Raw genomic sequence first — 42,258 nt, forward strand, 5'->3', positions numbered from 1 at the left:
TTGCCCGCCTTACTCTTTCTTAACGTGTTTAAAAATCCTATTGCCGAACTGAATGAACAACTGGTGATGATTTGGGCCTGCGTGCTAGGAACCTTATTGCTGTTCCTTTGTGCAGAAATTTTCGCCGCAAAATTTGTGCAAGAAAAGCGAGAACGTGGCACTTTTGTGCAAGGGGTTTATCGCGGAAATTGTAGTATTTTAGGGCTAGCATTCTGCCTCAATGCCTATGGCGATGCCGCATTAGTACCAGCCACCATTTATGCCGCCACCACGGCGATTATTTACAATGTGTTAGGCGTGATCACCTTAAGCCGCTCCCTTTCTGACGGCAAAGTGAATATTCCACGAATGATCTTAAATGTGGCAAAAAATCCCTTAATTATCAGCATAGTATTAGGCTTTTTAGCCAGTTATTTAAAATTGGCCATTCCTAAATTTATGCTCACCACAATCCAATATCTCGCCACAATGACTTTACCGCTTGCGTTGATCTGTGCTGGTGTCAGCATTGAATTAAAGGCCTTGTATAAAATTTCAGGCATTTCTTTATGGGCAAGCATAGGGCGAGTGATTGTTGCACCGATTTTTATGGTGTTACTGGGCAAATTATTTGGCTTTAGCGGCGTGAATTTAGGCGTGATTTTCTTAATGAATGCCACCCCAATGGCGGCCGCGGCTTATGCAATGGTGCGTGGAATGGGCGGCAACGCCAACACGGCGGCGAACATTATTGGCATTACCACTTTCGCATCAATGTTTATCTCTGCCTTAGGCTTAACCATTTTGCACCAAATGGGCTGGGTGTAAGCATAACGTTTAATAAAAAACAAAAGGGCGAAAATCTTCGCCCTAAAATTTGTTAAAAAAAACACCGCACTTTATGGGTTAAGCGAGATCTTCACCGCACAGCGTTCGCCTTGTTGGAGCGGTTGTGTAATTCTTGCAGTTTCCAAACAAACCATTGTTTTATAACCTGTTTCACTAATTCCACCAGTGGCTTTATGCCAAGGATTCCACAGCACCACATTGCTTGCATTATGATGTGCCACATTAATTGTACGCCCGTCCCCTTTATTGACAATGTGATGCGAAACAGGGGATTGTACCGTATAAATGCAATCAATATGCTGATCAATGAAACGTGGGGAAGGCACATTTTCTTGCTGCTGCGTTAATGCGTTGAAACATTCCGTTGGCAAGTTTTGTACTTCCACATTGGCCACATCGCTTAAATTAAAGTAGCTATGCAAAGCAAGTTGGGCAGGTTCTTGTCCATAATGCTGAAAAATAATTTCGCAATCTTGACTAAAGACCATCGTGGTTTTGGCTTCAATCAAATGATCTGAAGAAAATAAACAAAATTCCAACCGCACTTTGTTTTCTTCAATTTCATAATCACTGAGCTGCCATAAACTGATGCGCGCATAACCGTGCGCAGGGGATTTTGCCCCACCAAACCAAGGATAGCAAATTGGCACGCCACCACGAATGGCATTGCCTAAGGTGAAGGGTTCTATTTCACTCAGCCAAAGCACATCTTTCTGCGCGCCTTTCGGCTGCCAGCTAAATAAATGTGCTCCTTGAAGCGAGATCAAGGCTTTACCCACAGGGTGATCTAACGCGATCACGGGGATTTCATTATATTGCTGCAAACTTAATGCAGGGGTGAGTTGTTTGATGGTTGTTATTGTTGTCATTAAATTATTCTCCTTTAACAATGTGAATTATTCACTTCTTCGCGCAAAAATTTTCCGTGTTGGAGGAAAATGGTGCGGTGGGTGAGTTTGCCTAGTTCGGGGTTATGGGTAACCATCACGATAGTTCGCCCTTGTTGATTGAGTTCGGTGAGCAAATCTAGCACCAGTTTTTCATTTTTTTCATCAAGATTTCCCGTAGGTTCATCAGCGAAGATGACGGGGGGCTGATTAACTAGGGCGCGGGCGATACAAACTCGTTGCTGTTCGCCACCCGAAAGCTGGCTTGGGCGGTGATCAAAACGGTGTGCTAACCCCACTTGCGCTAATACTGCTTTGGCAGCTTCTTCATCGACAACGCTGTGATAATGCTGCGCAAGCATCACATTTTCCAGCGCAGTCAAGTAAGGGATTAAATGGAATTGTTGGAATACCAAGCCAATTTTTTCTGCACGAAATCGTTGGCGGCCAATTTCATCGAGTTGCGCGGCGTCCACGCCATCTAAAATCACTTTGCCTTCGCTTGCCGTATCAAGCCCGGTGAGAATGTTCATCAATGTGGTTTTGCCTGAGCCTGATGCCCCCATTATGGCAACAAATTCCCCCTCAGCGATTTGGATATTAATGTCTTCAAGGGCGGTTACTTGCCCAAAGCGTTTATATAAATGTTGGGTTTCAATAACGTATTTTTCCATTTTATTCGCCTTTTAAAACGTTGGCAGTTTGAATTTCTAAAGCGCGGCGCGTTGGCACAATCACGGCAACAAAAGCCACGGTGAGCGAGAGCAGAATTGTGATTGGAATCACAGGCAAGCGCAAATCAATATAGGCTTTAAACACGGTGATACCGAGAATTTGTGCCAGTAAATACCCTAAGATTAGCCCCACGACAATAGCACAAAATGCGATAAGTAAAATTTCTGTGCCAATTTGCTTAATAATATCTTGCTGTTTTGCGCCTAAGGCTTTTTGCAGGGCAAATTCTTTCGCCCGTTCGCCCACAATGGCAATTAAGGTAGTGTTCACGCAAAGGGTGGCAAGAATCAAAATTACCACTGAAATCAAGCCCATTAAGCCTTTGATTTTATCCAAAATTTGCCCCTCAGAGGCGGATACTTTCAAGATCGGGCGAATGGCTAAATCAGGATATTGCTGTTGTAATTGTTGTGCAAATTGGCTCACTTGCCCTTGATCGTTTTTCACATTGAGAAGCGCATTGGTGATCAAGCCTGTTTTATCCAGCCACTGCTGGGCAAATTCAAGATTGACAATCAGCATATTGTCCGTGGCATCACCACTTTCTACAATAGCTTTAATGGTAAAGTGGTGCTTTTCTGTTCCTTTGTTCAAGGTGATTTTATCGCTAAGGTTCAGGTTTAACCGTTGGGCAAGGGATTTGCCGATCATCGCGTTGCGATCATCAAAATTCACGCCAATGGGGGATCCTGTGATTTGCCAATAAGGGGAAAGGGTTCGCATTGCATCAAACCACACGCCCATTATCACCACTTTTTCTAAATCTGCTCGAGCCACGCCATAAAGATAAGGGCTAGCTGCGGTGATTAAACCTTGTGGAGCTTGGCTAAGAATGTGGTTGAAATCCGTTTCATTCATCAAGCCACTGCTGTTTGAACCGATGTAAAAATTTGCCCCAAAGGTGCGCAGCTCTTGGCTCATTTTGGTGTTGATGTCGAAATACACCGCGGCCATTGCGGTAACAATACTTGCGCCAACGGTGAGTGCCGCGAAAATAATCATCACCCGTTGCAAACGCAAGCGTAACGCATTGATAATTAAACGCCAAAACATTGTGCGCGCGTTGATTGAATGAGCATTATTGGCGGCCATACAACACCTCCACAGGATAAAGCTGGGCAATGCGATGGGCGGGGAACCAAGTGCCGATTAAGGCAATGATCATTGATAGCACCAACACGCAAGGCACCACGATCCAAGCGAAATCTAAAGGCGAGCCGAATAGGGTAATGCCGATAAATTTGGCTAGTCCCCAACCGGCTACGCAACCAAGCGCACCACCGAGTAGGGCGCTGATAATGGCTTCGCAATAAAACAGTAAGACAATTTGCCATTGGTAAGCGCCAAGGGCTTTCATCAAGCCTATTTCTTTACTCCGTTCGATAATGGTGGTGGTCATCAACGAAGCAATTCCCATCGCCGCAGCGACTAATGCCGCCACGGTTACCACGGCGAGCAAGAGCTGGATTTTTTCAATTACCACCCCTTCAGAAGCCGCAACTTGCCAAATTGGGCGAACGACTGCGCCTGAAATGGCTTCTTCTAACTGATGAGAAATCGAAGACACATAAGCGGTACAATACCAGCGATCGTATTCTTCAGCAGCTAAGCCATCGGGGTTATCTCTGGCTTTGCGCGAAAGTTTATTTTCTGGCACGGTAAGCGCAGAAACCTTGATCGCCTGTACTTTGCCAGATAAATTTAACAAATTTTGCACCGCACTTAAGGGCAGCACGATCTGCTGTTCTTCCGCGCCACCGGTGCTTAAAATTCCTACAATATGAAGATCAAGCTGGCGTTGCGTTTCGCCCTCGTGATAATTCAGTTGAATTTGATCACCGATTTTCCACTGCGTGTGATTGGCTAATTGATTGCCTAAAAATGCGGGGATATTTTCGCCAATATTTTCCTGGCTATCGTCCACCCATTGCCCTTGCACTTTCCAATAAGGGCTAATAATGCGTTGCCCAGTGTGGTAGTCATCTTCATCAGGAATGGCAATTGGACGATCGAAAAAAGTGCCTAAAATACTGATGTTATGGGTATTATTTTGCGTCAGATTTTTGCCTTCCACTTCAGCACTGAGCAGTGGCGCAAAGCCCACAATATTATTACGCCAAAAAATATCTTTCACATTTGGCAGTTCTTTTTGATCTAAAAAATCTTGCGTAGAAAGGCTATTTCCGCCATTAATTTCACTTGATAGCACCGCCTGACTGGCTGGTTCGATCAAAATATTCGCCCCGTAAGATTTCAGCTCGCGAGCCATTTTGTCGCCAATATCAATGGACACCGCGAGCAGAGCAGAAACCAAGCCCGCCGCGAGAAAAATCGTCATAATGGCAAGTAATTTGCGTTTTAGCCCATAACGCCAAGATTGGAATAACATTCGAGTAAGCATTAGGGATTTTCCTCTTTCGCCACATAATTTTCAGGGTGATCGCGGAAAGCATTGAGATTTTGTTCGTTGGCAAAGAAATAGGTTTTGCCTGCATAATTATATTTATGCTCCGCTGTGGTATTTTTCAATGTTGTGCCGTCCACAGGATCATTCACGTCCAATTCCACGATGGTAGAAAAATAGTTCAGCCCGTCTTCAAGGCTTTTTTTGCTGATGATCACTTCGCTGTCCGTTTGCTGCCAATCTTCAATCGGCACGGGGTTACAGCCGCCCGGTTTGCCGATAGACGGAATAAACATTCGCACGCCACAGCCCACGCAAACTACTTGATCCCCTTCCATGACATAGCCTTGATCGCCGCATAAAATGCAAGCGTCAAATACCGCGGCTAGGCTGAGGTTTTTGCTTGAGCGGTTGATCAGGAAAAAACGTACCGCTTTGCCGTCACTGGCAATCCATACAAAACGGTGTAATTTGCCGTCTTTCACCTGCTCAATGGGAATATGAATGCGGTTTTGTTTATCGAGCGTAACAGGTTTTGCTTCAGAAAGTTGCGGTGGGCGAGAAGCGATTTGATCCCAATAAAGTTGCGCAGAAACAATGGTCAATAAGGCGATGCTTCCCCAGAAAAGCGTGCGTTGGCTGGTTTGTAATAGGGCTAATTTTTTCCGTTTTTCAATGGGGTGAAGCGTATTGTTTACCACAGTTTTGTTGACAGAATGGATTTTAAGCGCAAATAAAATCAGGCTTAATGCGGTAAGTGTGGCGATAAAATAATTGCTATAACTGATTAAATTGCTGGATTTTGCCACGAAACTTAAGCGCGCTTTGGTGAGATCAATCACTTGTAATTTCATCAAGCCAAGTAATACTTCACCGATTAATGGCAAGAGTATAAATAGAGTAGTGAGCGAAATCAGCAAAAAGGGAAGTGCGGTGCATTTTTTCGCTGTTTTCGTTTGTTTTAATAAAAGATAAAGCCAAGATGCAAATAAAAAGCAAAAAATCAGGGCAAAAATCACCGTACTTAGGTGCAAGATAAAATCCGTGTTAATTACGTCCGTGTTGGTAATGGCGGAAATATTCGGATCGCGCGCCCATAGCACACCTGCGGCAAAACAAAGCACAAATTGGCAAAAATAAGCGAGCTTGTTTGAACGGATAAAATGGGCAAGATAAAACAGCGCAAAAATCGCCATTAAGAAAATACTTAGCCCCAGTTTCATCGATTGAGAAGCAGGCAACTGCAAATAACCCACCGCCCCGCAACCTAGCCCCAGCAGCGAAAGCCAAAGGATTCGTTTTAAATTAAGGTTGTCATATTTCAGCCAATTTACGCCTAATAACAAAGCAATCGGCAAGACAGATTGAAGGAAAAAAACGAAGTAGTAGTTCATAGTTTTTAATTTATATCATTCTGTGGTTTTCGGGCGGACACATAGGTCAGCCCCTACGGGTTATGGAGTTCAATTAATATCATTCTGTTTTTCGGGTGGACACATAGGTCAGCCCCTACGGGTTATGGAGTTCAATTAATATCATTCCGTTTTTCGGGTGGACGCATAGGTCCGCCCCTACGGGTTATGGAATTCAATTAATATCATTCTGTTTTTCGGGTGGACACATAGGTCCGCCCCTACGGGTTATGGAATTCAATTAATATCATTCCGTTTTTTGGGCGGACACATAGGTCCGCCCCTACGGATTATGGAATTCAATTAATATCATTCCGTTTTTTGGGGGGACACATAGGTCAGCCCCTACGGGTTATGGAATTCAATTAATATCATTCTGTTTTTTGGGCGGACACATAGGTCCGCCCCTACGGGGTATGGAATTAATTAATATCATTCTGTTTTTGGGGCGGACACATAGGTCAGCCCCTACTGGTTATGGAATTCAATTAATATCATTCTGTTTTTTGGGCGGACACATAGGTCCGTCCCTACGGGGTATAGAACTCGATTAGTATCATTCTGTAAATTTCTGGTAGGGGCGAACCTGTGTGTTCGCCCGTCTAAATCCCGTAATCAATTCCGAAATAAGCTATCATTACTCCAATTATAGGGATTGTATTCAATATATTCAGCAATTTCGAGATAGGATTTTTCATTCCTTATAATATGCTCATAATAGCTTCTCTGCCAAAGTTTGTGGTCAAATGGTTTCCAATGATTGTTTTTGACATTTTTTATGTAATTGTTGGTTGTCATTGTTTTAAACCATTGCACAATAGTAGGAATACTGTATTCCAGTTGTTCCTTGATGTATAAAATAAAGTGAATATGATTTGGCATTACGATATATTCTAAACATTCTATATTAGGAAATTTCTTTTCAAGTTCTAAATACCAATGTTGGATCATTTTTCCAGCATCATTCATTAGCATTTTATGGTGTTCAATATTACCAAATAAGCATTCTTTATTGTGAGTGCAAACTGTAATAAAGTAGAGCCCTATTTGTGAATAGTCATAATGTTGTAGTCGGATTATTTTTCGTTTTGGCTTTTCCGTTACATTAGTCATTTTATTCAATACATAAATTCATTTTTACGGTTTAAGGGTTATCTAGTTACGGGCGGACACATAGGTCCGCCCCTACTGGTTATGGAATTCAATTAATATCATTCCGTTTTTCGGGCGGACACATAGGTCCGCCCCTACGGGTTATGGAATTCAATTAATATCATTCTGTTTTTTGGGCGGACACATAGGTCCGCCCCTACTGGTTATGGAATTCAATTAATATCATTCCGTTTTTTGGGCGGACACATAGGCCGCTCCTACGGGTTATGGAATTCAATTAATATCATTCCGTTTTTTGGGCGGACACATAGGTCCGCCCCTATGGGTTATGGAATTCAATTAATATCATTCCGTAAATTATTGGTAGGGGCGGACCTATGTGTCCGCCCGCATGCTAGATAAATTGCAGATTATTTCAACCCAGTAAATTTAAACTCATAGCTCACATCAAAAGGTTTCCACCAACGGCCTACGCCTGTTTCGCTGTCGGTGTGGCGGTGCATACCCGCTTTTGATGGTGGATCGATGTGGTAGGTAACTTTGTAGTTACCCACGCCCATCATTTTTACGTTTGCGCCATAATGTGGGCCATCGCCTGCGACCATTGGCATAAATGTGCCTTCTTGTTTTTCACCAGTGTCGGTGTTTACCAAGGTGTAGGCGATGGTTAAATATGGCATCCATTCGCCTTCACCAAAGCCATTGTCGTTGCCTTTGGTGGCGTGAATATCTGCTTCAAGGTGAATATCTGAATCTTTCGCAGATAAGCCCATTCCACGCGGTTCCATATCAATAGGTTGTAAATAAACGGCAGCAATTTCCATACCATTCATTGTTACCGCTTCACCAATTGGGTATTCTTTGAAGGCAAGGGCTGAAGGGGCAGTTAAAATTCCTGCTAATAAAGTCGCTGCAACGAATGTTTTTTTCATAGGAACTCCTAGTTATTAAAGGTTAGAAATCAATATTAAGCCTGTTTTTGCTTTGGTGTTTCATATAGAACAAAGCGAAAACGGCTGCGATAAGTAAAATAGCCTGAGGCGTTAGGGTTTCAATGTAAGGATAAATGCCGAGCCACGAAATTTCTGGCACATTGGCAACTAGTGTTGGCTCAAACAGTTTTCCTTCAATCAGTTCTAGCACCGATTTTCCTGCGAAAATAAATGCCATTAAATACATAAAAGAACCAGTAAACATAAAGAACGGTTTCAGTGGTAACTTCACCACCGAATAACGCATAATTACATAGCAAATAGCAAGTACCACAACGCCCGCCACAATGCCAGCGAATAAATACACATAACTCATCGCGTTAGTGGCATCGCCAACCAGTGCATAATAGAACAACACGGTTTCTGCGCCCTCGCGGTACACCGCAAGGAAACTGGTGATCCATAAACCAATGAGCGATCCGGTACTGAGTGCGGCGGACAGTTTGCCTTCTAAATAGCGTTTCCAGTTTTGCGCTTCCACTTTGGAAAGCAGCCAATAGCTCATCATAAAGAGCATTACCACGGCAATCATCATCGTGAAACCTTCGAGTAATTCGCGGCTTGCCCCTGAATTAGAGAACACCAGCTGGAAAATAGCCGCGGTGATAACACTGGCGATCAACGCCACATAGACCGATTGCTTAATCACTGGCAATTTATCTTGATGATTATTTTTCACTAAATAAGCCACAATCGCCGCCACAATCAGCAAGGCTTCTAAGCCCTCACGCAGCATAATTAAGAAACTATAAAGGAACATTGCCCAATCGCTTTGTTGATTGCCTTGCAACATTTCTACTGCTTTATTGAGATTTTGTGCTAAACCTTGTGCTTGTTGATGCAGTTGTTCGGCGGGCTGATTGGCTTTCATTAGACTCACTAAGCGAGTGAAGTAGCCCTCAATTTCTGTTTTAAAATTGCTATCGCGCGAGCCGATTTTGTTTTCCATTCCGCTATTTTCAAAAATATCGAAATAGGTATCTTGCACCGCAAGCATCGCCTTTTTGCTTTCGCCTTTTTCAAATAGGGTAATGGCATTTTTGATTCCCGCATTGACCTGAGTTGCCACCTCGCCCCAGTTTTGGTTGTCAGAAAAATCTTGCGAATTTTGCACCGCACTTTGCGTTGTTGCCTGTGCCACTTTGGTGGTTGGCAGTTGCGGGAGCTGTTCTTCAATATCCTGTAACAGCGTGGTGATTTGATAGCCTAACGCATTAATTTGCTCGGGTTGCTCACTGAGTTTAATCAAATCATAAAATTGTTGATTAATACTCGCTGAAGCCGCCGCGGAACGATTTTTACGAATGGACATTTCCATTTCGCTGTTTTTATAGCCATCATACTGCGCTTGCTGTACCAATTTTTTCGCTTGCGCAAAATCGCCTTTTTGGTAAGTGCTGATGGCTTGGGCGAGCAGATCATCAATGGTTCTAAAACTTTCTTGCCAGTAAGGTTCAATTTCAGCGTGCTGATAAACATCGTGTTGATTAGAGGCATTGAGCTGATGACCTTGCTCTAAAACTGGTAAGACTAATTGCAGATCTTGTTTTAGTTGGGCAATTTTATCCTGCACTTCTGGCAAGGGTTTACCTTCCCCGATCATTTTTCGGATCTCGCCAAAGGTGGCTTCCATTTGATAGCTTTTTTGTGCGGAAAAGTTAATGCGAATTGGGCCCTCTAAATTCTCAAACACCTCAAAATATGCCATTTGCACTTCGGTGCGTGCATCATCAATGTGCTTTTTTTGGTAAAGCTGAGCGGTTTTATTAAGACGATTTTCAATATCTTGAACCCATTGTTGGTAGTTTTCGTTAGCCGAGGAAAAAGAGGCTACAAAGAACAAAAATACCCCCATCAGGTAACGCGAATAACGCAACGGTAACATATCAACTCTCTAATCTAAATAAAAGTTATTCTTATTTACGCACTATTATGCCTTTATTGTGATGCATTTATCAAGAGAGATAACAAAAGTCTTAAGGGGAGTTGATGGAGATCAAGTTTTGGCTATCAATAATTCATAAAATTAATGAAAAAATTTACAAAATATTACATTAAAAAATTTGAGAATTTTGCGTTTACTTGGTAATATTCTAGCGATTTACTCTAGGCTAGAGTATTACTTTGTTGGATTTTTTAAAGTAGTTAGCCAGTTAATCGTTTAATTATTAACTTTTATTTTCCATTTAGGATTTTTGATATGAACAAAATATTTCGTATAGTCTGGAATCAATCCCTACAGACCTGGGTTGTTGTTTCCGAATTAGCATCTCGTCACGGAAAACCAACAACGGTTGTGGGTTCCGTTCAAAAGACCTCAAAAACCTTAAAAAGTTTCTTTTTAAGTTCCCTTTCACTCAGTGTGTTGCTTGCATTGCCAACAGCGGCGAATGCGTATGTGGCATTTAACTATACAGATGAAAATGGTACGGTACATAATGCTGATACAGGGGTTCTTGGTGGTGATTCATCGGGCTCAATGGTGAGAGGGAAAGCTCAGGCAAATGATGACCCTCGAATTCAGCCACTGAATTATAGAACGCCTGATAATATGACTTTTCGTACACCTAATGATAATGAACTTTCTAGTGCAGCGACAGGAGCTGGTGGGTCTAAATTATATACCGAAAATACTAATATGACACAAAGCGGAATTGCAATAGGTAATTTTGCTAATACTATTAGCCGAGCTGGTCAAAGTGCAACTAACGGAGGAGTTGCTTCTTCCGGTATTGCAATTGGTAACTATGCAACCGCTGATGGAGGAATGTCTATTGCACTAGGTTCATTTACTCACGCAAGTGATATTGGTGCAATTGCTTTAGGTACCGCAGCACGTGCAGCAGCGTTTAATTCTCTAGCTGTAATGCGTCAAGCTTCTGCCGCGGGAGATATGTCGATGGCAATAGGTACTGCTGCTTATGCTAAAGGTACAGCAGGAATTGCGGTTGGTCAGTCTGCCACTGCCACAGGAAAACGCTCTGTTGCTATTGGTAGTGCTGATGCAGATATTCAACTTGTTTCTGGTGGACGTAGTGACGGAACTCAAGTAGGAATGACGACCTATACTGAATCAAGTAGCACAAAAGCGAGTGGTGATTCTTCTGTCGCTGTGGGTTCTGTTGCACGAGCAGCAGGAGCTAGATCTATTGCAATTGGTGCAAATGCGAGAACTGAAAATTCTACAACGACAGATTCTCATGATGAAATGATGAATGCAATTGCGATAGGTGCAAATGCACTAAGTAATTATCAGGAAAATATTGCAATTGGTAGTGGGGCGAAATCTAATAGTTCTTCAAGAGCATACGTAGGAGTTCGAGGGAATAATGGGCATCCTGGAGCTACGGGGACTAATATAAATAATGAAAGTAATGGTGGTTTTGGTACTTTAGCCGTTGGTGATCGTGCTGAAAGTACTGAGGGCTCAGTAGCTATTGGTGGTAGTGCTGTTGCAAAAGAAGTGGCTACTGCTTTAGGGTTACAATCTAACGCGAACAATTCCTCCGTATCTCTTGGTACTGCAACATACTCTAATAATTCAGCAGTTGCAGTTGGTCGCCAAGCTTATTCAGATAATTTAGGTGTTGCCGTTGGTACAACAGCAGCGGCTAATGCTATTAGTACAGTTGCTGTGGGAGCTTCAGCTACAGCAAATGCAAAAGGCGCCATTGCGATTGGTGGACGCGATACTTCTGCAAATACTCTCGGTAATGGAGATAATAATTATTCTTCAACTGAATCAACTCAGGCTACAGGGATCTCTTCTGTTGCTATTGGTACAAAAGCAAACGCAAGTGAAGCGAATGCCATTGCTATGGGATCATCAGCAAAAGGTAGTGCTGCAAATACTATTGCAATTGGTAATACTGCAAATGCAAGTAAGCTTTCTAGCATAGCTATTGGTTCAGAAGCAGTTGCAAGTGAAGAAGTGTCTATTGCTCAAGGTTACCGAGCTCAAGCGACTTCTAATCATGCAATTGCAATTGGTCGTAGAACAAAAGCAAGTGAGAAATCAACTATTGCATTTGGTGATGATGCGCAAGCAACACAAACTTCTGCAACTGCGATTGGTAATAGTGCCCAGGCTATGGCAGCAAATACCGTTGCAGTGGGTTCATCATCAAATGCTTCTGGGGGTTCAAGTATAGCAGTTGGTTTAAATGCAAGCTCAACTAGAACGGATGGGATTGCACAAGGTACATCTGCTACAGCAACTGGAACGAGAAGTATTGCAATTGGTAAAAATGCCCGTTCAGGTAATGCTACAACTGATCAAGTTGATACTATTGCAATTGGTACGTCATCTTCTGCAAATACTGTTGGTGGCATAGCACTTGGTGGAAGTGCAACTTCAGCAGAAAATGGTGCAATTGCAGTTGGTGCTTATTCAAATGCTTTAGGCGTTGCATCTTCTGCGTTTGGTAACAATGCAAATGCGTCAGCTAATGCTTCTACTGCAATTGGTCGTCAATCTCGTGCAACTGCTGATGACGCTACCGCATTAGGTTCATCTGCCCACGCTACAGGAAACAGTGCTATTGCTATTGGTGCCGGTGCGCAAGCTCAAGGAGCTAATGCTATTTCCATTGGTACTGGAAATGTTGTAACGGGAAATAACTCTGGTGCAATTGGTGATCCAACAACAATTACAGGAGAAGGTACTTATTCTGTAGGTAATAATAACGGAACAATTGCAGCGAATAATTCAGGTGTGTTTGGTAACAATAATAACCTTGCTGATGGTGCTAATGATGGTATCCGCGTTATTGGTAACGACAATACAGTAACCACTTCTAATGTTCAAGTATTGGGTAATAATGTTGCCGCTGATGTGGCGAACTCTGCTTACATCGGTTCAAATAGCCGTGCCGCAGCGGGTTCAGCTGTTGGAACGAAGAATAAGAAAAAAGATGGTTCAGATGGAAATACTACAACTGCTGGTGATGGTGGTACAGTAGCTAGTGCAACTGTTGGTACAATTACCTATAGTGGTTTTGCTGGAGCTGAAGCACACGGTGTGGTAACTGTTGGTGCAGCAGATAACGAGCGCCGTATTCAAAATGTTGCAGCTGGTGAAATTTCAGCAACATCTACAGATGCAATCAATGGTTCACAGCTTTATGCAACAAATGAAGTCATTGGCAATGTTGCAAATAGTGTTAAGAATATTTTAGGTGGCGATGCTGCTGTTGATCCTAATACAGGAAATATTACTTATGGTAATATAACTCCAAATGGTGATAAAGATGCTGACGGCGTTGGTGGCACAGGTAAAACAACAATTGATGAAGCAATTAAACATGTAAATCAAGGCTGGAAAGCAACTGTCTCTAAATCAGATGGCGAACAATCTGGTCAAATGGAAGATGCTATTCAACCAGGTGAAACCTTAACCTTTGACGCAGGTAAAAATATTAAATTAACTCAATCTCAAGGCAAAATTAGTATTGCAACGAAAGATGACGTTAATTTAAATAGCGTAACTGCAAATACTGTAACAACGGGCAATACTTCAATGAATAATGATGGTATTACCGTTAATAATAATGGCAAAACCACAAAAGTTGAAGGTGGCAAAGTTACAGGTTTAGAAGAGCGCGATACAAATAGCGTTAACTATGGAACTGGTGAAAATGCCGGCCGTGCTGCAACTGAAAGTGCGGTGAAATCTGTTGATGATAAAGTAAATGCAGCTGAATTTGGCTTAAAAGCACAAGATAGCAAAGAAGTTAAGAAAAAACTTAATAACACTATTGAAGTAGTTGGTGCTGATTCAAATATTTCAACTAAAGTTGAAGATAACAAATTAAAAATTGAACTTGCGAAAACACTTAATTTAGGTGAAAACGGAAGTGTTACTATCAATGGTAATACATTAAATAAAGATGGATTAACATTGAATGGTGGACCAAGCATTACTAAATCAGGTATTAATGCAGGCAATAAAAAAGTAACTAATGTTGCTGATGGTGATATCTCCGAGACTTCTAAAGATGCAGTAAATGGTAGCCAGTTATATGCAACTAACCAGAAAGTGGATGTTAATACTACAAATATTGCTAAAGGCACAAAATATGCTGGTGATGTTGGCGAAAACAGCGGTGCGAACACGTTCACTCGTCAATTAGGTGAAGTGACTAATGTTAAAGGTGGTGTTACTGAAGCGGATAAACTTTCTGATAATAATATCGGAGTGGTTTCAAATAACACTGATACTTTAACTGTTAAATTAGCGAAAAGTTTAGCTGGCTTAACTGATGCAACTTTTGGTACGTCAGATGCAGATAAAACGGTTATCAATAAAGATGGTGTAACTATCAATAAAGATAATGGTAGCGGTGCAAATGATCCAGCTAAGACAGTTAGCTTAACCGAGAATGGCTTAAATAATGGTGATAATAAGATCACTAATGTTGCAAGTGGCTTAGATGGACAGGATCTTACTACTGCATCTGGAGATACGCTTAAAAATGCTACCAATGTAGGTGACTTACAAAAAGCTGCTAATGATTTAACCGATAAAGGTTTTGCTTTAGCAGATGATAAAAACACTCAAGTGAAGAAAAAATTGGGTGAAGCTATTCAGATTAAAGGTGAAGATGGCATTACTGTTACTGCGGATAGCACAGATAATTCATTAAAACTAGCTTTAGGAAATACTGTAACTGTTGGTGAACCTGAAAATGGGGGCGCTGGTCAAGCTGGCACAATTAATGTTGTAGGCAAAGACGGCAAAAATGGTGTAAGTATTAAAGGTGATACTGGAAATGACGGGAAACCTGGTATCAGCATCGCAGGAAAAGATGGTGTTGATGGCGTAACTTTAACTACAAAAGTTGATGGTAAGCCTGGTGTTGATGGTAAAGGCGCGACTGATAGCACTAATACTAAACCTCGCCTTGAAGTAAATGGTGAAGAAGTTGCGACGTTGAATGATGGCTTAAAATTCCAAGGTGATAAAGGTGATGTCATTAATAAGAAGTTAAATGAAACTTTAGCTATTAAAGGTAAGTTAGATACAAATTCAGAAGTAACTGATAAAAACTTGCGTGTAGATAGTGAGGGTGGCGAATTAGTTCTTAAGATGGCTAAAACCTTAACTGAATTAACCAGCGCGACTTTTGGTAATGATCCTACTGCGTCTGATGCAGGAACAAAACCAGGAGTTAAAATTGATGGTGATACAGGTGCTATTACCTCTAATAATGCAGCAGGTAACACGATTACGATCAATAACCCACAAGGTCAAATTACAGGTGTTACTAGTGGTTTAGGTGGTAAGACAATTTCTTCATTAGGGGATAATGCGCCTGAATTAACTAATGTTGCTAATATCGGTGATTTGAAAAATATTGCTGATACGGGTTGGAAGTTACAGACTAATTCTAATACTGAAACCACAGTTAAAATTGGCGATACTGTTCAAGTAGTTGATGGTGCAAACACCAAAGTTTCAACGGTAACTGATGCTGATGGCAAACATACTTTCCATGTTGATGTAACCGGTTTACCAGTTGCATATACTGATGCAAATGGAAATCCGTTAGTGAAAGTAGGTGATAAATTCTATAAAGCTAGCGATGTAACTAACGGTGTTGTGAATAATAGTGCTGAAGAGGCGACACCAGCAGGAACAACTTTAGTTTCTAAAGATGGTGCTGCGGAACCTCAAACATTAGATAATGTGAAGAGCGCTATTGATCCTGAAGGAAGTAAAACTAATGATGAATTTACTAAAGCGTTAGGTACTGCTGCAACAAGTTCACCGAATAAAGCGGTAAATGTTAAAGATCTGAAGAATACGGCAGATGCATTAACAAATAAAGGCTTTGCTTTATCTGATGATAGCAATACCGAAGTGAAGAAAAACCTTGGTGAAGCAATTCAGATTAAAGGTGAAGATGGTATTACAGTTACTGCGGATACTGAAAATAACGCATTAAAATTAGCATTAGGCAATGAAGTTACAGTTGGCGAAAAAGCTAAAGATGGCACCCCTGGACAAGCAGGTACAATCAATGTTGTAGGTAAAGACGGCAAAGATGGTGTAAGCATTAAAGGTGATACTGGACCAGAGGGTAAACCAGGTATCAGCATTGCAGGGAAAGATGGTGTTGATGGCGTAACGTTAACAACAAAAGTTGACGGTCAACCAGGTGTTGATGGTACAACTACCAAACCTCGTCTTGAAGTAAATAACGAAGAAGTTGCGACTTTGAATGATGGTCTCAAATTCAAAGGTAATGGCTCTGAAACTGTCGCTAAAAAACTGAATGAAACCTTAACTGTTAAAGGTGGATTAGATGAAGGTGAAGAAGCCACTGATGCGAATACTCGTGTTGATGTAACAGGCGGAGAATTAGTTGTTAAGTTAGCTAAAAATCTTACTGATTTAACTTCTGCCGTATTCACTGATGATACGACAGGTGATTCTACTGAAATTACTGGAGGTGCTATTGTTACCACTAGTGATGATGATGTTGCTGTACGTAGTGCAACTGAAACCAGTTTCATTGGTGGTCCTAACGATACCGTTAAATTAAGTAATGAGGGCTTAGATAATGGTAATAACCAAATCACTAATGTTGCAAGTGGCTTAGGAAATACTGCTCTTGAAGACGCAACTGGTGATACATTAACTAATGCTGCAAATATTGCTGATGTGAAAAAGGCTAGAACTACTGTAACATCTCAAGATGGCTCAGTGTTTGTTGCCGAAACTACTGAAGCAGATGGTCATACAAACTATGATTTAGAAGTTAATAAGCAACAAGTTGTAGAGGGAGCGCAATTACCAGTTGTTTATACAGATGCTGAAGGCAATAAATTATATAAACAAGCGGATGGTTCGTTTAATACTCAGGCAGATGGTCAGGGCACACGCGTTGAGGCCGCTGATGTTATTGCTTCCATGAATAGTGGTGATGGTTCAACTTCTACTCCAACTAAGTTAGCTAATGTAGCTTCAAGCATCGCAGATAAAGCTGGCGATACTTACCTTGATAAATTAGATGCTGCAAATACAGCAAATGCCAACAATGCTGTAAATGTGAGCGATTTGAAAAATACTGCTGATGCATTAACTAACAAAGGTTTTGGTTTAACCGCACAAGACGGCAATTCTGTAACCAAAAAACTTGGTGAAACAGTTGAAGTCGTTGGTGGGGCAGCAGATGATGTAACTACTACAGCTAAGAATGTTCGTACTGTTGTGAAAGACGGTAAAATTGAAGTTCAAGTAGCAGAGGCACCAGAGTTTAAAGAGGTTACTGTAACCAATGGTAAAGATGGTGCGGATGGTAAATCTGTTGTTGTGAAACCAGATGCAATCGTATTCAACGGTGTTGATGGCGTAAACGGCAAAGATGGTGCAGACGGACAAAATAGTCAAGTAAGCGTGAAGGTTGAGAAAGGTGAGCCTGGACTTGCTGGTAATGATGGCAAAGATGGTGAGAGCAAAACTCGTATCGTTTATGAAAAACCAAATGGTGACAAAGAGACTGTTGCAACCTTAACTGATGGCTTGAAATTCAAAGGTAACGGTGACAAAGTTGTTGAGAAAAAACTTAACGAAATTTTAACTGTTAAAGGTGGATTAGCCGAAGATAAAGATGTAACGGATGCGAATACCCGAGTTGATGTTGATGATGAAGGTAATTTAGTTGTGAAAATGGCTAAAGAGCTGACAGATTTAACCAGCGCTGTGTTTGGTAATAATCCTGTTGATAATAAAGGGGTAGAAAATAAATCTGGTGTGAATGTAAATGGTTCAACAGGTGCAATTACTACTCAGAATGTTGCAGGTAACCAGATTGTGATTAATAATCCTGCTGGCCAAATCACGGGTGTTGAAAGTGGTTTAGGTGATACTAAACTTGAAGAGGCCGAAGGCGATACATTGAAAAATGTTGCTAATATTGGTGATTTGCAGAATGTTTCTAAAAACTTAACGGACACTGGTTGGAAGTTACAAACTAATGATGGTACTGAAAGCACAGTTAAATTAGGTGAAACTGTTCAAGTGGTTGATGGTGCAAATACCAAAGTTTCAACGGTAACTGATGCTAATGGCAAACATACATTCCATGTTGATGTAACCGGTTTACCAGTTGCTTATACTGATGAAGATGGAAATCCGTTAGTGAAAGTAGGCGATAAATTCTATAAAGCTGACGATGTTACAGATGGTGTTGTTAACCAAGATGCACCAGAAGCGACACCAACAGGAACGACTTTAGTTTCTAAAGATGGTACTGCTACACCTCAAACATTGGATAATGTGAAGAGTGTAATTGAAACTCCGACTGCGGATAAAGATTTCTCAACAGTATTAAAAGAAGCTGCTGACAGCAAACCAAACAGTGCTGTCAATGTAAGTGATTTGAAAAATACTGCTGATTCTTTAACTCAAAAAGGATTTGGTTTAACTGATGATAACGGTAATTCAGTTACTCAAGAATTAGGTAAACAAATTCAAATTAAAGGTGTTGATGGGGTTACAGTAACGGCTAAAGATGCAGATCAAGATGCTCGCCGTTTAGAAGTTTCACTTTCTGGTGATGTTCGCGTAAGCGGTAAAGATGGTAAAGATGGAACTATCGGAGTCAAAGGTGCTGATGGTCGTGATGGTACAACAATCACTAAAGACGCGATTGTCTTTAATGGTGTTGATGGCGTAAACGGCAAAGATGGTGCTGATGGTAAAGATGGTCAAGCAAGCGTAAAAGTAGAGAAAGGTGCAAAAGGCCTAGATGGTAATGACGGTAAAGATGGCGAGAGCAAAACTCGTATCGTTTACGAAAAACCAAATGGCGATAAAGAAGAAGTTGCAACCTTAAATGATGGTTTACGCTTTGAAGGTGATACTGGTGAGATTCTTGATAAGAAACTAAATAGCACGTTAAAACTATCTGGAAAAGCAACTGATAATGGTGGTTTAGCATCAGATGCAGCGGTAACAGATAAAAATTTACGTGTAGATAGCATCAATGGTCAATTAGTGATCCAAATGGCGCAGGCATTGAGAGATTTAACTAGTGCAACATTTGGTAACCCAGAGAATCCAACATCGGATAATCCGGTTACAACGATTACTAATAATGGTATGACTATCAATAACGGTACTCCAGAAAAAGCTGTAAGCTTAACGAAAGATGGCTTAAATAATGGTGGAAATCAAATCACAAATGTTGCAAGTGGTTTGGGAGATAAAGATATTTCTTCATTAGAAGATAATGATCCTACATTAACTAACGCAGCTAATATCGGAGATTTGAAAAATGTTTCTGATAACTTAATTAATACAGGTTGGAAATTACAAACTAATGACGGTAATGCACAAACTGTTAGATTAGGTGAAACTGTTCAAGTGGTTGATGGTGCGAATACAAAAGTTTCTACTGTTACAAGCAAGAATGGCGTTCATTCTTACCATATTGATGTAACTGGTTTACCAGTTGTTTATACTGATGAACAAGGTAATCCATTAGTGAAAGTAGGTGATACATTCTATAAAGCAAGTGATTTAGAAAATGGCTTGCCAAAAGAAGGTGCGCAACCAGCTACGCCAGCAGGTACATCATTAGTAGCACAAGATGGTTCAGCGAAACCGCAGACTTTGGATAATGTGAAAAGTGTGATTGATCCTCAAAATGATGAAGATTTCACAAAAGCATTAGAAAAAGCAGCTGTAAGTAAGCCAAATAGCGCTGTAAATGTAAGTGATTTACGTAATACAGCAAATTCACTCACTGAAAACTTAACGCAAAAAGGATTTGGTTTAACTGACGATAATGGCGATGCCGTTACTCAAGAATTAGGTAAACAAATTCAGCTTAAGGGTACTGATGGTATCACTGTAACTGCAGATGCTGGTAACCATAAGTTAGAAATTGGCTTAGGTAATGAGATTACTGTAGGTAAAGATGGCCAACCAGGCTCCATCGGTGTAGCAGGCTCTGATGGTAAAGATGGCGTTTCAATCAAAGGTGAAGACGGCGGTTCAATTGTTGTTGGTGGCAAAGATGGAGTTCCAGGAAAAGATGGTGCTCCAGGTATTGCAATTAATGGCAAAGATGGTTCTATCGGTATTGCTGGTAAAGATGGCTCAAATGCTGGTGTAACCGTTGCACAAGGTGCAAAAGGCCTAGATGGTAACGACGGTAAAGACGGCGAAAGCAAAACTCGTATTGTTTACGAAAAACCAAATGGCGAAAAAGAAGAAGTTGCAACCTTGAATGATGGCTTAATCTTCCAAGGTAATGGTTCTGACACTGTTGCGAAAAAACTAAATGAAACCTTACAAATTAAAGGTGGTTTAAGTAATGACGCAACAGCAACAGATGCTAATACTCGTGTTGATGTGGAAGATGGAGCTTTAGTTGTGAAAATGGCTAAAGATCTGACAGACTTAGATTCTGCTAAATTCGGTAAGGATGGTGATAACACAGTCATTAATAAAGATGGCATTACTATTACTAATTCTGATCCAACTAAACCAGATGTAAGTTTAACTGAAAATGGTTTAAGCAATGGTGGTAATAAAATCACCAACGTTGCAGCAGGTGAAGATGATACTGATGCAGTTAATGTGAAACAGTTAAGAGAAGCCGCTGCGGCAGCGACAACAACAGTCGAGTCTTCTGATGGTACAATTGATGTAAGTCGTCCTCAGCCTCAACCAGAAGATGGTCATATTCACTATGACTTGAAAGTGAACTCTCAAAAAGTGGTTGAGAATGCACAATTACCAGTGGTTTATACCAACAAAGATGGTGATAAAGTGTATAAACAGGCAGATGGTTCATTTAATACTAAGCAAGATGGTAGTGGTACGAAAGTTGAAGCGGGTGATGTCATTGCATCAATGAATAGCGCAGATGGTTCAACTACTTCTCCGACTAAATTAGCGAATGTAGGTACATCTATTGGAGACATTAGTCCAACTGTAGATGGTAAGCCAGTTCCTGCTGATAAAGCGGACTTCTTAGATCAACTTGCAGAAGCAGGTAAAGATGGAAGTAAAGTGGCTAATAATGCAGTTAATGTAAGTGATCTACACAACACTGCAGATGCATTAGTTAATAAAGGCTTTAACATTGCTGCAGATAATGGTGGTGATGATAATGTTAAATTAGGGGAAACAGTTAAATTTACTGACCCTAATGGAAATATCATTACAACTGTAAAAGACAATGAGATCCAATTTGCCTTAAATAGCGAAGTATCTATTGGTGGTAAAGATGGTAAACCTGGCTCTATTGGTGTGAAAGGTGCTGATGGCAAAGATGCTGTAGCAATCAATGGTGCTGATGGAGGCTCAATTGTTGTTGGTGGCAAAGATGGTGTTCCAGGAAAAGATGGTGCTCCAGGTATTGCAATTAATGGCAAAGATGGTTCTATCGGTATTGCTGGTAAAGATGGTTCAAATGCCGGTGTAACCGTTGCACAAGGCGAAAAAGGACTGGCTGGTAATGATGGTAAAGATGGCGAGAGCAAAACTCGTATTGTTTACACTAAACCAGATGGTAATACTGAACAAGTAGCTACCTTAAATGATGGCATCAAATACCAAGGCGATGTTGGTAATGCTCAAATGACATTAAATAACACAACTCAAATTGTGGGTGGTGTAACTGATGCAGATGATCTTACTGATAACAACATCGGTGTTGTTGCAAAACAAGATGGTAAGAATGCTAAGTTAACAGTTAAACTTGCTAAGGATCTTAAAGGTCTAAATTCCGTCACTACGACAGATGCAGCAGGAAACTCTACAACTGTTCAAGGTAATGGTGTAACAATTAGTGGTCCAAATGCAGCTGGCAATAATAGTACAGTAAGTTTGACAACTAATGGCCTGAATAACGGCGGTAACCGTATTACTAATGTAGCAGATGGTAAAGATGATACTGATGCTGTGAATGTAAGACAGTTAAAAGGTGCTGTTGGTAACATTAACAATAACATCAATAAACTTAATAAAGACCTTCGTGCAGGTATTGCAGGAGCAACTGCGACAGCTGGTTTACCGCAGGTTTATATGCCTGGTAAATCAATGGTAGCAGCAGCAGCAGGTACTTATAAAGGACAAGGTGCTATTGCCGTAGGTTATTCAAGAGCAAGTGATAATGGTAAAGTTATCTTGAAATTAACAGGTAATGCAAATACTCGTGGAGACTTTGGTGGCTCTGTGGGTGTTGGCTATCAATGGTAGTTTCGTTACTTGACTAACTGTTAGAATAAAAATCCTTTCCCTTAGGGGGAAGGATTTTTTATATATTGATTAGCAGGTAATGGTAAAGATTGCTATGATTTGTAAGGTTGATAAAGACAAAAAGATTGATTTTTCACAAGAATTTTAGGCGACATTATTTTACTAAAGATAAAAAAATCCCACTTTGTTAAAGTGGGAGAGGAGTTTTTCTTATGTTTAAAATTAAGGAGTAAGTAAAAGTTTATAAGAATAATGAACAATAAAAAAGCCTTGGTTAACAGGGCTTTCTACATACTACAACAGTATATTATAAACCTTCAGATGCCCATTTTGCAGCAACACAACGGTTAGGAGCAGTCACTACTGTACCATCTTTCTTTTTATATGGAGTTGGCTCATATTCTTTAGTGCAACCAACACCATCATATTCACTAGGATCTACAGGTACAGGTTGACCAGCGGAAGCAAGCACTTGTGAAGATAAGAATGCTGCCATAGCGCCTAATACTAATTTAGATTTAAGTTTCATAATGAACTCCTTTGTTGTTATTTTAATTGTAAAAAGATGAGTCAATACTGTCTGACTCGTAATACAGAATACTCTTTTAAATAGTAAAGTCAATATTTATTCTTCTCCGACCAGTATGAGAAAAGATTAAGTGTATCAATGGGTTATAGTTATTTTATTGACTTTTATTTAGCATAAGATGGCAATATTTAAATAAATTTTAAATATTTCTTGTTATATTATAAAAATATAATTTTTTGGTCTGTAAACTTTGATTTTTATTTGAACTTCCGCTACACTGTTTTGCATTAGTCGGGGTGCTTGTTTAAGCTGAGATGATACCCGTGAACCTGATACAGCTAATACTGACGTAGGAAACTAATTATGCAAACGCTTCTTTTCTTATTAAATTCTCACCTCACTTCTTTTATTTTTAACGGCTTTTTTCCATTACGTTGATTGGTGAATGAACGATGAAAGCCATCGAAATTTCCGATCTTAAACTCAGTTTTGCTGAGCAACCTTTGTTTGAGCATTTTCATTTTAGCGTATCACAAGGGGAGTGGGTGGCGTTGCTTGGTGCATCAGGCGTGGGAAAATCAACCTTATTGCGTGCCATTGCAGGGTTAGAAAATCAGGCGATTGTGCAAGGGCGCATTCAGTGTTCAGGCAAAATTGCTTGGCTTGCACAGCAGGATAGTTTGTATCCTTGGCTGTCTATTTTAGATAATGTTCAGCTTTATCAGCATCTTACTCATAGCAAAACGAAAAAAACGGAAGAAAAAGCCCGCACTTTATTAAGTGCGGTGAAAATGGAACAACATTTGCATAAGCCTTGTTATCAGCTTTCTGGCGGACAGCGGCAGCGCGTGGCGTTGGCTCGAACGCTAATGCAAGATGCAGAGATTATTTTAATGGACGAACCTTTTTCCGCGTTAGATGCCGTAACCCGCTTGCAATTACAGCAGCTTTCACATCATTTATTAGCAGATAAAACTGTGTTGCTTATCACCCACGATCCACAAGAAGCCTTATTGCTAGCGGATAAAATCTATATTTTGCACCAACAACCCGTTCAGCTTTCACCGCCCATTTGCCCGCAAGGCAAAGCGCCAAGAGATTTTTCGCAAGAGAAATTATGGCAATTACAGCAATATTTATTTAAGCAGTTAATGGGGGAACATTAATGTTGTCGTGGCAAAGCCTATTTCGAGCATTGATAATGACCTTATTTTTCGCCTTGTGCTGGCAAGGGGCGATTTCAATTTTTGCGATCCCACATTATTTATTGCCTGAACCTGTTGCCGTGCTAAATGAAGTGTCTTCACAATGGGCTTTATTATTTATGCACGCCAAAATTACTTTATGGGAAATTTTATTAGGGCTGGTGCTTGGATTTTTATTTGGTTTGCTTTCAGCCTTATTGCTGGCTTCTTCACGAACACTTTCAGCCTTTTTATTGCCCATTTTAATTGCCTCGCAGGCGATCCCTGTTTTTGCTATTGCGCCATTATTGGTGCTTTGGTTTGGCTATGGCATTGCATCAAAAATTGCGATGACTATTTTGATTATTTATTTCCCAGTTACCGCCGCTTGTTATGACGGCTTGCGTAACACCCCAAAGCAATGGTTAGAGCTGGCTAAAACAATGGGAATTTTATCAAGGCAATTATTATTTAAGGTTCGCTTACCTGCCGCTTTGCCTGCGTTAGCCTCGGGCTTGCGCATTGCGGTTTCCGTTGCCCCTATTGGAGCGATTGTGGGGGAATGGGTAGGATCATCACAAGGGCTTGGTTATTTAATGTTGCAAGCCAATGCACGAATTCAAATTAGCTTAATGTTCGCGGCGTTGTTTATTTTGGTGGTTATCGCACTCTTGCTGTATTTCGTGATAGATAAATTGCTTCACCGCATTATTCCTTGGGTCTGTCATTTACGTTAGGAGAAAAAATGAAAAAACAATGGTATTTATGCAGTTTAATTTTCGCTTTAGGTATGAGCATTAGCGTGCAAGCCAAAGAAAAATTAACCTTATTGCTGGATTGGTTTGTTAATCCCGATCACGCCGCCATTATTGTGGCACAGCAAAAAGGCTTTTTTGCGGAAAATGGGTTGCAGGTTGAGATTATCGAGCCCGCTGATCCTTCAATGCCCCCTAAATTAGTGGCAGCAGGGCAGGCAGATTTAGCAGTGGATTATCAGCCACAGCTGCAAATGCAAGTGGCAGAAGGGCTGCCGCTGGTGCGTGTTGGCACCTTAATTTCAACGCCGTTAAATAGCCTTGTGGTGCTAAAAGATAGCGGTATTGAACAGATTGCCGATTTAAAAGGGAAAAAGATCGGTTATTCCGTGAGTGGTTTTGAAGATGCGTTACTTGGTGCAATGTTGAAATCTACCCACCTTTCTTTAAATGATGTGGAATTAGTGAACGTGAATTGGTCGCTTTCTCCCGCATTATTTAGCGGACAAGTCGATGCGGTTATTGGTGCATTTCGTAATTTTAAGCTAAATCAGATGGAGATAGAAAAGAAACCGGGCAAGGCGTTTTATCCAGAAGAACAGGGCGTGCCAATGTATGATGAATTGATTGTTGTGGCTAATAAAAATCAGCTTCCTGCGAAAAAAATTCGTGCATTTTTGACTGCACTTGAACAAGCCAGCGTTTATATTTTAAACCACCCACAACAAAGTTGGCAGGCGTTTGTGAGCTATAGACCGCAAGATTTAGACAACGAACTCAATCGCTTGGCTTGGCGTGATACCTTGCCACGTTTAAGTTTACGCCCAAGCGCCTTAGATAACGCACGTTATGAGAAAATGGCACAATTTATGCAGCAACAAGGCCTGATTAAGCAGGTTCCTAAATTGTCTGATTATGCCATTCAAGTGGAATAAGAAATAGGCTAGGTAAAAAGTGCGGTGAAAAATACCGCACTTTTTTATGCACAAATCTCAGGAATTTGAGCTAGCTGTTCTAGTTGATAATCCGCTAATGCCCAACGCGGATCGGTGCGTTCAACGGGAGCTGGGATAACAGCGCAGCGCATTGACGCGGCTTTCACTGCGGTCATTCCTAGCACGGAATCTTCAATGCCTAAACAGGCTTGGGGTTCAACACCTAATTGATGGGCTGCGTGTAAATAAACCTGCGGGTGCGGTTTGTTGTAATCTAATTCTGTGGCTGATGAGAGATACTGGAAATAAGATGCAATGCCGCAGCGTTCAGTGATTTGTTCTAATAAATAGCGTGGCGAAGCGGAAGCAACCGCCAGCTTACAACCAAGTGCGGTGAGTTTTTCAAGGGTTTCTGGCACATTTGGCATTAAGGGCTTATTTTCCAAAATCATTGAAATGGCACAGTCATTCATTCGTTTTACCATTTCTTCAACAGGAACAGGCGTTTTTTGATAGCGTTGATAAACGGTTTTGACAATACCAAGAGCTGGCATTCCCGTGAGTTCTTGCATTTCTTGCAAGCTAACAGGAATACCAATTTGCCCAAATACTTCCACGCCAGCTTGTTTCCAAAAAGGTTCGGAATCAATCAGAACGCCGTCCATATCGAAGATAACTGCTTGAAATTTCATAGATTCCCCTTGAGTATTTTTTCAATGATCGCTTTGGTGAGCGCCACATAATGAGCAGAAAAACGATGACTAAAATTTAACAAATAATAAAGCTGATAAAGCGGTTTGCGTTGCGCATAGCCTTCATCAATCGGCAAAGTGCGGTGGTAATTTTGATAGAATGTTTCAGGAAACGGCTGGAATAATTCACTAAATGCCAGATCGCATTCGTGATCGCCCCAGTAACACGCGGGATCGTAAGTAAAAGGTTGGCCATTTGCCACTGCACAGTTTTCAATCCAAAGATTGCCGTGCAACAAGGCAGGTTTTGGCTGATGTTTGGCTAGCCCTTTGGCGACAACGGCGACCAATTCATCAATATCAGTAAAAGCTAAACCTTTCTCTTTGCAGATCTGTAATTGCCAGCCAATGCGTTGTTCGCTGAAAAATTTTGCCCAATTATCTGACCAACCATTTGGCTGATAAACTGGCCCAAGCCAAGTGTCAAAATCGAGCCCGTAATGCTCGGCATTGCCCCATTGGTGCAAGTTGGCTAATTGCGAGCCAAATTGTGCCATTGATTGCGCGTTCGGTTCTCTGAAAGGAAGGGCTTCGAGCAGTAAAAAACTGTGGTTTTGTGAACAGCCTACGCCGTAAACTTGCGGTACTTGAATTGTCCCTGTTTTGGCTAGTAATTCCAGCTGATCGGCTTCGGCACGAAACATAGAGCGGTAGGATTTTTCATTAATTTTCACAAAAACGGGCTGGATTCCATCATCAATAATCCAAGCTTCGTGCATTTCGCCAGTATGCACTTTACGTTTTTGCTTGATAAAATAATACGCACCAAGATGTTCGGCTAAAACTTGAGAAATTGATTTCCACATAAGTCCCCCCATATTCAACTTGCGCCACGCCTTGATCATAAAGGAAATGGGCAAAATAATCTGTGATGAACTTCAAGTTTTTTATTTGCGGGGAGAAAAATTTGCGGTAAGGTAGCGCCTATTCGCTTAATTGTTTAGTAAGGAGCAAAAAATGAAATTATACGTTTATGATCATTGTCCATTCTGCGTGCGTGCCAGAATGATTTTTGGCTTGAAAAATTTGCCAGTGGAAGAGCAAGTGTTATTGAGTGATGATGAAGCCACGCCAGTATCACTCATCGGCAAAAAAATGGCGCCAATTTTGATTAAAGAAGACGGCACGGCAATGCCAGAAAGTTTGGATATTGTCCATTATGTGGATCAAAATTATGGTGATCTGTTGTTGCCAGATGATGATGTGCGTAGCGATCTGCAAGCGTGGATGCAGGCAGTGAGCCGTTATTATAATCATCTTTTATTACCGCGTTTTGTGAAATTAGGCTTGCCTGAATTTGCTACCCAAAGTGCGGTGGATTATTTCGTTAAAAAGAAAACTGAAAGTATTGGTGATTTCGCCGAAAATCTGGCAAATTCTGCTCAATATATCGAAAAATTACAGCAAGATTTCACCGCACTTGAGTATTTGATTTTGTCAGAAAATGGCGCAAATGATCAGCTTTCTATGGAAGATATTTTGCTTTTCCCAATGCTGCGTAACCTCACTTGTGTGAAAGGGCTTGTGTTCCCGCCGAAAGTGAAAGCCTATGTGGAAACAATGGCAAAATTATCCCAAGTGGAATTATATTTCGATAAAGCGGTTTAACCCACAAAAAGCCCAGTAAAATGGGGCAGAAAGTTGGTTTTCAGCGCAAAATAGCGTATGATCACGAGCTTGCATCGAAAGTCATTGCAAAAGCAATTCGATAACCTATAAAGCACGGTGCGAAAAATACATTGTAGGTATAACAAAGTGCGGTGCTTTTTACTTTATTTTTAATTTAATCAACAAGTTACCTCTCGTATGGGTAACCACTGTATAAGGATTTAATATGCCAATTATTACTTTACCCGATGGCTCACAGCGCCAATTTGATAAACCCGTTACTGTGCTTGAAGTGGCGCAGGATATTGGTGCAGGTTTAGCCAAGGCGACCATTGCTGGGCGTGTGAACGGTGAACGCCGTGATGCGTGCGATCTGATTGATCAAGATGCCAATTTAGAAATCATCACCGCAAAAGATGAAGACGGATTAGAAATTATTCGCCACTCTTGCGCGCATTTATTAGGACACGCAATTAAACAGCTTTTCCCTGATGTGAAAATGGCGATCGGGCCAACCATTGAAAACGGTTTCTATTATGACGTGGATTTAGACCGCTCTTTAACGCAAGAAGATCTTGATGCCATTGAAAAAAGAATGCACGAGCTGGCAAAAACCAACTATGACGTGGTGAAAAAACGAGTAAGTTGGCAAGAAGCAAGAGATACGTTTGAGCAGCGTGGCGAGCCGTACAAAATGGCGATTTTAGATGAAAACATCGAAAAAACCGCAACGCCAGCGCTTTATCATCACCAAGAATATATTGATATGTGTCGTGGGCCGCACGTGCCAAATATGCGTTTCTGCCATAACTTTAAATTACAAAAAGTGGCGGGTGCATACTGGCGTGGTGACAGCAAAAACAAGATGTTACAGCGTATTTACGGCACAGCGTGGGCGGATAAAAAACAATTAGCGGCCTATTTACAACGCTTAGAAGAAGCAGCAAAACGCGATCACCGTAAAATCGGCAAAGCCCTTGATCTTTACCATATGCAAGAAGAAGCACCGGGTATGGTGTTCTGGCACAATGACGGCTGGACGATTTTCCGTGAGCTGGAAACCTTCGTGCGTACTAAATTGAAAGAGTACGATTACCAAGAAGTGAAAGGCCCATTTATGATGGATCGCGTTCTGTGGGAAAAAACAGGGCATTGGCAAAACTACGGCGATTTAATGTTCACGACTTCATCAGAAAACCGTGAATATGCCATCAAGCCAATGAATTGCCCGGGACACGTGCAAATTTTTAACCAAGGCTTGAAATCTTATCGTGATCTGCCTATTCGTATGGCGGAATTTGGTTCGTGCCACCGTAACGAGCCATCAGGTTCATTGCACGGTTTAATGCGTGTACGCGGTTTTACTCAAGATGACGCACATATTTTCTGTACAGAAGATCAAATTGAAAGCGAAGTAACCAGCTGTATCCGTATGGTTTACGATATTTACAGCACCTTTGGTTTCAACAACATTCAAGTAAAACTTTCTACTCGTCCAGAAAAGCGCATCGGTTCTGATGAAATGTGGGACAGAGCAGAGCAAGGCTTAGCCAATGCGTTAAAACACAATGGTTTAGATTATGAAATCCAAGAGGGCGAAGGGGCATTTTATGGGCCGAAGATCGAATTTGCCTTGCGTGATAGCCTTGATCGTGAATGGCAATGTGGCACAATCCAGCTTGATTTCGCCTTACCGGGTCGCTTAAATGCCTCTTATGTGGCGGAAGATAATGACCGCAGAACGCCAGTGATGATCCACCGTGCGATTTTAGGGTCATTAGAGCGTTTTATCGGAATTATCACCGAAGATTACGCAGGTTTCTTCCCACCTTGGCTTGCACCAACCCAAGCGGTAGTGATGAACATTACCGACAGCCAAGCGGATTATGTGAAAGACGTGGTGAAAGCCCTTTCTGACGCAGGCTTGCGTGCCAAAGCAGATTTACGCAATGAGAAAATCGGCTTTAAAATCCGCGAACACACCTTAAAACGTGTGCCTTATATGTTAGTCTGTGGTGATAAAGAAATTGCCGAGGGCAAAATTGCCGTGCGTACCCGTAAAGGTGCTGATTTAGGCACGTTCACCGTGGCAGAATTCACCGAAATTCTGAAAAACCAAGTGAAAAACCGAGAATTAAAATTGCTTGGTGAGCTTGGACAAGATTAATTCACAAAAAAATAAGAAAGCGAGCTAAATGCTCGCTTTTATTTTGTAATAAAAAACTACCGAAAAATCACCGCACTTTTAAGGGGCGTTTTTAATAAGTGCGGTGATTTTTTCCAGATTTTATTTCTCTTGATATTTTTGACGATAATTCTCACCCCACGCCGCCATTGCAGTCAGCACACTTTTTAAGCTTTTACCGTCTTCTGTCAGGGTGTATTCCACCCTTGGTGGCACTTCTGCATAGACTTTTCGCGTTAATAATCCTTGGGTTTCCATTGCCCTTAAATTCGCCGTTAGCACTTTTTGCGAAATGCCAGTTAAGGTTTTTTTCAATTCACCAAAACGCTTTGTGCCAGATAATAATTCACGAATAATTAACACACGCCAGCGTTCGCTCATCATCATTAAGGTAATTTCTACTTCACAATCAGGTAATTTTTTCTCTTTTTCTTTCACAATTTTTCCTTATTTTTCAATATGAGTTTCTCTAAGGTAACTACTGCACTTTTTGGCGCTTACTTTCTTTTTGTTTGATAGAGAGATATTATCACGCTCAACAAAAACGAGATACAACAATTTTTATCATTAAACAGGAGAAAAAAATGAAAGTCGCAGTAATTGGTGCAAATGGAAAAGCAGGGCGTTTGATCGTAGTTGAAGCAGTAGCGCGAGGTTTAGATGTTACCGCAGTGGTACGCGGTGAAAATCACAGCGCGGCACAACAAGTGCTTAAAAAAGATTTGTTTGATTTAACCAAAGCGGATCTTGCAGGCTTTGATGTGGTGATTGATGCTTTTGCTACGTGGACGCCAGAAACTTTACCACAACATAGCACATCGCTTGCCCATTTATGTGATATTTTGGCGGGAACAAAGGTGCGTTTGCTTGTTGTAGGCGGAGCTGGTAGCCTTTATACTGATGCTAGCCTAGCCGTACAACTTGTTGATACGCCAGATTTCCCAGCGGAATATAAACCTATAGCCCAAGCAATGGCACAGGCATTGGCAGAATTGCGTAAGCGTGATGATGTGCAATGGACTTATCTTAGCCCAGCAGCGGTGTTTGATCCTGAAGGGGAAAAAACAGGCGCATACCGATTGGCTGGAGAAGTGTTCAGTGTGAATGAAAAAGGCGAAAGCTATGTGAGCTATGCTGATTACGCCATTGCAATGATTGATGAAGCATTGAATGGTAAGCACATTCGCGAACGAATTTCGGTGTTGTCGTAAGTTTCTGAAAACGTAGAATCCTTAAAAAACAAAGTGCGGTAGAAAATTTTGGAATTTTTCACCGCACTTATTTTTTACAATTTTTGTATAAACTGAGCCTAAAAAATCCCCACATATCAGTGAGGATTTTTATTTGATATATGGATTATTTCTGTCTTGCAAAAACCATTTTCACCATTTGCCAGAAGAAGGCAAGCGCGCCTAAGCCGAAAATCACATCGCCTAGGATACGCACCCAGCGTAGGGTAACGAAAAGATCTTGCTGCATAAATTCTTCACCGCGTGCATACCATAAACCGTGTACCATATTGGCGTGCGCTTGGATTACGCCAATTGGTAAAAGGCTTGAAATAATCATCACGACTAAGCCGATATTTAAACTCCAGAAACCAAATTTCATCAGTTTGTCATCAAATTGAATGCTTGGGCGTAAGTAACGCACGATGAGAAACACAAAGCCAAGAGCAAGGAAGCCATAAACCCCAAATAACGCAGCGTGTGCGTGTACTGCTGTTGTGTTTAGCCCTTGGACATAGTAAAGCGAAATAGGTGGATTGATTAAGAAACCAAATACGCCAGCGCCTAACATATTCCAAAACGCCACGGCGACAAAGCAGTAAATAGGCCATTTTAAGCGTTCCATCCAAGGTGCTTTTTGTTGCATTGACCAATGCTCCCAAGCTTCATAACCGAGTAACACGAGCGGTACAACTTCTAACGCGGAGAACGATGCGCCAACGGCGATAATTGGTGTGGTAGCCCCTGCAAAATATAGGTGGTGGAATGTGCCAGGAATACCTCCAATTAAGAAGATTGATGCTGACGCAATAGTGGAAACGGTTGCAGTGCGGCGTGAAACTAAGCCTAAACTTACGAAAATAAAGGAAAGTGCCGCCACAGAGAATACTTCAAAGAAGCCCTCAACCCAAAGGTGTACTACCCACCAGCGCCAATATTCCATCACAGATAAATGAGTGTGTTCGCCATAGAATAAGGCCGGGCCATAGAATAAACCAATGGCGATAACAGAAGCAAAGAACAAGGCGAGTAGGTTTTTATCGCCAGGTTGTTTAAAGGCATTGATAGTGCCGCGTAGCATTAGGATTAGCCAGAATAAAATACCTGCATATTTTACTGCTTGCCAGAAACGTCCTAGATCAATAAATTCATAGCCTTGATGACCGAACATAAAGCTCAGTTCTTTTGGAATTTGGTGGGCAATCGCTAAATAGCTACCAGTAAATGATCCCACAACTAAGACAACTAGCGCCCAAAATAGAATATCGACACCGAGTTTTTGATATTTTGGATCTTTGCCACCATTGATAATCGGTGCAAGGAATAAGCCACCAGCTAAGAATGCCATTGCGATCCAGAATAATGCACTTTGAACGTGCCAAGTGCGAATTAAGGAATAAGGTAAATATTCAGAAAGTGGAATACCGTAGAAATCTTGTCCTTCTACCGTGTAATGGGCCACGATTGTACCAAAGGTAACTTGTGCAATGAATAATGCGACCACGGTGAATAGATATTTACCTAAGGCTTTTTGTGAAGGGGTAAGCTGAATTTTAGTGAGCGGATCAACCACATCTGGTGTTGGATCTTTTTCATCTTCTTTTTTCTTGAATGCCCACACCCAAACCATCATTCCAATCCCTAGGATTAAGAAAACGATACTGGCAATTGACCACATAATATTTTCTGCCGTTGGCACATTATTAATGAGTGGTTCGTGCGGCCAGTTATTGGTGTAAGTGGCATCTGTATTTGGACGATTAGCCGAAGCAGTCCAAGCTGTCCAGAAGAAAAACTTGGTTAAATCTTGACGATCCGATAATGCCGGCAGAGTGTTATCTTTCATCGCAAAATGATCGCGAGTGAGTTTAAATTGCGGATCATCACCGTATAAGGAAATATAATACTGTGCTGTTTTTTCAATAGCTTGCTGACGAGTATCAGATAATTGCACCGCACCATTTTCAACTTTGCTACCACGATATTCGCGGGTTAAGCGAGATTGTAATACAGCCTTTTGATCATCATCTAACGCATCAAAATTTTTACCAAATTCTTTTTGTGCGGTAATGTCTAACCAATTGGTGAGTTCTCGGTGTAACCAGTCTGCCGTCCAATCGGGTGCTTGGTAAGCACCGTGTCCCCAAATTGAGCCAAGTTGCATTCCCCCAGTTGTTTGCCACGCCGTTTGGCCTTGCAAAATATCTTGTTTAGTTATCAAGGTTTCGCCATTGGCATTGACATATTTTTCTGGAATGGGTGGTGCTTCACGATAAATATCCACTCCAAAATAACCGAGAATAGAAAATGCGCCGATAAGCACCACAATTAAGGTGTACCAGAGCTTTTTGTATTGCCCCATAATAAATCTCCATAGTTTTAAGTAAATAGAGCATTTGCAGCTCAGAAAAATACTGTCAAATGATAGCCATATGACAGTACGAATTAATACCCGACTAATTTTATCAAGTATTTTTTACTATGCAGAGTAAAATAGCATTTCTTTGTCTTAGATCAAATTTTGTCAGAAATTTCTTCCTTTTTAAGAAGTAAGAATAACCTGAAATAAAGTGCGGTTAAAAATCCCAATAAATTTCAAAAATATTTATCGCTTGTTATAAGGAGATAATGCTAAAATCGCCAGCGTAGCAATAGCAAAGGCTATTGTTTGATTTATTATTTACAAAGGAAATTTTTATGAGTAACTTAACTATTACTTTTACAACAACTCGCATTTTTGCCCATGATTTAGTGTCAGAATTACTAAATATCGGTGCGTTGTCTGCTGAAGAAACTAAGCAAAAAGGTGAAGATGTAGCAGAAGTCGTTGCTGTTTTTGGTGAGAATGTGGAAGCTCCTGATGTCATTGCTGCTTTAGCTGAATCAGGCATCACCAACATTCCTTATGTAGTGAGCTAAGAATAAAAACCTGCTTGTGAGAATAAGCAGGTTTTTTATGCTCACTATAAAATATTTAACTTGTTGATAATCTTCTATGTTTTACAAAACCTCAATAAGTTTTAATCCATTCTATGTAGTAGGAGGCACTGTGAAAAAACTTTTTATGACTATTCTTGCACTTTCTTCCATAAGTATTACTGTTGGGAAAGAAGTGAATATCAAAATTTTAGGTACTTCAGATGTGCATGGTCGGGTTGTGCCTTGGAGCTATGGTGCGGATATTGCTGATCCTTCGGGTTCTTATGCTCAAATTTCCACTTATGTGAACGAGGTTCGTAAAAATAATCCTAATGTTGTTCTAGTGGATATTGGTGATGCAATTCAAGATAATCAGGTGGAAGTATTCGCTAAAACTGCTGAACATTATAAAAATAATCCCATTCCTAAAATACTTAACCAGATGAAATACGATATTTTCATTCTAGGAAATCACGAATTCAATTTTGGTATGACAGCACTAGATGAAATTCTAAAAGATATGCAAGCTCAAAAGCTAACAGCAAATTTTTACTATAAAGATGGTCGCCGTTATCTTAAGCCAACTACGATAATTGAAAAAGACGGAGTGAAAATTGGCGTGATTGGTTTGACTACGCCAATGTCTGCCACTTTTGAGCTAGATACTGGCTATCTTGATCAAATGACTTTTACTTCTCCTATTGAAGAAACTAAAAAACAAATTATCCAATTAAAGCAGAAAGGGGTTGATGCGATTGTGGTTTTGGCTCATATGGGAATTGAAAATGAAAATAATATTCCAGATACAGGTGTTGCTGATCTTGTCAATGCAATGGATGGCATTGATGTGATTATCGCTGGACATATGCATAAAAATATTCCTAGTGTAACTATTAAAGATACATTGATCACGGAGCCACATCGTTATGGTACAGTGGTTTCAGAAGTAGATCTTACTTTTGACGTCGAAAATAGTCAGGTTAAACTGATAAATAAAACTGCAAAAACGGTTCCAGTAAAAGATCTACAAGCTGATGAAGAAATTATTAAAATTTATCAGCCTTATCATGATGAATTACGTCGTTTAAATAATGTGATTATAGGAAAAACAGAAAATACAATGGTACCCCAAGGTGAAAACCATGGTGTATCTTTTGCTTTTTCTCAAGATACGGGGCTGTCTTCTTTTATCCACGATGTAGAACAATATTATAGTCAGGCTGATGTTGTTTCCTTTGCCTTTGATCACCAGAATGTCCGCTTAGAAAAAGGGGACATTAAGAAAAAAGACATTATCTACAATTATCGTTATGCTGGCGGTGATGTTAGCGTTTATGAGATGACAGGAAAGCAACTCAAACAATATATGGAATGGTCTGCCGATTATTTTGATACCCTTGAACCTGGAGATAACACCTATCGTTACAACGCAAAACGCGCTAAATCCAAATATGTTACTTTTGATTTATTTGGTGGTGTAAGTTATCAAATTGATTTGCGTAATCCGCAAGGACATAAAATTGTAAACCTCCGTTTAGCTGATGGTCGTCCAGTTACTGATGATATGAAACTTAAAGTAGGAATGAATTCTTATCGTTTTGGACAATTAATTAAAAAAGGAGGCATTTTTGATGGACAACAAATTCCATTACTATGGGAGTCTAAAGTTGCATTAGGGCAGGAGAATGGCACAATTCAAAATATGATGATGAATTATATCCGCGAAGTTAAAAAAGGAAAAGTTGAAGGTAAAAGCCATAATCGCTGGAAAATTATTGGGTTAGATTAAAGTATAAATATTAAAGTGCGGTTAAAATTTTCAGAATTTTTTTGTGGGGAGAAAAAATAAAAAGTGGCTATAAAAGCCACTTTTTTAGCGTATCACTGAGACAGAGGTAGTTTAGTATTTTTAGAGATAAAAGACCAACTTACCGCTATAAATAATAGACAAAATACTAAGCCTGTCATTAAGAACATAATCTCAAATAATCTAAATTGTTCAAACATAGGTCTAGTCGTAATGAACTCCCAGTTCTGAACAATAAAGTACATCATGTATACCCATATTGCCCAAGTGAGTATGTCAAGCGCATAGCTTTTGGTTTTTAACCGCCAATTAAGATTACGCTTATTAATGATCATTTGTTTTTGCAATTCAAGACTTGCCATTTTTTCTCCTTTAATTTATTAAACTCCTCGATCTGGACTTATCCAAACCGCATGTTTTGATTTATTACGAAAAAGTGCTTTGGGAATACCTATTAATAGTGTTGTTGAGTAACCAATATGCCCAAGGATACCAAATACAAGGGAACACATAGCGTATTAAGCCTTTTTCATAACGACTATCAATATAAAGACTAAATAAACATTGTAAGAAGAATGTTGAAAATAAGATTGTGATACTGGATTTAAAAATGGATACATTTATCCACTGACTAATATGTACATCCATAAAGAAAGTCAGTATGCTAAGAAAAGTAGTGATCACAAGGAAAATAGCCCAAATCGCAGTAACAAAATATTCTACATACATTGGCCATAGACGGCGATTCCTCATTCGCCATACAACTGGAAAATATTTCATTATTACTTCAGCACCACCTTGTTCCCAACGTAAACGCTGTTTCCATAATCCTCTAAGTGTTTCTGGCATCAATACCCAGCATAACGCACGAGGTTCATAATAAATATCATAGCCAGCCGTTTGTAATTTCCAGCTGACATCAATATCCTCAGTAATCATATTGGTACCCCAGCCATCAACTTGATGCATAAGATCAGCACGAAATAAACAACATACACCAGACACAGTAAAAATTGTCCCCATTAAACTTTGTGCACGTTTGATTAAACCGATAATTGAACTAAATTCAGAAACCTGTAGCCGTCCCAAAATCGTGCTACGATTGCGTACACGCGGATTCCCAGTTACAGCACCATATTTAGGGTTATTTTCTAAGACTTGCACCATATAATCGATTGAGGAATAATCCAAAATGGCATCGCCATCAATACAAGCAACATATTTTCCTTTAGCAATCGTTAACGCATTATTTAATGCACTAGCCTTGCCAGAGTTTTTTTGATGAAGAGCGATAATTCGACTATCTTTTGTTGCCCAGCGATCAATAATCTCACCAGTGTTATCACGGCTTCCATCATTAATAAAAATGAGCTCGTAATTTGGATAATCTAAATTAAGCAGATGAGGGATTGATTCATCTAGATTATCTGATTCGTTATAGCAAGGTATCATTATACTCACTAAAGGAATTTGCTCTGTGGGCAATGCAGAAAATTCAGTTAATTTCCCACGTTTTTCTTTAAAAATGAAATAGATAATACCAGAAACTGACCAGTAAATTGCCATTACTGCTGGGTACATAAAGACGAAAATACCCAACACAATCTAAGATTGTGTTAATCATAAACTGTTCCTTAGTTATAAATATAATTGCGTCAAAAATTATTTTACAGGGATAGGATTTCCTGAAACATAAGGACGCATTTGTTCTAAATTAGGTTTATTTAATAAAAAGTTATCAGGGTAATAACCAAAACTATAAATACCGTTGAGTTCAAGCAATTTGATCCAGTTAATCATTTCAGATTCTGGAATAAATTTATTTGTTCGCCAATTTACGCTCTGAAATTCAAATAGAACTTTATTCATCGGTACGGCAGATTTTTTTACATTTTGAATTAAATCATCTAACCAATCTGCTGCTTTACCTTGAGAAATGGTTTGTTCATTTTCCATATAAGGCATCGCCATAATTGCGGTGGTATCATAAGCTTGTGTAAACGCGGGCAAACTTTGTGCAAACCATTCTTCCGCCTCTGGGGTATTTACTACAGAAGCATAAATATTGCGTGCAGTTTTCACCGCACTTTTTCCTGATAAAAAAATAAGGTTCTAAAGCTTGTTTAAAACTTAATGTTGCTTTGATGAGATCCTGTGTTTTCTGTTTAGCTTCAGGGCTAATTTCCCCGCGCGCAGCATAATTCTCTCCACTTACTTTTCCTTCAAAATCCGTCATGAAGGCATCATCGTGAAATAAGATACCGTCAAATTTGGCATAAAATGAAAGATCGTTATAAATATCACGAATAATTTGCAGATTTTTTTTGCTGTATGGCGATAAACGTAAATAATGATTTGGGGCTGGTTTTCCTGTCCGATTGTCCACAATATAATCTACTTGTTGATCCGAATTGCGCAAATCAAAAGCAAAAGTCGGCAGCCAAGCATAAACATTAACGTGAGTACGTATCATTAGTTGCCAAGCAACTTGGCTGAACAGATCCGCTTTTACAGGCAAATAACGATTAGGGAAATATAATTTATCTGCTACACCATTACCGTCTTCATCAGCATAGGCTTGTAAATATACCGTTGTTACTCCATAACGATGTACACGTTCAATTAAAGCATCAAAATTTTTCTTTTGCTGTACTGGATTTGGATCATAAACATAGTCTAAATCTACATGAATAACACGTTGCACTTTTTGGTTATCACGTCGTCCATTCAAGTAATTCGCAATGGTATTTAAATCTGTTTCTGCATCAAGTAATAAGCGCCCAATATGTTTATCACCAACCTGATTAATTTTTTCTGCATCAAGAGAAAAATGATGTGTCATTCCGGTTTGCATTGCGGCATTGACCGTAGCGTCAGTAAATTGTCCATAGGGCCAAACCATAACACGTGGTTTTTGTCCCGTATATTGGGCGATTAAATCCACTGATGTTTGTAGATCTTTTTGAATACGATTGTGATATTGTTCTCTTGTTTCATATTTCCCATTTTGGTAGATCGGTGCAATCATTGCAGGAAGCTGGCTACCAGCAGGATTAGCCAATACACCATGGTGAGAATCGTGCGTATGAGAGGCTATTTCTACTAAACCACTTTCGTGCATTTCACGAATTTTATTCCAAGTAGTAAAAGCTGAACGATCCAGTTTTTGTTTCGTACCATAATCTACCTTACTTCCTGCTGGGGTGCTTATCCAGCTAGTTACAGGGGCAAATACCGCAGGATAATGATAGGCTTTCAATAATGGAAAGATTGTGCTGTACATTGTTTCATAGCCATCATCAAAGGTAAGTAGAACAGCTTTTTCAGGCAATTCCCCTTTTCCTTGCTCAGCATCTATTACTTGTTGCCAACTAATAACGTGATAACCATTCTCTTTTAACCAATTAAATTGATTAATTAGTGTACTTGCAGGAATGGTTTGTGGCACATAAAACTGTTCTTTTGCAGGGGCTGATTCATCAATCACAGAATGATAAGCCAATACACTATAATCTGTTGCCGCAAAAGCATTTACTGCTACAGCAGTAAATGAAAGAGCGGTCAAAAAAACATGAGAAATTTTCTTAAAAAACATCATAAGTCCTAAAATAATACTGAGAAACCGAGATTTGCGAAGTTATTAAATTCAGCTTCGCCATCATAAATATTTTTTTACGCCCTAGTTGGTAAGAGACTGAAATACGTTTACCTAAACGCCATTCGTGACCATAAGCTACTGACCAAGAATTCTGGCTACTATGCTCTGTTTGAGCAAAACGTCCAACCCCAGTTTTTAAATGGTGAGTAAATGCTACCCCATAATTTAATGGCTGGTAATAGCTCAAATTTGTCGTCAATTCTAAATTACGGCTTCGTTCAGGATTATAATCATCGGCATCAGCTATCAAGTGGTTGTGCTGAATATCCCAACGGAAATTAGCAGTCAGTTTCCAACGATCGTGTTTAAATACTTCTGCACCAGCCCAAGTAGTGAGAGATTTACGGCGGTTGCCGTCATCAAAATTCATTTGGTTTATGTTAATTCCAAGCAGGAAACGATCGTTATAGCTATAAGTAACAAACACTCCAAAATCTTTTGTATAGATACCGTTTTTTATACCTTTTACAGGGAAACTACTACCGTTGATATTGCCATTTAATCCGAACTGCCAATTATCATTGATTTCATAAGATAAATTAGCGCTGTAATAGGCTTTATTATTTAACTGAATTCCTTTTCCTGCTTCTATGTTCAACATTAGCGGATAAAAATTTAATGCAACACCAACACCAACACCAACACCAACACCAGCGCGTTGTTGACGCATTTTGTCTTCATTAGTTGGCGATTGTGTAATTAAGTAATGTACATAGGCAGAATGCCCCATTTCAGTTTTCGCTGAATAAAGCATATAATCTTGTGTGATTTCATCGCTTTGTTTTGCATTTGGTGTTTGATGCTGTATGTTAAAATTAGCGATAAAACGTGCTGAGCGACGCAATTCATATTGTTCTAATAGATTTTTTGAGCGTACTTTTTCTTCAGCATTAAAGCCATTTACCAATTTACTCGCTAAATGCCAATCTTCCTGTTCTAAGGCAGTATAAGCTTGGTTTTGTTTAACAAACAGTTGATCTTGGGATTGCAAAAACGCACTTGCTTTTTTCGTTAAATTTAATGCTTTTTGATAATTACCGCGACTACACTCAATTTCACTAAGAGCAAGTATTGCCCAAGCATCACCGCCCGCGTGATTTAAACGTGCTTGTAAAATGTCAGCTGCGCCTTGTTTATCTCCACGCCAATTCATTAAATTAACGTGAGTAAAGAAACGCTGATCAACTTCAGGATTTATGATCCGCATCGTGCGAGTGTAATCATTAATGAAAGGCGCTGGATTTATTCTAGAAAGGTAACTCTGTGCTTGATCAAAATAACCCGCATCACTTGATGCATTGATCAATTTAAACAGTAAAGATGAACGTACTGGCTGATTAGCTTGAGCTGCCGCTTGCTAATAAAGTATCTGCATAAGCTTCTTTAGTATAAGCGGGCATTGGTTTGCCAAGTCGTCCTAGCGCTGTATAATTTTCCTTCACCCAATCTAAACGGTTTAATTTTGCTGCTAGCACTAAGCGATCTTGCAAGGCTAATTGATATAGTGGATTTTCTCTATCAATTGTCGATAAGAGTTTGCTAAGTTTGTCATAGTTTTGCTGAAAAGTGCGGTCAGAAATATTGTCGCCTTTTGAGTTTGCGATAATTTCGCTATGTTTTGCCCAGGTTTTGTCTTTTGTATTAAACAGAGCGGGGTATTGTGCCATTAAAGATTGCTGTAACGGTAAGATTCGATTACGAGAGGCAAGACGATATAATTCTAACGCAAGTTTATGATTTGAAGGGTCCTGTTTTAGTTGATCTTGCCAACGCCCTAATTTTGCTAAATCAGGTTGAGTTTTATCGAGCAAGATTGTTTGGGCTTCTTTCGCACTCGCGTCATTACCGAATTTTTGTCGATAACGCGCTAAATGTGCTTGGGCAGATTGATATTGTCCCAATTCCGTTTCCACTAACACACTTCCTAACCAACCCGCAGGGTTTTGTGGATTGCGTCTGCGTAGAGCGGTATAAAATTTTAGGGGCTGTAGTAGATTAGCAACAATGCTATACTACAAAAATGAAGATAACACATTGTAAATTAAAGAAATCTATACAGAAAAAACTGCTGGAGTTTTTTATCGCAGAAGTTACTGCAAGAACGGCAG

Annotated in this window: 27 protein-coding genes, 3 pseudogenes and 1 riboswitch (1 of these 31 cut by a window edge); of the genes and pseudogenes, 12 read left to right on the top strand and 18 right to left on the bottom strand. The window is 40.2% G+C overall.

Annotation, left to right across the window (positions count from 1 at the left end; all coding sequences use genetic code 11):
* Positions 1 to 807 carry the 3' portion of an AEC family transporter gene (locus ACNAV8_RS07275; RefSeq protein ID WP_103855650.1) on the top strand. 153 nt of this gene lie to the left of the window's left edge, so only the last 807 of its 960 coding nucleotides appear in the window; the start codon falls outside the window, past its left edge; its stop codon occupies positions 805 to 807.
* Between the two features lie 71 nt (positions 808 to 878).
* Here the strand turns inward: ACNAV8_RS07275 and ACNAV8_RS07280 are convergent, their stop codons facing one another.
* The 8 genes from ACNAV8_RS07280 to ACNAV8_RS07315 all read right to left on the bottom strand — a co-directional run bounded on the left by ACNAV8_RS07280 (position 879) and on the right by ACNAV8_RS07315 (position 10,256).
* Positions 879 to 1,697 (bottom strand): D-hexose-6-phosphate mutarotase, encoded by an 819-nt coding sequence (locus ACNAV8_RS07280; protein WP_103855649.1) that lies wholly within the window; start codon positions 1,695 to 1,697, stop codon positions 879 to 881.
* Between the two features lie 14 nt (positions 1,698 to 1,711).
* On the bottom strand, positions 1,712 to 2,389 hold the full coding sequence (locus ACNAV8_RS07285) for an ABC transporter ATP-binding protein (protein ID WP_415777467.1): 678 nt from the start codon (positions 2,387 to 2,389) through the stop codon (positions 1,712 to 1,714).
* A 1-nt stretch (position 2,390) separates the two neighbouring features.
* A complete protein-coding gene (locus ACNAV8_RS07290) occupies positions 2,391 to 3,503 on the bottom strand; it encodes an ABC transporter permease (protein WP_103855651.1) in 1,113 nt (370 codons plus the stop codon).
* Positions 3,504 to 3,528: 25 nt separating this feature from the next.
* The gene (locus ACNAV8_RS07295) at positions 3,529 to 4,851 is read right to left on the bottom strand and encodes an ABC transporter permease (protein WP_415777468.1); all 1,323 of its coding nucleotides are present in this window, start codon (positions 4,849 to 4,851) and stop codon (positions 3,529 to 3,531) included.
* Positions 4,851 to 6,248 carry a Fe-S-containing protein gene (locus ACNAV8_RS07300; protein WP_415777469.1) on the bottom strand — a complete coding sequence of 466 codons (1,398 nt, stop codon included), beginning with the start codon at positions 6,246 to 6,248 and terminating at the stop codon, positions 4,851 to 4,853. The genes ACNAV8_RS07295 and ACNAV8_RS07300 overlap by 1 nt, the downstream gene beginning before the upstream one ends.
* A gap of 633 nt (positions 6,249 to 6,881) precedes the next feature.
* Positions 6,882 to 7,379 (bottom strand): transposase, encoded by a 498-nt coding sequence (locus ACNAV8_RS07305; RefSeq protein WP_415777470.1) that lies wholly within the window; start codon positions 7,377 to 7,379, stop codon positions 6,882 to 6,884.
* A gap of 410 nt (positions 7,380 to 7,789) precedes the next feature.
* Entirely contained in the window at positions 7,790 to 8,311 is a 522-nt protein-coding gene (locus tag ACNAV8_RS07310) for an iron transporter (protein ID WP_017805905.1), read from the bottom strand.
* A gap of 22 nt (positions 8,312 to 8,333) precedes the next feature.
* Positions 8,334 to 10,256 carry an FTR1 family iron permease gene (locus ACNAV8_RS07315; RefSeq protein ID WP_415777471.1) on the bottom strand — a complete coding sequence of 641 codons (1,923 nt, stop codon included), beginning with the start codon at positions 10,254 to 10,256 and terminating at the stop codon, positions 8,334 to 8,336.
* A 315-nt stretch (positions 10,257 to 10,571) separates the two neighbouring features.
* On the opposite strand from ACNAV8_RS07315, the pseudogene ACNAV8_RS07320 reads away from it, so the two are divergent.
* Together ACNAV8_RS07320 and ACNAV8_RS07325 are read left to right on the top strand one after the other, a co-directional pair.
* Positions 10,572 to 10,676 (top strand): annotated as a pseudogene (locus ACNAV8_RS07320) (ESPR domain-containing protein); the annotation flags it as partial.
* Between the two features lie 246 nt (positions 10,677 to 10,922).
* Positions 10,923 to 22,589, top strand: coding sequence for a YadA-like family protein (locus ACNAV8_RS07325; RefSeq protein WP_415777480.1), 11,667 nt, complete (start codon positions 10,923 to 10,925; stop codon positions 22,587 to 22,589).
* A gap of 307 nt (positions 22,590 to 22,896) precedes the next feature.
* On the opposite strand, the gene ACNAV8_RS07330 is transcribed toward ACNAV8_RS07325, so the two are convergent.
* Positions 22,897 to 23,118 carry a hypothetical protein gene (locus ACNAV8_RS07330; protein ID WP_103852586.1) on the bottom strand — a complete coding sequence of 74 codons (222 nt, stop codon included), beginning with the start codon at positions 23,116 to 23,118 and terminating at the stop codon, positions 22,897 to 22,899.
* Positions 23,119 to 23,400: 282 nt separating this feature from the next.
* Positions 23,401 to 23,491: riboswitch (TPP riboswitch) on the top strand.
* 79 nt (positions 23,492 to 23,570) lie between these two features.
* On the opposite strand from ACNAV8_RS07330, the gene ACNAV8_RS07335 reads away from it, so the two are divergent.
* Genes ACNAV8_RS07335 through ACNAV8_RS07345 form a run of 3 tightly spaced genes read left to right on the top strand, consistent with a single transcriptional unit; the run spans position 23,571 to position 25,992 of the window.
* Positions 23,571 to 24,284: an ABC transporter ATP-binding protein gene (locus tag ACNAV8_RS07335; RefSeq protein WP_415777472.1), complete on the top strand. Its 714-nt coding sequence runs from the start codon at positions 23,571 to 23,573 to the stop codon at positions 24,282 to 24,284.
* Positions 24,284 to 25,039 carry an ABC transporter permease gene (locus ACNAV8_RS07340; protein WP_415777473.1) on the top strand — a complete coding sequence of 252 codons (756 nt, stop codon included), beginning with the start codon at positions 24,284 to 24,286 and terminating at the stop codon, positions 25,037 to 25,039. The genes ACNAV8_RS07335 and ACNAV8_RS07340 overlap by 1 nt, the downstream gene beginning before the upstream one ends.
* 8 nt (positions 25,040 to 25,047) lie before the next feature.
* Complete coding sequence (locus tag ACNAV8_RS07345; RefSeq protein WP_415777474.1) at positions 25,048 to 25,992, top strand: ABC transporter substrate-binding protein; 945 nt, start codon at positions 25,048 to 25,050, stop codon at positions 25,990 to 25,992.
* A 44-nt stretch (positions 25,993 to 26,036) separates the two neighbouring features.
* Here the strand turns inward: ACNAV8_RS07345 and hxpB are convergent, their stop codons facing one another.
* Together hxpB and ACNAV8_RS07355 are read right to left on the bottom strand one after the other, a co-directional pair.
* Complete coding sequence (gene hxpB, locus ACNAV8_RS07350; RefSeq protein WP_103855074.1) at positions 26,037 to 26,684, bottom strand: hexitol phosphatase HxpB; 648 nt, start codon at positions 26,682 to 26,684, stop codon at positions 26,037 to 26,039.
* The gene (locus tag ACNAV8_RS07355; RefSeq protein ID WP_415777475.1) at positions 26,681 to 27,550 is read right to left on the bottom strand and encodes a fructosamine kinase family protein; all 870 of its coding nucleotides are present in this window, start codon (positions 27,548 to 27,550) and stop codon (positions 26,681 to 26,683) included. The genes hxpB and ACNAV8_RS07355 overlap by 4 nt, the downstream gene beginning before the upstream one ends.
* Positions 27,551 to 27,701: 151 nt before the next feature.
* Between ACNAV8_RS07355 and grxB the strand changes: the two genes are divergently transcribed.
* Both grxB and thrS read left to right on the top strand, forming a co-directional pair.
* The gene (gene grxB / locus ACNAV8_RS07360; protein ID WP_103855076.1) at positions 27,702 to 28,352 is read left to right on the top strand and encodes a glutaredoxin 2; all 651 of its coding nucleotides are present in this window, start codon (positions 27,702 to 27,704) and stop codon (positions 28,350 to 28,352) included.
* A gap of 226 nt (positions 28,353 to 28,578) precedes the next feature.
* Positions 28,579 to 30,519: a threonine--tRNA ligase gene (gene thrS / locus ACNAV8_RS07365; RefSeq protein ID WP_103855077.1), complete on the top strand. Its 1,941-nt coding sequence runs from the start codon at positions 28,579 to 28,581 to the stop codon at positions 30,517 to 30,519.
* A gap of 120 nt (positions 30,520 to 30,639) precedes the next feature.
* Here the strand turns inward: thrS and ACNAV8_RS07370 are convergent, their stop codons facing one another.
* Positions 30,640 to 30,975: a winged helix-turn-helix transcriptional regulator gene (locus tag ACNAV8_RS07370; RefSeq protein WP_218564406.1), complete on the bottom strand. Its 336-nt coding sequence runs from the start codon at positions 30,973 to 30,975 to the stop codon at positions 30,640 to 30,642.
* A 146-nt stretch (positions 30,976 to 31,121) separates the two neighbouring features.
* Here ACNAV8_RS07370 and ACNAV8_RS07375 point away from each other — a divergent pair, with 146 nt between their 5' ends.
* Positions 31,122 to 31,748, top strand: coding sequence for an NAD(P)-dependent oxidoreductase (locus ACNAV8_RS07375; protein ID WP_103855078.1), 627 nt, complete (start codon positions 31,122 to 31,124; stop codon positions 31,746 to 31,748).
* A gap of 145 nt (positions 31,749 to 31,893) precedes the next feature.
* Here the strand turns inward: ACNAV8_RS07375 and ACNAV8_RS07380 are convergent, their stop codons facing one another.
* Positions 31,894 to 34,128 (bottom strand): nitric-oxide reductase large subunit, encoded by a 2,235-nt coding sequence (locus tag ACNAV8_RS07380; RefSeq protein WP_103855079.1) that lies wholly within the window; start codon positions 34,126 to 34,128, stop codon positions 31,894 to 31,896.
* Positions 34,129 to 34,463: 335 nt separating this feature from the next.
* Here ACNAV8_RS07380 and ACNAV8_RS07385 point away from each other — a divergent pair, with 335 nt between their 5' ends.
* Positions 34,464 to 34,685: a hypothetical protein gene (locus ACNAV8_RS07385; protein WP_103855080.1), complete on the top strand. Its 222-nt coding sequence runs from the start codon at positions 34,464 to 34,466 to the stop codon at positions 34,683 to 34,685.
* 145 nt (positions 34,686 to 34,830) lie between these two features.
* Positions 34,831 to 36,474, top strand: a complete 1,644-nt coding sequence (locus ACNAV8_RS07390; protein WP_415777481.1) for a bifunctional metallophosphatase/5'-nucleotidase — start codon at positions 34,831 to 34,833, stop codon at positions 36,472 to 36,474.
* A gap of 92 nt (positions 36,475 to 36,566) precedes the next feature.
* On the opposite strand, the gene ACNAV8_RS07395 is transcribed toward ACNAV8_RS07390, so the two are convergent.
* The 5 genes and pseudogenes from ACNAV8_RS07395 to ACNAV8_RS07415 form a co-directional block, all read right to left on the bottom strand.
* Positions 36,567 to 36,854, bottom strand: a complete 288-nt coding sequence (locus tag ACNAV8_RS07395; RefSeq protein WP_415777476.1) for an ABC transporter substrate-binding protein — start codon at positions 36,852 to 36,854, stop codon at positions 36,567 to 36,569.
* Between the two features lie 64 nt (positions 36,855 to 36,918).
* A complete protein-coding gene (gene pgaC / locus ACNAV8_RS07400) occupies positions 36,919 to 38,058 on the bottom strand; it encodes a poly-beta-1,6-N-acetyl-D-glucosamine synthase (protein ID WP_415777477.1) in 1,140 nt (379 codons plus the stop codon).
* 96 nt (positions 38,059 to 38,154) lie between these two features.
* Positions 38,155 to 40,087, bottom strand: a pseudogene (gene pgaB, locus ACNAV8_RS07405) (poly-beta-1,6-N-acetyl-D-glucosamine N-deacetylase PgaB).
* Complete coding sequence (locus tag ACNAV8_RS07410; RefSeq protein WP_103855658.1) at positions 40,077 to 41,456, bottom strand: PgaA family protein; 1,380 nt, start codon at positions 41,454 to 41,456, stop codon at positions 40,077 to 40,079. Before ACNAV8_RS07410 ends, pgaB begins: the two are co-directional and overlap by 11 nt.
* A 31-nt stretch (positions 41,457 to 41,487) precedes the next feature.
* Positions 41,488 to 42,063, bottom strand: coding sequence for a PgaA family protein (locus ACNAV8_RS07415; RefSeq protein ID WP_103855659.1), 576 nt, complete (start codon positions 42,061 to 42,063; stop codon positions 41,488 to 41,490).
* A 107-nt stretch (positions 42,064 to 42,170) separates the two neighbouring features.
* On the opposite strand from ACNAV8_RS07415, the pseudogene ACNAV8_RS07420 reads away from it, so the two are divergent.
* Positions 42,171 to 42,258: pseudogene (locus ACNAV8_RS07420) on the top strand (IS1595 family transposase); the annotation flags it as partial.

Origin of the sequence: Avibacterium endocarditidis (assembly GCF_965138825.1) — a bacterium.
Taxonomy (GTDB): domain Bacteria; phylum Pseudomonadota; class Gammaproteobacteria; order Enterobacterales; family Pasteurellaceae; genus Avibacterium; species Avibacterium endocarditidis.

Coding starts and splice junctions, on each gene's coding strand:
- ACNAV8_RS07280 (WP_103855649.1), bottom strand. CDS start 1,697: ATGACAACAATAACAACCATCAAACAACTCACCCCTGCATTAAGTTTG.
- ACNAV8_RS07285 (WP_415777467.1), bottom strand. CDS start 2,389: ATGGAAAAATACGTTATTGAAACCCAACATTTATATAAACGCTTTGGG.
- ACNAV8_RS07290 (WP_103855651.1), bottom strand. CDS start 3,503: ATGTTTTGGCGTTTAATTATCAATGCGTTACGCTTGCGTTTGCAACGG.
- ACNAV8_RS07295 (WP_415777468.1), bottom strand. CDS start 4,851: ATGCTTACTCGAATGTTATTCCAATCTTGGCGTTATGGGCTAAAACGC.
- ACNAV8_RS07300 (WP_415777469.1), bottom strand. CDS start 6,248: ATGAACTACTACTTCGTTTTTTTCCTTCAATCTGTCTTGCCGATTGCT.
- ACNAV8_RS07305 (WP_415777470.1), bottom strand. CDS start 7,379: ATGACTAATGTAACGGAAAAGCCAAAACGAAAAATAATCCGACTACAA.
- ACNAV8_RS07310 (WP_017805905.1), bottom strand. CDS start 8,311: ATGAAAAAAACATTCGTTGCAGCGACTTTATTAGCAGGAATTTTAACT.
- ACNAV8_RS07315 (WP_415777471.1), bottom strand. CDS start 10,256: ATGTTACCGTTGCGTTATTCGCGTTACCTGATGGGGGTATTTTTGTTC.
- ACNAV8_RS07325 (WP_415777480.1), top strand. CDS start 10,923: ATGACTTTTCGTACACCTAATGATAATGAACTTTCTAGTGCAGCGACA.
- ACNAV8_RS07330 (WP_103852586.1), bottom strand. CDS start 23,118: ATGAAACTTAAATCTAAATTAGTATTAGGCGCTATGGCAGCATTCTTA.
- ACNAV8_RS07335 (WP_415777472.1), top strand. CDS start 23,571: ATGAAAGCCATCGAAATTTCCGATCTTAAACTCAGTTTTGCTGAGCAA.
- ACNAV8_RS07340 (WP_415777473.1), top strand. CDS start 24,284: ATGTTGTCGTGGCAAAGCCTATTTCGAGCATTGATAATGACCTTATTT.
- ACNAV8_RS07345 (WP_415777474.1), top strand. CDS start 25,048: ATGAAAAAACAATGGTATTTATGCAGTTTAATTTTCGCTTTAGGTATG.
- hxpB (WP_103855074.1), bottom strand. CDS start 26,684: ATGAAATTTCAAGCAGTTATCTTCGATATGGACGGCGTTCTGATTGAT.
- ACNAV8_RS07355 (WP_415777475.1), bottom strand. CDS start 27,550: ATGTGGAAATCAATTTCTCAAGTTTTAGCCGAACATCTTGGTGCGTAT.
- grxB (WP_103855076.1), top strand. CDS start 27,702: ATGAAATTATACGTTTATGATCATTGTCCATTCTGCGTGCGTGCCAGA.
- thrS (WP_103855077.1), top strand. CDS start 28,579: ATGCCAATTATTACTTTACCCGATGGCTCACAGCGCCAATTTGATAAA.
- ACNAV8_RS07375 (WP_103855078.1), top strand. CDS start 31,122: ATGAAAGTCGCAGTAATTGGTGCAAATGGAAAAGCAGGGCGTTTGATC.
- ACNAV8_RS07380 (WP_103855079.1), bottom strand. CDS start 34,128: ATGGGGCAATACAAAAAGCTCTGGTACACCTTAATTGTGGTGCTTATC.
- ACNAV8_RS07385 (WP_103855080.1), top strand. CDS start 34,464: ATGAGTAACTTAACTATTACTTTTACAACAACTCGCATTTTTGCCCAT.
- ACNAV8_RS07390 (WP_415777481.1), top strand. CDS start 34,831: ATGACTATTCTTGCACTTTCTTCCATAAGTATTACTGTTGGGAAAGAA.
- ACNAV8_RS07395 (WP_415777476.1), bottom strand. CDS start 36,854: ATGGCAAGTCTTGAATTGCAAAAACAAATGATCATTAATAAGCGTAAT.
- pgaC (WP_415777477.1), bottom strand. CDS start 38,058: ATGGCAATTTACTGGTCAGTTTCTGGTATTATCTATTTCATTTTTAAA.